Raw genomic sequence first — 54385 nt, forward strand, 5'->3', positions numbered from 1 at the left:
TCAACCACTTGCGCTTTCGATCTCTCGTTAGCGGGAGGCGAATTCTACAGCGTTAGTCGCTGCTGTCAACACCTCTTTTTTGCCGCTTTCGACCGAGAAGATCGAACCGTCAACTGAGCCCAAGAACGGCTCTAGCGACTCCTTCCGTGCTTCGATGACCTGAAGCCCCGCTTCACCGAAACTTACTTAACTCATTGAATTTCAAGAAGTTTTCCGTTTCGACTGCGCCGGAAGTGGGGCGAATTATAGAGACTCAGAATCTGCCGTCAACCCTTAATTTTACTTTTCTATCAATAAGTTGCGTTATCGGGGAGAACCTCTCCTCCGCGCCGCCTCTATATAGACAGAACGACTCAAAGAACTCCTGCCTCCCCAAGCGCCATCAATGCAGCCTCATCCAACCCCAACACGCGTTGCAGGACCCCAACCGTATGCTCCCCCAGTAAAGGTGGCGCGCTGCGATATTCCACTGGCGTCTCGGACAGTCTGATCGGGCTCGCCACCTGCGGCACTTTACCGGCCAGAACATGAGGCAGCTCAAGCGCCAACCCACGGGCCTGTACTTGTGGATCGGCAAACACTTGGGCCAGATCATTGATAGGCCCGCACGGCACCCCCGCCTGTTCCAACAGAGCAACCCATTCGGCCGTCGTCTTGAATACCGTCGCTTGGCGAATCAACGGAATCAATACCGACCGGTTCGCAACCCGTTGTTTGTTCGTCGCGAAACGAGCGTCATCCGCCCACTGCGGCTGACCCGCCACCTCGGCAAACTTGCGGAACTGTCCATCATTGCCCACGGTAAGGATGAAGTTACCGTCAGCCGTAGGAAAATCCTGATAAGGCACGATGTTCGGATGAGCATTGCCCAGCCGCTTCGGCGCGACGCCTGTAGTCAGATAGTTCATCGCCTGGTTAGCCAGGCAAGCCACCTGGACATCCAGCAAGGCCATGTCGATATGCTGTCCGCCACCGGCATGATCACGATGAGCCAGCGCTGCCAGGATGGCGACGCTCGAATATAACCCTGTAAGGATGTCCGTCAGCGCGACCCCGACCTTCACCGGTCCCGCCCCCTCATCGCCTTCAGGTCGCCCGGTAAGACTCATCAGCCCACCGAGCCCCTGGATCATGAAGTCATACCCGGCACGCTTGGCATAAGGGCCCGTTTGGCCGAACCCGGTGATCGAGCAATAAATCAACTGCGGGTTGATTACTTTCAGAGAGTCATAGTCCAGGCCATACGCCGCCAGCCCGCCCACCTTGAAGTTCTCGATCAGGATGTCGGACTTGGCCGCCAGCTCTCGCACCAATCTTTGCCCTTCGGGTCGCGTGAAGTCGATGGTGACCGATTGCTTGTTGCGGTTGGCCGACAGGTAATAAGCCGCCTCAGTGGTGTTCTCGCCGTCCGCGCCCTTCAGGAAGGGCGGCCCCCAGGCTCGCGTATCGTCGCCGTTGCCGGGACGCTCGACCTTGATGACCTCAGCCCCCAGGTCCGCCAGGATCTGCCCGGCCCAGGGCCCGGCCAAAACTCTGGATAAATCCAGTACCCGCAGGTGCGAAAGCGCGCCCATGACCGCCTCCTATTAATAGAACGCCTGGATACCGGTTTGGGCGCGCCCAAGAATCAGCGCATGAACGTCATGGGTCCCTTCATAAGTATTCACCACTTCCAGGTTGACCAAGTGGCGGGCAATACCGAACTCATCCGAGATACCGTTGCCGCCCAACATGTCCCGCGCCATACGGGCAATCTCCAAGGATTTGCCACAGGAGTTGCGCTTCATGATCGAGGTGATTTCCACCGCTGCCGTGCCTTCGTCTTTCATACGCCCAAGACGCAGACACCCCTGCAGCGCGAGGGTGATCTCGGTTTGCATGTCGGCCAACTTCTTTTGGATCAATTGGGTCGCCGCCAGCGGGCGGCCGAACTGCTGACGATCCAGGGTGTATTGGCGAGCGGTATGCCAGCAGAACTCGGCGGCACCCAACGCACCCCAGGAGATTCCGTACCGTGCGGAGTTCAAGCAGGTAAACGGACCTTTCAGGCCGCGCACATCCGGGAAAATGTTCTCTTCCGGAACGAAGACGTTGTCCATGACGATTTCGCCTGTGATCGAGGCACGCAGCCCAACCTTGCCATGGATAGCCGGCGCACTCAGCCCCTTCCACCCCTTCTCCAGCACAAAGCCACGGATATCACCAGCGTCGTCCTTGCCCCAGACGACAAATACATCGGCAATCGGACTGTTGGTGATCCACATCTTGCTACCCGTCAGGCTGTAGCCACCCTCAACTTTGCGCGCACGGGTAATCATCGCGCCCGGATCGGAACCATGGTTCGGCTCGGTCAGGCCGAAGCAACCAATCCACTCACCGGAGGCCAGCTTTGGCAGGTACTTTTGTTTCTGGGCCTCAGTTCCGAACTCGTTGATCGGCACCATGACCAATGAGGACTGCACGCTCATCATCGACCGATAGCCAGAGTCGACGCGCTCCACCTCACGGGCAATCAGGCCGTAACTGACGTAGTTCAAGCCGCTGCCACCGTATTGCTCGGGAATGGTCGCGCCGAGGAGACCTACTTCACCCATTTCACGGAAGATCGCCGGATCGGTTTTTTCATGGCGGAACGCTTCCAGTACTCGCGGCGCGAGCTTCTGCTGGGCGAACTGCTCAGCAGTGTCGCGGATCATGCGCTCTTCTTCGGTGAGCTGCTGGTCCAGCAGCAATGGATCGATCCAGTTGAAGCTCGCTTTACCGGCCATGAAAAATTCCTCGTCAATCGGATGAAAAAACGTGGATTGATCCTAGGCGCGGTTTCCTACGAGGGCAAACGAGGATTCCGCATAGTGTTGTGCTAATTTCTCACTCCGTAAACGCCATATACCCCGTTTATGCAGATGATCAGTGAGGTGCCTGTACATGCGTCGAAAGATTCCCAGCACTGCGGCCCTGGTCAGCTTCGAGGCGGCCGCACGCCATGAGAGCTTCACCAAGGCCGCACAGGAGCTGTCCCTCACCCAAGGCGCCATCTGCCGACAGATTGCCAGCCTGGAGGACTTCCTCAGCGTGGAGCTGTTCCGACGCTCACGGCGTGGCGTCAAACTGACCGAAGCAGGTCTTTCCTATAGTCGCCGCGTTGCCACCCAACTGGACGCCGTCGAGCGCGACACACTTTCAGTCATGGGTCACACCGGCGCTAACGTGATCGAGCTGGCGGTGGTGCCTACCTTCGGCACCCAGTGGTTACTGCCGCGCCTGAAGGACTTCCAGCAGCAACATCCGGAAGTCACCGTCAACCTGACCAACCGCACCCGGCCATTCCTGTTCGCGGATACGGAATTTGACGCTGCCATTTACTTTGGCGATGCGGACTGGTCCGGCACCGAATCCCACAAGCTCATGGGCGAAAATCCGATGCCGGTCTGCAGCCCGTCCTTATTGAATAATCAAAGCCACCTGACAGCGGATGCGATCGCCGAATTGCCGCTGCTTCAGCAAACCACTCGCCCGTACGCCTGGCGCCAATGGTTCAACGCCCAACATCTCAATGTGGCTCGCGACCTGACAGGCCCACGCTATGAACTATTCTCCATGCTTGCCCAAGCGGCCATGCATGACATGGGAATCGCCTTGATTCCGCCTTTTCTGATCCAGCGCGAGCTGGCAGAAAAAAGATTGGTGGTCGCCAACCGGAACGCGCTGTCGAGCATCAAGGCTTACTACCTGATGATTCCCGAACGAAAGGTGGAATCCGCGTCTCTTCGAGCTTTCCGCGATTGGTTGATCAAACAGGCAAATGGCTATGATCTTGATAAATAAGGAAAAGCTATATAACCGACTCCGGTAGTAAGCTAACCAAAAGCGCTACAGATATAAGTTTTTGTCGCATACAGTCAATCTGTTATGAAATCGGTACAGTAGTCTCAGAACCGTTCAAATACGTGGCTTTGAGCCATATCGTGCAAGCCATGGCAGCTTATTCACGCAGCCGATGTGAATTTTTATCGATTTGCGCTTTAAGCCTTGAAATGCACGGTCTGCAAGGGATCAGGCCTGACAGTTGCGACATTCGGTCACAGGGTGACTTGTAGTTAATTTTCCGTCACACGTCATAATCCCTTGAAGGGTCGAAATTTCGCCTGCAAAATGCCGCGCCCCGCCTGATTCGGCGGGATCGTGCTGATCCGCCGCCCCAGCCGCGCCATCCGAAGTGCCTGGGTTTACTCAATAAGATCACGCAGGAGATTTGACGTGCACATTGGTGTTCCTCTCGAAACCCAGACGGGTGAAACACGGGTTGCTGCTACCCCGGAAACCATCAAGAAGCTGATCGGCCAGGGTCATAAAGTCACTGTTCAAAGCGGCGCCGGCATCAAGGCCAGCGTTATCGACAGTGCCTATGAAGCGGCAGGCGCGACCATTGGCAGCGCCAGTGACGCGTTCGGAGCCGAGTTGATCCTCAAGGTGGTCGCGCCCAACGACAGCGAGTTGGCGCTGATCAAGAGCGGCACCGTCCTGGTGGGCATGCTCAATCCGTTCAACAACGAAATCATCGCCAAGATGGCCGAACGCGGCATTACAGCGTTCGCCCTCGAAGCCGCGCCACGTACTTCCCGGGCCCAGAGCCTGGATGTGCTGTCCTCCCAAGCCAACATTGCCGGCTACAAGGCGGTGCTGCTGGCAGCTCACTACTATCCACGCTTCATGCCGATGCTGATGACGGCCGCCGGCACCGTGAAAGCGGCGCGCGTGCTGATTCTTGGTGCCGGCGTGGCCGGATTGCAGGCGATTGCGACAGCCAAGCGTCTGGGCGCGGTGATCGAGGCGTCGGACGTGCGTCCGGCGGTGAAGGAACAAATCGAATCCCTCGGCGCCAAGTTCGTCGACGTGCCTTATGAAACCGATGAAGAGCGTGAATGCGCAGTCGGCGTCGGCGGCTACGCCCGTCCAATGCCGGCGAGCTGGATGCAGCGCCAGGCCCAGGCCGTGCATGAGCGCGCCAAGCAGGCTGATATCGTCATCACCACGGCACTGATTCCGGGCCGCAAGGCGCCGACCCTGCTCAGCGCGGAAACCGTCGCGCAAATGAAGCCCGGCTCGGTGGTGATCGACCTCGCAGCAGCCCAGGGCGGTAACTGCCCGCTAACCGTGGCCGATCAGGTGGTGGTCGAAAACGGCGTGACCATCGTCGGCCCGACCAACCTGGCCGGTGAAGTCGCCGCCGATGCTTCGGCGCTGTACGCCCGTAACCTGCTGGACTTCCTGAAGCTGGTCTTCACCAAGGAAGGTCAGTTCGACGTGAACCTGGAAGACGACATCGTCGCCGCGTGCCTGATGTGCCGCGACGGCCAGGTCATCCGCAAAAACGCCTAAGCAGGGATTCAGACAATGGAAGAGCTTATCTCCCCCGGTATCTACAACCTGATCATCTTTGTACTGGCGATTTATGTCGGTTACCACGTGGTCTGGAACGTGACACCCGCTTTGCACACGCCATTGATGGCGGTGACCAACGCCATTTCGGCGATCGTGATTGTCGGTGCCATGCTCGCCGCCGCGCTGACCGTGACCCCACTGGGCAAGACCATGGGCACCCTCGCCGTGGCCCTGGCAGCGGTGAACGTCTTCGGTGGTTTCCTGGTCACGCGCCGGATGCTTGAAATGTTCAAGAAAAAAGCCCCGAAAGCAAAAGAAGAGGCGCCCAAGTAATGAGCATGAATCTGGTAACGACGCTCTACCTGATCGCGTCCGTTTGCTTCATCCAGGCCCTCAAAGGCCTGTCACACCCGACGACTTCTCGTCGCGGCAACCTGTTCGGCATGCTGGGCATGGCGCTGGCGGTGCTCACCACTGTCGGCCTCATCTATAAGCTGGGCGCTGAGCTGACCACCGCGGGCATCGGCTATGTCATTGTCGGCTTGCTGATCGGCGGCACTGCCGGTTCGATCATGGCCAAGCGTGTCGAGATGACCAAGATGCCGGAGCTGGTAGCGTTCATGCACAGCATGATCGGCCTGGCCGCAGTGTTCATCGCCATCGCCGCCGTGGTGGAGCCGCAGTCCCTGGGCATCGTCAAGCAACTGGGGGATTCGATTCCGGCCGGTAACCGCCTGGAGCTGTTCCTCGGTGCGGCCATCGGTGCAATCACCTTCTCCGGTTCGGTGATCGCCTTCGGCAAGTTGTCGGGCAAGTACAAGTTCCGCCTGTTCCAGGGCGCACCGGTACAGTTTGGTGGACAGCACAAGCTCAACCTGACCCTGGGCCTGGCGACGCTGGGCTTGGGTGTGACGTTCATGGTCACGGGCAACTTCGGTGCTTTCGCCCTGATGCTGGCCCTGGCGTTCGTTCTTGGCGTGCTGATCATCATCCCGATTGGCGGCGCCGACATGCCGGTGGTGGTGTCGATGCTCAACAGTTATTCGGGCTGGGCAGCGGCCGGTATCGGTTTCTCGCTGAACAACTCGATGCTGATCATTGCCGGCTCCCTGGTGGGTTCGAGCGGTGCGATCCTGTCCTACATCATGTGCAAGGCCATGAACCGTTCGTTCTTCAACGTACTGCTTGGTGGCTTCGGCAACAGCGCCGATGCGGGCGGACCGGCAGGTTCGAAAGAAGCGCGCCCGGTGAAATCCGGCTCGGCTGACGACGCGACCTTCCTGCTGACCAACGCCGACACCGTCATCATCGTTCCAGGCTATGGCCTGGCCGTGGCGCGGGCGCAGCATGCGTTGAAAGAGCTGACCGAGAAGCTGACCCACCATGGCGTGACCGTGAAGTACGCGATCCACCCGGTGGCCGGACGCATGCCCGGCCACATGAACGTGCTGCTGGCCGAGGCCGAAGTGCCTTACGACCAGGTGTTCGAAATGGAGGACATCAACTCCGAATTCGGCCAGGCCGACGTGGTGCTGGTGCTCGGCGCGAACGACGTGGTCAACCCGGCGGCGAAGAACGATCCGAAATCGCCGATTGCCGGCATGCCGATCCTCGAGGCCTTCAAGGCCAAGACCATCATCGTCAACAAACGCTCGATGGCCAGCGGCTACGCAGGCCTGGACAACGAGCTGTTCTACCTGGACAAGACCATGATGGTGTTCGGTGATGCCAAGAAGGTAATCGAGGACATGGTCAAAGCAGTGGAGTAAACCTGCTCGATTTACCCAGAACGCCCCGACTTGTCGGGGCGTTTTGATTTGTATCAAGCCCCCCCTGTTACCGATCCGGTAATAATGTTTTGCCTGAAACGCCCGTAATAGACGCCTCAAATGCGACTTTTGTAGCGGGACGGGCGAGGAGTGAATTCACTAGACTGCGCATCCTGCTTCCAGCCCGAGATAGCCCTGTATGTACCAAGACCGCATCCGCCTGCCTTCGTTGTTGAACAAAGTGATGAGCGCTGCCGAAGCAGCCATGTTGATCCAGGACGGCATGACCGTTGGCATGAGCGGCTTCACTCGCGCCGGCGAAGCGAAAGCGGTGCCCCACGCCCTGGCCGAACGGGCCAAGGTCACGCCGTTGCAAATCAGCCTGATGACGGGCGCGAGCCTGGGTAACGACCTCGACAAGGAGCTCACCGAAGCTGGCGTGCTCGCACGGCGCATGCCTTTTCAGGTCGACAGCACGCTGCGCAAGGCAATCAATGCGGGCAAGGTCATGTTCATCGACCAACATCTTTCGGAAACAGTCGAACAACTGCGCAACGGTCAGCTCAAGCTACCTGACGTTGCGGTGATCGAAGCAGTGGCTATCACCGAACAGGGCCATATCGTGCCAACCACATCGGTGGGTAATTCGGCCAGTTTTGCGATCTTCGCCCGCCAAGTGATCGTCGAGATCAACCTGGCCCACAATCCGAATCTGGAAGGTCTGCACGACATCTATATTCCGACCTATCGCCCAACCCGCACACCGATCCCTCTGGTGAAGGTGGACGACCGCATCGGCAGTACCGCCATCCCGATCCCACCGGAAAAAATTGCGGCCATTGTCATCACCAACCAGGGCGACTCGCCGTCCACCGTCACGCCACCGGACAGCGACACCCAGGCCATTGCCGATCACCTGATCGATTTCTTCAAGCAGGAAGTGGCAGCCGGACGAATGACTAATAAGCTCGGTCCGTTACAAGCCGGCATCGGGAACATCGCCAATGCCGTGATGTGCGGGTTGATCGACTCACCGTTCGAGCAATTGACCATGTATTCCGAGGTGTTGCAGGACTCCACGTTCGACCTGATCGACGCCGGCAAGCTGAGCTTCGCCTCGGGCAGTTCCATCACGCTGTCGGATCGTCGCAACGCCGATGTGTTTGGAAATCTGGAAAAGTACAAGGACAAACTGGTCCTGCGTCCGCAGGAAATCTCCAACCATCCGGAAGTGGTGCGTCGTCTGGGCATCATTGGCATCAACACCGCGCTGGAGTTCGATCTCTACGGCAACGTCAACTCCACGCACGTCTGCGGCACCCGGATGATGAACGGCATCGGTGGCTCAGGGGACTTCGCGCGCAATGCGCACCTGGCGATTTTCGTCACAAAGTCGATTGCAAAGGGAGGGGCGATCTCCAGCGTCGTGCCGATGGTCAGCCATGTGGACCACACCGAGCATGACGTCGACATCCTCGTCACCGAAATCGGCCTGGCCGACCTGCGAGGCCTGGCGCCACGGGAGCGGGCGCGGGTGATCATCGACAATTGCGTGCACCCATCCTATCGCCAGCCTTTGAACGAGTACTTCAAGGCCGCGTGTGCCATGGGTGGACATACACCTCACATTCTGCGTGACGCACTGAGTTGGCACCTGAACCTGGAAGCAACCGGGCGCATGTTGGCGGTTTGATACAGCTGCAACACGGTTACCGCACCTACAGTTTTGATCATCCAGGCAAGCACGGCCTGTTTCGTCAAAAACTGTACTGCTGTACCGGTATTTTCCGTAGGACATTTCTTTCCCAGTGCCATCAAAGCGCGATAAATGCACCAAAACAGCGCAGACAGGTACAGTTGCCTCAATATGGACCAGTACACTGCGGTTTAACAGTTAACTGGTCACGCACAATACAGGTGAACTGTATCTACAGTGACTGGCCAAACGAGAGGATCATGGGCACCAGTTAAACCACTACCTGATCCCGCCACAAGCGGAAGGATGTCAACCATGGAACGTACACTCAGTTCCGAGCTGTTTTTCGAAGACAAAGCTGCAAAAAACCAGGCTTCCCTGCCTCTTCGCATTATCGCCAACCTGATGCTGTGGCAGCGCCGCATCGCCAGCCGCCATCAACTGGCTCGTCTGGATTCGCGCCTGCTGGCCGACGCCGGTATCAGCGAAGCACAGCGCTACGAAGAGCTGAGCAAGCCGTTCTGGCGCTAATTCAGCGTCGCTGGCCCTGACCCACCGGGTCCACCGCCAGCACCGAATTGAACAAGCAGAACCCGTCGCGGGAAACCGCGACGGGTTTTGTCGTTTCAGGGCGCCTGCTTTCAGAAAGCGCCGATATAACAGTTATAGAAGACGACAAAATCAACCAGTACAGTTTCCTTGAGGCGCCTCCAACTCACTTCATAAAGCTGTCTTCCTTCACGTTCTGACTTAATATCGGATGAACGTGGCGAAGCGAGTCGAGTACGCGTCTCCTCTTTCAGCTACCTGCACCGGCATCACCTCATACCCAAGGAGTTTCATCATGAACCGACTTCGTCTGCTCAGCGCCGCAACCCTGTTGGCCGTCGCCGCCCAAGCCAATGCCAGTAGCTTCATCGTCACCACCGATTCCATCGTAGGAGCGCTCAAGGCGACTTCCGACGTGACGTCCGATGCCACCTCGTCGCTGCGAGACAACAAAATCGTCCAGGCCGCCCGTGACGACGCCGCCAGCTTCGTGGCCAGTGAAGGTGCCATCCGTGGTGTGAAACTCGAAAGCGCCCTGGATTACATCCGCCAGCAGGCTCCCCAGTTGCAAGCCACTGACGCGCAACTGGCCCAAGCCATCCTGGTGATCTGATCCCAACATGAAACATCGGACACCCAATGGTGTTTCGATGTTTCAGCGCTGGCTCTGGCCCGCAGGTTTGCGCTAGCCTTTGGACTCGCCATCAACTGTCGAGTCCCATGCGTTTTCACTCCGATCTGTTCATCGCCGTTTTCTTCCTTGCCTCTTGCTGGTCCGTTCCAGCTCATGCCTTCGATGTGTCCACCCAGCAACTGGTTGCCAGTGGCTACGCCACGAGCATGGTGACCTCCGCGCCCTTCGACCATAAAATAGTCGCCGCCGCCCGCGACGACGCTGCGGCATTCGTTGCCAGTGACGGGCAATTGCGAGGTGCAAGGCTGGAGTCGGCCCTGGATTACCTGCGCCAGACCCGGCCAAAACTTCACGCCAGCGACCTTGAACTGGCACAGGCAATTCTCGTCCAATAGTTATCCCTATATTTCGGAGTCGTTCCATGCGTAGCCCGCTGATTGCTGCCGCCCTAGGCCTGTTGGTATTGGCCGATGTGGCCCAGGCACATACCCTGGTAGCCACCAGTAACATCATCGTTCGTGCTTCCCAGCGTTCGATCGATTTCACCTCCGATACCACCACGTCCATCCGTGATTCGAAGATCATTCGTGAAGCCCACGACGATGCGGCCAGCTTCGTTGCCAGCAATGGTGAAATCCGTGGCGCACATCTCGAAGCCGCTTTCGACACCTTGCGTACCCGCGTGCCGGAAGCTCGCGACGCCAGTGACCAGGTTCTCGCCGAAGCCATCCTCGCATTGTGAGGCGGCTCGCCGCCTGGCTGACCGCCGGGGTGATGCTGCTCATGGGCAGCACCGCCCAGGCCGGTTTGCAACTGCACCTCATCGATGAAGGCCTGAGCCCGGCACAACAGCAGGCCAGCCAGGCACTGCTCGATGAAGCCATGCAGGCCCTGCCACCGCGCTTCATCGAGCGACTGGATCGACGTATCGATGTCGGCTGGACCGACCAGATGCCGCCCAACGCCTACGGCCAGGCCTCGCTCGTGTCGGAACTCGATCTCAACCGCAACCTGCTGGACAGCCTCACCGACGGCAGCGCCGCCACACAGAAGACCCATCGCCCCCACGGCACCGTACGACGGGAACTGCTCGCCACGGTCCTGCACGAACTGACTCACATCTACGACCGCGCACGCCTGTGGCCAGACGCCGAACGCACACTGATCCAGCGGTGTACCCGGCGCAACGGCAGCGCGGGCTTGATCGGCCTCCCCGACGAGTGCCGAGGCCAGAACGACCGACGTTTCACTCTCAGCGACGATCCCCGCCTGCTGGACCTCGCCGGCTGGCCGCAATACGTCGGCCGTCGTGGAGAACGGGAACAGCATAACCGGCAGGTCGCCCGCAGCCCGGATCTTTACGAGACGAGCAGTCCGAAGGAGTTCGTTGCGGTCAACATGGAGTATTTCCTCCTCGATCCGAGCTACGCCTGCCGACGCCCCGCCCTGTATCGCTACTACCAGGAACATTTCGGTTGGGCTCCCGCCGCAAAGGACACTTGCGCCAAATCGTTCGCGTTCCTCAACGCCGGTAACGACTTCGCCAGGACGCCACTGGGCAAGGTCGATCCCGAGCGGGTCTATGCCATTGACTACTTGCTGGCCGAAGCCAACCAGAACTGGGTCAGCCGCTGGGGCCACAGCATGCTCCGGCTGGTGATCTGCGCGCCGGGCCGTCCTCGTGGACCGGATTGCCGGCTGGATCTGGATCAACACTTGGTGCTGTCCTATCGCGCCTTCGTGGGCGATGTGCAGTTGTCGAGTTGGGACGGACTGGTGGGCAAATACCCGTCGCGCCTGTTCGTCCTGCCACTGGCCCAAGTCATCGATGAATACACCAAGACCGAATTGCGCAGCCTGGCATCGGTGCCGTTGAACCTGTCGCGTACCGAGATCGAGGAAACGGTCGAACATGCCGCCGAGATGCACTGGAGCTACGACGGCAATTACTACTTCCTGTCCAATAACTGCGCGGTGGAAAGCCTGAAGCTGTTGCGCAGCGGCAGCAATAACGAGCAACTCAAGGGCCTCGACAGCATCATGCCCAACGGTTTGCTGGAGGTGCTCAAAGGGCGGGGCCTGGCGGATACCAGCGTGCTTGACGATCCCAAGGAAGCCTTGCGCCTGGGCTACCGCTTCGACTCATTCCGCGAGCGCTATCAGGCTATGTTCGAAGTCCTGAAAAAGCACCTGCCCATCAAGCAGCAAACGGTTGAGGACTGGCTCGCCCTGGACGCTGCAGAACGTCGCATCTGGTTCGAACAGGCAGACCTGCGCACCAGCGCGGCGTTGCTGCTGCTGGAACAGGCCAGCTATCGCCGGCAACTCCTGCTGGCTCAGGATGAAGTCAAGCAGCGTTACCTCGGTGCCCGTGAGCTTCAGAACGGCGGCATGGAAAGGGCCAACGCGACGCTGCAACAGATTCTCGTCAACAGCGGTTTCCTGAGCCGTCCCGCCGAGCTGCTGGGCAGCAGCGGTTACGGGTTGCCACAGCCTGGCGAATGGCAACGGCTGGAGTCGGAAAGCAGCCTGCGACAGAAACAGCTGCAAACCTTGACCGGTGATCTGGATAAGGAAGTCCGGGCGCTACTGGAGCCACGTCGCGCCGCTGAAATAGCCGCCAGCGAGGCCAACGTCAAAGAGATCGGCGAACACTTGCGCAAACTGCACAAGGCCGGCGGCGGATTGGAGCTGCCGTAAATGTATAAAGGGGTTCAGAACCTGGTTCTGAACCCCTTTTTCGTACAGCTTGATCAGATGCGAGCCTTGCGCACGCCCTCCGCCAAAGCGGAGCACAGGCTCAACACCCCGTCGATCGCCTGCGCTGGCGTGTCGGCACTGGCGATATGGTCGATCAACGCCGAGCCCACCACCACTCCGTCAGCCAACCGTGCAATTGCGGCAGCCTGCTCCGGCGTACGGATGCCGAAGCCGATGCTGATCGGCAGATCAGTATGGCGACGCAGACGCGCCACGGCTTCTTCCACATGCTCCAGCGTCGCGGCACCGGCGCCGGTCACACCCGCCACCGACACGTAGTACACAAAGCCCGAACTGCCATTGAGCACGGTCGGCAACCGCGCATCATCAGTGGTCGGAGTAGTCAGGCGAATGAAGTCCAGGCCGGCAGCCTGGGCCGGTTCGCACAGCTCGCTGTTGTGCTCGGGCGGCATGTCCACGACGATCAGGCCATCGACCCCAGCGTCCAGCGCCTCGCCAATGAAACGCTGCACGCCATACCGATGGATCGGGTTGAAGTACCCCATCAGCACCAGCGGTGTTTCGGTGTTGTCCTGGCGGAACTCGCGAACCATCTGCAGGGTTTTCGCCAGGTTTTGCCGCGCTCCCAGCGCACGAATGTTAGCCAACTGGATCGCCGGGCCGTCGGCCATCGGATCGGTAAACGGCATGCCCAGCTCGATCACATCGGCACCGGCCGCCGGCAGGCCCTTGAGAATCGCCAGCGAGGTGTCGTAGTCCGGGTCACCGGCAGTGACGAAGGTCACCAGGGCGGCGCGGTTCTGTTCCTTGAGTTCGGCAAAACGGGTTTGCAGGCGGCTCATCAGTGTTTCTCCTGCTGGGACTGTTCCATATGGTGCATCACGGTTTGCATGTCTTTGTCGCCACGGCCGGACAGGTTGACCACCATCAAATGGTCCTTCGGCAGGTTCGGGGCGCGTTTGAACACTTCTGCCAGGGCATGGGAGCTTTCCAGGGCAGGAATGATCCCCTCCAGGCGGCAGCATTTATGGAACGCATCCAAGGCTTCGGCATCGGTGATCGAGGTGTACTGGACGCGGCCGATGTCATGCAACCAGGCGTGTTCCGGGCCGATGCCCGGATAGTCGAGGCCGGCGGAAATCGAATGGGCGTCGATGATCTGGCCATCTTCGTCCTGCAACAGGAAGGTACGGTTGCCGTGTAACACCCCGGGCACACCGCCGTTCAGGCTGGCGGCGTGCTTGCCGGTCTCGATGCCGTAGCCCGCCGCTTCGACGCCAATGATTTCAACGCTCTTGTCATCGAGGAACGGGTGGAACAGCCCCATGGCGTTGGAACCGCCGCCGATGCAGGCCACCAGGCTATCGGGCAGGCGACCTTCCTGGGCTTGCAATTGATCGCGGGTTTCCTTGCCGATAACGGCCTGGAAATCGCGGACCATGGCCGGGTACGGATGCGGGCCGGCCACGGTGCCAATCAGGTAAAACGTGCTATCGACGTTGGTAACCCAGTCACGCAGGGCCTCGTTCATCGCATCCTTCAGGGTGCCGGTACCGGCGACCACCGGGATCACTTCGGCACCCAGCAGCTTCATGCGGAACACGTTGGCCTGCTGGCGCTCGATATCGGTGGTGCCCATGTAGATCACGCATTCCAGGCCAAAACGCGCGGCCACGGTGGCGGTCGCCACGCCGTGCATACCGGCGCCGGTCTCGGCGATGATGCGTTTCTTGCCCATGCGCCGCGCCAGCAGGATCTGACCGATGCAGTTGTTGATCTTGTGGGCGCCGGTGTGGTTCAGCTCCTCGCGCTTGAGGTAAATCTTGGCACCGCCGCAGTACTCGGTCAGGCGCTCGGCGTAATAGAGCGGGCTTGGGCGACCGACGTAGTCACGCTGGAAGTAGGCAAGCTCTTCGATGAAGGCCGGATCTTCCTTCGCCACCTCATATTCACGGGCCAGATCGAGAATCAACGGCATCAGGGTTTCGGCCACATAGCGGCCACCGAATGCACCGAACAGGCCGTTGGCGTCAGGGCCGCTGCGCAGATTGAAGGGGGTCGTAGACTGGGTCATCGGGCGCTCCAGGCAAATGCTCACAAGGACAATGAAGGTCACTCTACCCCTGACATCCGCCCCTGAAAACCGATAAGATCGCCACAACCTGTCAGGAAAACTCACACATTCGATGAGCCACGACCTTCCTCCGCTTAACGCCCTGCGCGCCTTCGAAGCGACCGCCCGCCTGAACAGCGTAAGCCAGGCGGCGGAGCAACTGCATGTCACCCACGGTGCCGTCAGCCGTCAACTGAAGGTGCTCGAGGATCACCTGGGCGTCAGTTTGTTCGCCAAGGACGGTCGCGGCCTTAAACTCACAGATGCCGGCTTGCGCCTGCGTGATGCCAGCGCCGAGGCTTTCGATCGGTTACGCAGCGTTTGCGCGGAGCTGAGCCAAAGCACGGCTGACTCGCCGTTCGTGCTGGGCTGCTCGGGCAGCCTGCTGGCACGCTGGTTCATTCCGCGCCTGGGCCGGCTCAATGCGGATCTGCCGGACCTGCGCCTGCACCTGTCCGCCGGAGAGGGCGACCTTGATCCCAGACGACCGGGGCTGGACGCGCTGCTGGTGTTTGCCGAGCCTCCGTGGCCGGCGGATATGCAAGTGTATGAGCTGGTCGGCGAGCGGATCGGTCCGGTCATGAGCCCGCGTTATGCCGGATTCGTCCATCTGAAAAGCGCACCAGCCGGTGCGTTGCTGGGGGAACCACTGCTGCACACCACGTCCCGCCCCCAAGCGTGGCCGACCTGGGCACGGCAAAACAACCTCGATCCCCAGGGACTGAAGTTAGGCCAGGGCTTTGAGCATTTATATTATTTACTGGAGGCCGCTGTCGCAGGGTTGGGTGTGGCCATCGCCCCCGAGCCATTGGTGGCAGAAGACCTGCGCGCCGGCCGCCTGGTCGCGCCTTGGGGCTTCGATGAAACCCCGGCGCGACTGGCGTTGTGGCTACCCAAGCGCGCCGCGGACGGCCGCGCCCGGCAACTGGCCCAATGGCTCAGGCACGAGCTGGGCCAGCCGACTCAGTGACCGCGTTTGCACAGCAAATAGGCAGCCAGCAAACCGATGGCGCCCACCGCCACGCCCGCGGTGGTCCACGGGTGTTCCTGAGCGTAGTCGCGGGTGGCAAGCCCGGTTTCGCGGGTTTTCACCTTGACCTCTTCATACGCGTCGCTGAGCAGATGCCGGGAATGTTTCAGTGCGTTCTCGGCATTGGCCTTCAGCGCCTTGAGGGTCTTACGCGACTCGTCCGACGTGTCATCCTTCAGGGTTTCCAACGACTTGAGCAGATTCTCGATCTCCGCTTCCATGCTTTGCAACGAGGCTTTACGTAACGAAGTGCTTGCCATGGTGGCTCTCTCCTGCAGTGGTTGAGTGCGTGTGAAAGTTGGGACTCCAGCCGTTTGTGAAAGTGCAGTAAATCTGAACTTTCACAGCGTAAACGGCGACACACGTAAGGCGAACAATCGCTGCTAGGCTGTTCAGACAACCTAAAGGAGAAACGTCATGAGTGATCACCACACGTACAAGAAGGTCGAGCTGGTCGGCTCATCTCCCACCAGCATCGAAGACGCCATCAACAATGCCCTGGCCGAGGCCAGCAAAAGCCTCAAGCATCTGGAATGGTTTGAAGTCACCGAAACCCGTGGGCACATCGAGAATGGCCGGGCGGCGCACTTCCAAGTGACCCTCAAAGTCGGATTCCGGATCGCAAACAGCTGATCGCGATGAACTTGCTCGCTGGCGGAGTGCCATAGGGAATGGCGATGCGCTATTGTCTGCGCGTCACGATTGTCCATACCTGCCTTATTCGATCCGACCAAGGAGTGCGAGCGATGAAAAAGTTGATGGTAGCCCTGGGCTTGTTGAGCCTGGCGGGCGGTGCATTTGCGGCCGGCAAGCCTTGCGAAGAACTGAAAAGTGAAATTGCGGCGAAACTGGATGACAAGGGCGTGTCGGGTTATACGCTGGAAATCGTCGATAAAGGCGCGGCGGCTGATGGAAAGATCGTCGGCAGTTGCGAGGGCGGTACGAAGGAAATCGTTTACAAGAAGTGATGCCCCAGAAACGAAAAAGCCGACGCATGCGTCGGCTTTTTCATGGGCGCGATTCAGCCTTTCATGACCTGCGCCAGCAGTTCATAAGAGCGCAGGCGATCCGTATGCTCATACAGATCGCTGGTAAAAATCAGCTCATCGGCCTGGGTCTGTTCGACCAACACTTCGAGCCTGGCGCGGATTTTCTGCGGGCCACCCACCATCGCCAGCCCCAGGAAGTCACCCACCGCGTCTTTCTCGTGGGGGAGCCAGAGGCCATTCATGGTTTCGACCGGCGGACGTTGCACCAGGCTCTGGCCACGGATCAACGCCAGGATCCGCTGGTACACCGAAGTCGCCAGATAATCGGCCTGCTCGTCCGTGTCCGCTGCCACCAGCGGCACCCCGAGCATCACGTAAGGCTTGTCGAGTACCGCCGACGGTTGGAAGTGATTTCGATAAATGCGGATCGCCTCGTGCATGTAGCGCGGGGCGAAATGGGAGGCGAAAGCGTAGGGCAAACCCCGCTCACCGGCCAGTCGCGCGCTGAACAGGCTTGAGCCCAGCAGCCACACCGGCACGTTGGTGCCGGTGCCGGGCATGGCGATGATGCGCTGGTCTGGGGTACGCGGGCCGAGGTAACGCATCAGTTCGGCCACGTCCTCGGGGAAGTCGTCCGCGCTGCCTGAGCGCTCGCGACGCAAGGCCCGGGCGGTCATCTGGTCGGACCCGGGAGCCCGCCCCAGTCCCAGGTCAATCCGGCCTGGATAAAGGCTTTCCAGGGTGCCGAACTGTTCGGCGATCACCAACGGCGCATGGTTGGGCAACATCACGCCCCCGGAGCCAACGCGAATGGTCGACGTGCCCCCCGCCAAATAACTGAGCAACACTGCCGTCGCGGAACTGGCGATGCCATCCATGTTGTGGTGCTCGGCCACCCAGAAGCGGGTGTAGCCATACTTCTCCACGTGTTGCGCCAAGTCCAGCGAGTTGCGCAGGGACCGGGCGGCGTCGCCGTCCTCGCGTACGGGCACAAGGTCGAGGGTCGAAAATTTCACGTCGGACAGCTGTTTCATCGGCTGGGATCTCCAACGGCATTCCGGGCTTTTCCTACGGGCAAAAGCCTGCCGTTTCTATGGGTGTGTTCCATGCAATGTGGGCATATACCCGAGTTTCAATGGCTGCGTCGAATTTTCCTACTAAATTCGTCAGCTAATCGACAGGATGAACTTTATTTGCCGGTCTATCCTCACAACCCTGACAGCAGAAAACACCCAGGCGCGAATGCCTCGCGCCGGCTCTTGAGGAGGAAGACATGGCTATCGTCAAGAAAGCATCGGCTCACTGGGAAGGTGACCTGAAAACCGGCATCGGCTCCATCTCGACGGAAACCGGCGTGCTGCGCGAAGCGCCTTACGGCTTCAAGGCGCGCTTTGAAGGTGGCCGGGGCACCAACCCGGAAGAACTGATTGGCGCGGCCCATGCGGGCTGCTTTTCCATGGCATTTTCGATGATCCTCGGCGAGGCCGGACTCAAGGCCGAACGTATCGACACCCATGCCGAAGTGACTTTGGATCAGGTCGATGGCGGCTTCGCGATAACAGCGGTCAAGCTGGTCATGAAGGCGAAGATTCCCGGCGCCACCCAAGCGCAATTCGAAGAACTGAGCCAAAAGGCCAAGGAAGGTTGCCCGGTTTCCAAGGTGTTGAATGCAAAAATCACTCTGGACGCCTCACTTGAAAGCTAATCCATGAGGAGGATCGCAGCCCCTCGCAAGCATGCCGGGGGCTGCGATTTACCCCTGTCACCCCGCCCCCCATTTATGGTCGAATGAAGCATGCAGTTTCAGCGCAAAGGCGTTGCGCGCTGTAAAGAGGAAGTCGAGCATGAAACGATTTGCCGTGATGGTCATGGGTTGCGCATTGGCTACATCGGCTCTCGCGGCGCCCAAATCCTGCGAGGAGCTGAAGCAGGAAATCGAAGCGAAGATTCAGGCCAACAACGTGTCGTCCTATACGCTGGAAATCGTCACCAATGACGAAGTCCACGACCAGAACATGGTGGTGGGCAGTTGCGAAAACGGCACGAAGAAAATCATCTACCAGAAGAACGACCGCTGAGGGCTAGGCTCTGTACGAAAAGTCTTGAGACGAAGGTCAGGCAGTTTTCAACGCAGCATGAACGAGTATCAAGGCTTTTCGTACAGAGCCTAAGGCAGGCAGTTGGCCCGACGATCCTCTGCAACGACTTCTCGCCTGGCGTTGTAGAGCCGGGCACTTGGTGTGAACGCGAGGTTGCGCGCTTCCAGCCGATAACGCTGGCCGGCCTGGAACTGATCGTAACGCACGAGCAGGTAGCACATCCGCTCTTGCGGCTCGGCTTGCATGCCCAGTCCACCACCGCTGATGACCTCGAAGTCAAAACGGACCTCCAGCTCATGGCTGCCGGGCGGAACCTGGAAGAATCGCCCGTCCCGCAAGCGCTGGCCGTCCAGGCTTTCAGCCATCAATACCTTGCCACCCGGCGCTGGCATAGCGAACTCTACCCAGGCCATGTTCGGGTCTGCCTCGGGTAACGGGCTTGTTGCACAGCCGCCCAGGGAGACGAAGGCAAGTATCAGCATGTTTAGGCGCATGGTGGTCTCCTGAAGCCAGGTCCTGAGCATAGCGCCGATCAGCTTTGCTGGCAGCCCGCCGGGGTCGCCAGACCCACTACTTTGCGCTGCTGGTCATAGAGCTTGGCCCATGGTCGGAACCCGATGTTGCCGGCCTGCAGCTGGTAGCGCTGGCCTGCGTTGAAGTCCTTGAACTTCACATTCAACCGGCAATCACGCCACAGCGGCTCGGCGTTCGGACCGATATTGCCGGGCTCTACGGCAAACTGGTAGCGCACCGTCAGTTCATGGCTGCCGGGTTGGACTTCGAAGTAACGTCGGTCAACGGAGGTCTTGTCATCGACCTCCAGCGCTTGCAGCGCCGTGTCCTGATGGTTTCCAAGGTCGATCCACGCTTGCGATGGATCAGGGTCAGGCAAACCGGCACAACCGGTCAGCAACAACAGGCCACTCGTCAGCATCAAGACGCGCATAGCGAAGCTCCGGGCAGGCGGGATAGTCTTGTAGGCAGACTTTTTCCCAAGGTGATTGCAATTGATCAGGCCGCATTCAAGCCATCGGTTACTCGACCGTGTTTTCCGGTTTTTGTTTCCAGGCCTGCTGCTTTTGTTACTCAACGGTTGTTCCAGCGCCGCTTACTACAGCCAACTGGTCGATGGCCAACTGCTGCTGAAGGCTCGGGAACCCATCGACCAGGTCATCGCCGACCCCGCCCGCGATCCCGAATTGCGGGCCCACCTGGCCCAGGCCCGCGAAGCTCGGACGTTCGCCAGCACCCACCTGCATCTGCCGGACAATAAAAGCTATCGCCTGTATGCGGACATCGGCCGACCGTTCGTGGTCTGGAATGTCTTCGCCACGCCGGAATTTTCCCTGGCAGCGCAAAACCATTGTTTCCCGATAGCAGGCTGTGTTGCCTATCGCGGCTATTACAGCCAGGGCGCGGCCCGTGGCGAGGCTGCGTTGCAGCGTTTGAAGGGCATGGACGTGGCGATCGGTGGTGTAGAGGCGTACTCGACCCTCGGCTGGTTCAACGACCCGATCCTCAGTTCGATGATGCATTGGGGCGACGAACGCCTGGCCACGCTGATTTTCCACGAACTGGCGCACCAGCGTTTCTACGTAAAGGACGACACGGAATTCAACGAGTCCTTCGCCACCTTCGTCGAACAGGAAGGCACCCGGCAATGGCGCGCCAGCCGCGGCCTGGCGCCGGATAACGGCTTACGGTGGCGTCAAAGCGAGCAGTTCATCCAACTTATCTTCGACACCCGCCAGCGTCTGGAACAGCTTTATGCCCAGCCCCTGCCGGCCGAACAGATGCGCCAACGCAAGGCCCTGGAATTCGAACGCCTGCGCGCCGATTATCGACAACTGCGCGATACCCAGTGGGCGGGCGACAAACGCTACGACGCCTGGGTCTATGCGCCCCTGAACAACGCGCGGTTGTTGCCGTTCGGTTTATATACCCGATGGGTGCCGGCGTTCACGGCGCTGTTCAAGCGGGAGGGCGGCGACTGGATTGCCTTTTATGCCGAGGTGGAGAAGCTTGGGAAGTTGCCGGTAGATGATCGTCAAAGAGCCTTGAAAGTGCTGACTGAATCAAAGGTTTCCGTCGATTGAACGAGCTTCATTGCGGGCAAGCCTTGCTCCCACACTGTGGGAGCAAGGCTTGCCCGCAATGAAGGTGTAACTAACCCCGCATAAACGCCTGATGCAACTCATCCACCGTCTGGAAGTGAAACGCAGGGTTCTCGGCGCTCAGCTCTTCGTAACTGCCAAACCCATACCCCACCGCCGCCGCAACCAGGCCATTGCTACGGGCGCCGATCAGGTCGTGTTTGCGGTCACCGATCATCAGGGTGTTCGCCGGGTCGAGCCCTTCTTCCGCTATCAAGTGGGCAATCAGCTCGACCTTGTTGGTGCGGGTGCCGTCCAGTTCGCTGCCGTAGATCACTTTGAAATGCCGGGCAAAGTCGAAGTGGCGGGCGATTTCCCGGGCGAAGACCCAGGGCTTGGAGGTGGCGATGTACAGTTGCCGCCCTTGACCAGCCAGGGTTTCCAGCAGCGGCATCACACCGTCGAAGACGCGGTTTTCATACAGCCCGGTGACTTTGAAGCGTTCGCGGTAGAAGTTCACCGCTTCCCAGGCCTTGGCTTCGTCGAAATCGTAGAACTGCATGAAGGCCTGCAACAGCGGCGGGCCGATGAAGTGTTCGAGGCGGGTGAGGTCGGGCTCGTCGATGCCCAGTTTGCTCAAGGCGAACTGGATCGAACGGGTGATGCCCTCGCGCGGGTCGGTGAGGGTGCCGTCGAGGTCGAAGAGGAGGGTTTGGTGGTGCATGCAGGCTCCAGAAAAATTTGACGGACTCAGATGCTTGTGTGGCGAGGGGATTTATCCCCGTTGGGGTGTGAAGCAGCCCCCTGAGGCGTGTCAGCTTGGATCGTTTTCAGCCTGATCGGGGCTGCTGCGCAGCCCAGCGGGGATAAATCCCCTCGCCACAGGGTCTCGATCGGCCCTTAGGATTGTGGTTGGTCGTAACCTTCAGCCAAGTGCAAATCCTTGAGCTTCACGTAGTTCGCTGCGCTATAGGTGAAAAACACCCGCTCCTTGTCGGTCAGCGGTCGGGCCTGTTTCACGGGGCTGCCCACGTACAGAAAGCCGCTTTCCAAGCGTTTACCCGGCGGAACGAGACTGCCCGCACCGATGATCACGTCGTCCTCGACCACCGCGCCGTCCATGACAATGCTGCCCATGCCGATCAGCACCCGGCTGCCGACGGAGCAACCATGGAGCATGACCTTGTGGGCGATGGTCACGTCGTCGCCGATCAACAACGGGAAGCCATCGGGGTTGAACGGCCCGGCATGGGTGATGTGCAGCACGCTGCCATCCTGAACGCTGGTCCGCGCGCCGATGCGGATGCGGTGCATGTCGCCGCGGATGACTGTCAGCGGCCAGACGGAGCTGTCTTCGCCGATTTCAACGTCGCCGATCACCACTGCGGTGCTGTCGACGAAAGCGCCCCGGCCCAGCCGTGGCGTGTGGTTCTGGTACGTGCGAAGGGTCACGATAGGCTCTCTCTTTTCTACTGATAGTCGCTGCTAGCTGCGGTGAAGGTCGATTGTAATTAAGATGGGCCGATGTTTCTTCCAGCCAAGGTGCCCACCGTGAGCGTGAACAACCCTCTTTTGCAGCCCTACGACCTGCCGCCATTCTCGGCGATCCGTGCCGAGCACGTGCAACCGGCCATCGAACAGATCCTGGCTGACAACCGCGCCGCCATCGCTGAAATCCTCAAGACCCAGGGCAGCCAGCCTACCTGGGCCGGCCTGGTGCTGGCGATGGACGAACTCAATGATCGCCTGGGCGCCGCCTGGAGCCCGGTCAGCCACCTGAACGCCGTGCGCAACAGCCCGGAGCTGCGTGAGGCCTACGAGGCCTGCCTGCCGGCGCTGAGTGCCTACTCCACCGAGCTGGGCCAGAACCGCGAATTGTTCCAGGCTTTCGAAGCCCTGGCCAACAGCCCCGAAGCCGCCGGTTTCGACGTGGCGCAGAAAACCATCCTCGAGCACTCCTTGCGGGACTTCCGCCTGTCGGGCATCGATCTGCCGCCCGAGCAGCAGAAGCGCTACGCCGAAGTGCAGAGCAAACTGTCCGAGCTGGGCAGCCGCTTCTCCAATCAACTGCTGGACGCCACCCAGGCCTGGACCAAACACGTCACCGATGAAGCCGCCCTCGCCGGCCTGACCGATTCAGCCAAGGCGCAAATGGCCGCGGCCGCTCAGGCCAAGGGGCTGGACGGCTGGCTGATCAACTTGGAATTCCCCAGCTACTACGCGGTGATGACCTACGCCGAAGATCGCGCCCTGCGTGAAGAAGTCTACGCCGCCTATTGCACCCGTGCGTCTGATCAGGGCCCGAACGCTGGCCAGAACGACAACGGCCCGGTGATGGAGCAGATCCTCGATCTGCGCCAGGAACTGGCCGGGCTGCTGGGGTTCGCCAACTTCGCCGAACTGAGCCTGGCGACCAAAATGGCCGAGTCCAGCGATCAGGTCCTGAGCTTCCTGCGGGATCTGGCCAAGCGCAGCAAACCGTTCGCCGCCCAGGACCTCGAACAATTGAAGGCGTTTGCCGCCGAACAGGGCTGCCCGGACCTGCAAAGCTGGGACAGCGGTTTCTACGGCGAAAAACTGCGCCAGCAGCGCTACAGTGTCGCCCAGGAAGCCCTGCGGGCGTATTTCCCGATCGACAAGGTGCTGAGCGGCCTGTTCGCCATCGTGCAACGCCTGTACGGCATCGAAATCGCCGAACTGAAGGGCTTCGATAGCTGGCATCCGGACGTGCGCCTGTTCGAGATCAAGGAAAACGGCCAGCACGTCGGTCGTTTCTTCTTTGACCTGTATGCCCGCGCCAACAAGCGCGGCGGTGCCTGGATGGATGGCGCCCGTGACCGTCGACGCACTATCGATGGCGTGCTGCAAAGCCCGGTCGCCAACCTGGTCTGTAACTTCACCCCGGCCGACAGCGGTAAACCCGCGCTGTTGACCCACGACGAAGTCACCACCCTGTTTCACGAGTTCGGCCATGGCCTGCACCACCTGCTGACCCGCGTCGAACACGCCGGCGTGTCCGGCATCAACGGCGTGGCCTGGGACGCAGTGGAGCTGCCAAGCCAGTTCATGGAGAACTGGTGCTGGGAGCCGGAAGGCCTGGCGCTGATTTCCGGTCACTACGAAACCGGCGAACCGCTGCCCCAGGACCTGCTGGAAAAAATGCTCGCGGCGAAAAACTTCCAGTCCGGCCTGATGATGGTTCGTCAGCTGGAGTTCTCGCTGTTCGACTTCGAGCTGCACGCCACCCACGGCGACGGCCGCAGCGTGGCGCAAGTGCTCGAAGGCGTGCGCGACGAAGTCTCAGTGATGCGTCCGCCGGCCTACAACCGCTTCCCCAACAGCTTTGCCCACATTTTCGCCGGCGGGTACGCGGCGGGCTACTACAGCTACAAGTGGGCGGAAGTGCTATCGGCCGATGCATTCTCGAAATTCGAAGAAGATGGCGTGCTCAATGCCGACACCGGCCGCGCCTTCCGCGAGGCAATCCTGGCCCGTGGCGGTTCCCAGGAGCCAATGGTGCTGTTCGTCGACTTCCGTGGCCGTGAGCCGTCGATTGACGCACTCTTGCGCCACAGCGGCCTGAGCGAGGACGCGGCAGCATGAGTGAGGGGCCTGTGATCACCAAGAAACGCTTTATCGCCGGGGCGGTCTGCCCGGCGTGCAGCGAGCCGGACAAGTTGATGATGTGGAATGAAGACGGCGTGCCGCATCGCGAGTGCGTCGCCTGCGGTTATTCCGACACGCTCAACGAACAAGGCCTGTCGGTGCCCAAGGAACTGGGCACCCGGGTCAATACCTCCGCGCCCAAAGTGCCGGACGCCAAGGTCCAGGCGGTGCAATTCTTCCCCAATCCCAAGTTGAAGAAAAAAACCGACTGAAATCGGCAGTATCACCTTCCGGGCCGCCCGGCCCGGAAGCGATATTTATATACCGCCCGCCTTGTCGCCTTCCTGCCCAGACTGATCCTCCAGTCCAGACAGGAAGCTACCCCATGCCCGACGATGATATCCCGCTGTTGCAGGCTTATGACTTGCCGCCCTTTGCACAGATCCAGGCCGAACATTGCCTGCCGGCACTCCAACGGATGCTTGCCGAAAGCCACGATCAGGTGGCCGCGATCATCAAGACTCAGACCCCCTTCCCCACCTGGGATGATCTGGTACTGGCCATGGATGAAATCCATGCCCGGCTGAAAGGTTTCGATTACCTGTTGGATTGCCTGAGTTCGACCCGGACAGACGAGGCCTGGACCCAGATCTCACTGGACTGTCACCAACGATTGCAGGATTTCCAGCAGTCGCTGGCCCGCAACTCCGATCTGTTTCGGCTCTACCAGCAGTTGGCAGGCAGCCAGATCGCCCGGCATTTCGAACCGGCGAGAAAACGTGTCCTGGAAAAAATCCTGCAACGTTTCCGCCGAAACGGTTTGAACGGGCTGCCCGAAGCAGTCCAGACAGACCTGAACGTCCTGCAGCGACGTATGCAAGGGGCTCGACACCTCTTTCTGGAGCACCTGCAGGCAGCCAACAAGGCCTGGAGCCAATCATTCGATGACGAGCGGCAATTGAGTGGCCTGCCGCCTCCCTTCAAACAGCAGATGGCCAACCAGGCACGGGAAGCGGGGCGTACGGGATGGTTGCTCACACTCAGTGACGAATCGTTCGGCATCGTGACAAGCTATGCCGACAATCGCCAATTGCGCGAGGACATCTACATTGCCTACAGCACCCGCGCCTCGGATCTAGGCCCCCATGCCCACCAGTTCGACAACGGCCCCGTACTCTGGCAATTGCTGCAGGATCGCCGGCGCTACGCCAGCTTGCTGGGCTACGCTGACTTCGCTCAAATGGCCATCGAACCGGACCAAGCCGAGTCCACCGCTCAGGTCATCGCCTTTTTGCAGGACCAGCTCCAACAGCATCAGGACGTTTTTACCCAGGACACGGAACAGCTGAAGGCGTTTGCCAGGCAGCAAGGTTTCAATGAACTTCGTCCCTGGGACTACCCCTACCTGACGGAAAAACTTCGCCAGCACGCGGCGGGGTTTTCAATGCAAGCAGCCAGTGCCTGGTTCCCCCTGGAATCCACCTTCTCCCAACTGCTGCTGATGACGAAAGAGCTGTTCGCCGTGGACCTCGTCGAACGCCGGGACGTCACGACCTGGCATCCAGACGTGCGGCTTTTCGAAGTCCGGGAACGGGGAGAAGTCATCGGTTACCTCTATTTCGACCCCTTCGAAGACGCCAGCGCAGGCGGCTACCCCAACACCACGGTCCTGCGAAACCGCCGCATCACCGCCGAAGGCCGGCCCCGTCACCCCATCGCCGCCCTTCACGCCTGGCTGCCACGCAGCGCCGATGCGAAACCCGTCCTGCTCAATCATCTGCAACTGCGCGTGCTGATGCATGAGTTTGGCCATTGCCTGCACCACCTGCTGAGCCGGGCGGAATATCGTGACGTGTCGGGGATCATGGAGTTGTCCGGCGATACGTCCGAGTTTGCCGGCGTGTTGTTCGAGCAATGGTGTTTTGCCAAAGAGTGCCTGGTTCGCCTGTCCAGGCATTACCAGACCGGCGAGCCGCTGCCTGACGAAACGGCCGAGCAGCTACTGGCCTTCGTCAATACCCAGGCCAGTTGGGAAACGGCCGCCGTCTTGCGCAACGCCCTGTTCGATATGGAATTGCACCGCAGCCACGGCGATGGTCGCACGGTCCAGCAAGTGTTCGATCAGGTCAGCGCGCAGATCGGGCACCTGCCCGTGGCCGGTTACGAACGCTGGCCCAACGCGCTGGACTACATGGTGACCGGCTATGCAGCCCGGATCTACGCCTACATTTGGTCGAAGGAACTGGCCTTGAACGCATTTGAGAGATTCAAGCGCGAGGGATTGTTCAACGCGGCCACCGGCCGGGCGCTGCGCGAAACGGTCTTCGGCCCGGGCGATTCGCGACCGCTGACCGAATCCATTGCAGCATTTTCAAACGCTCCGACGGTCATTGCCCGGGAGGCGTGAGGTGCGCGTCCAGACGATGGACGGTGGTGGTGGAATTGACCCAGCTCTTGAGCGAGCACAGTGCGAAGACACTGGTGCTGCAATCGCCATTGGCCAACGCTTCGCGGAGTTTCTTGACATCGGCGTGCATGACATAACGAATCCCGTCCCTGAAATGGTGACTGTCGCCGAAGCCTCCTCCGGTCATTTCGTTCAAGGCATCCTCCTTGCTCCAGCCCTGCACCACCACCCTGTACATGGCGGCCACCAGCCCGGTGCGATCGGAACCGTGCTTGCAATGCATCAGCACCGGCCCCTTGGCTTCAGCCGTCTCGATGGCGCGCAAGGCGCTCAGGATGTCGCTGTCGTCGACATGGTTGGTGCGATAGGGCAATTGCACCCGCTCGATGCCGGGGGTAGACAGCCATTGCGCATCCGAGTCCGGCAAAAAGGTGATGACGGTGCCGATCCGGAGTTTGCTCAGCAACGGCAAGGCGCCGCCATCCGGCAAGGAACTGCGGTACAGCGTTGGCGACATCTGATACAGGTCGTAATGCTTCTCCACGGGCTGGGCCCATTCGGCGGGCCGGGTTTCAGAGGCATCGGCGGCCTGGGCCGGGGAATCTGCCAGTGCAGCAAGCAAGGCCAGGCAGAGCAATGAACGTGAACAGTGTTTGAACATGCGCGGACGACCGGAACCTGGGGAATTCGAGAAGCCCAGTGTCGACTCGCTCCGGTTAAAAACCTGTCGGCGGGATGTCAAAGCGGCGTGAACGGTCTGGCCGGACTGCCGAATGGCACTGGCCTGAATCAGAGACAACGAATACTGTATGCACATACAGCCTTCGGAGCACATCCATGTCAGCCTCTCTTCCGCCTCGCGGTCGCGGCACTGCCGCCAACCCGCACAACCGCTTCGCCCCAAGTCGCTCGGTGGTCGAGGACGACGGCTGGTATCAGGAAGTACCGCCGACCCAGGGCACCGAAGTGCGCATCGAAACGGCAAAGACCATCATCACCCGCAATACCTCGCCGGACATCGGTTTCGACCGCTCGATCAACCCTTACCGAGGCTGCGAACACGGTTGCATTTACTGCTACGCGCGACCCAGCCACGCCTATTGGGACATGTCGCCGGGGCTGGATTTCGAGACGAAGCTGATCGCCAAGACCAATGCCGCCGATGTCCTGGAAGAACAGTTGTCCAGGCGCGGCTATCAATGCGCGCCGATTGCCCTGGGCGCCAATACCGATCCCTACCAGCCCATCGAACGCGAGCACGGGATTACCCGACAGATCCTCCAGGTGCTGCTGCGCTATCGTCATCCGGTGACGATCGTCACTAAAGGCTCGCTGATTCTGCGCGACCTGGATCTGCTGACCGAATTGGCGCAGCAGCGCCTGGTCAGGGTCATGATCAGCCTGACCACCCTGGACGATGAGCTCAAGCGCATTCTCGAACCGCGCGCGGCGGCGCCCAAGGCGCGGTTACGGGCAATCCGGGTGATGCGCGAGGCGGGCATTGCGGTGGGGGTGCTGTGTTCACCGATGATTCCGATGATCAACGACAGCGAGATCGAAAGTCTGCTGACCGAAGCCCATGCCGCCGGAGCGCAAAGCGCCTCCTATATCATGCTGCGGCTGCCGCTGGAGGTCGCCCCGCTGTTCGAAGAGTGGTTGCAGGTCCATTACCCGCAGCGCGCCGCCCACGTCCTGAGCCTGGTTCGCCAGAGCCGTGGCGGCGAGCTCTATGACAGCCGGTTCGGTACGCGAATGCGCGGCGAAGGGCCGTTCGCCGATCTACTGGCGCAGCGGTTCACCAAGGCCCTCAAGCGCCTCGGGCTCGAGCGACGCGGCGGTTACGATCTCGATTGCGATGCCTTTTGTCCGCCGGGCCGACAGATGTCGTTGATTTGATTAAAGTTGACCTTGTGACATGGGCCCGAGATGATCGCACCTGTACTTTAGGCCATGCCTGGAATCGTTGTTCTAGAGCCATCGATTCAGTTTGAGTTAAGTTTCGGCCGCTACCTTGTTCATCGAGTGACTGACGGGTCGAACCCTTCGACCTGGATGTTTTTTAACCAGCCACTGGCGTTATGAGGATGAATCATGAGTGACAAGGATAAACAGCCGTTGGCTGCGTCGGCTTCAGCCCAACCGGAGGCGGAAACCGCCGATGCAGCGCTGCAGCATATTGTTGACGGCTTTTTGCATTTCCATCACGAGATCTTTCCGCAGCAGGAAGAGCTCTTCAAGAAACTCGCCACTGCCCAGAAGCCCCGGGCAATGTTCATCACCTGCGCCGATTCGCGCATCGTGCCCGAGCTGATTACCCACAGCTCACCAGGCGACCTGTTCGTGACCCGCAACGTGGGCAACGTCGTACCACCCTACGGACAGATGAACGGGGGTGTTTCCACCGCCATCGAATACGCCGTACTGGCCCTCGGCGTGCAGCACATCATTGTCTGCGGCCACTCCGATTGCGGCGCCATGCGCGCAGTGCTCAACCCCGACACCCTGGAAAAAATGCCCACGGTCAAGGCCTGGCTACGCCACGCCGAAGTGGCCAAGACCATGGTCCACGACAATTGCCCGTGCGGCGATGAAAAACAGACCATGCCCATCCTCACCGAAGAGAACGTGATCGCGCAGCTGCACCACTTGCGAACGCACCCTTCGGTGGCCTCTCGCATGGCCAGCGGCCAGTTGTTCATCCATGGCTGGGTGTACAACATCGAGACCAGCGAGATCAAAGCCTTCGACGCGGACCGGAACTGTTTCCTGCCGCTCGATGGCAGCCATCCGATCCCGGTGGCGACGCCCAAAGCGCGCTTCTAACCGCTCCTAAACATCTGCGTGGTACAAGTCCAGTCTGCTTTCGAGCGGCCTGGCCTTGCCATGCCTGAAGAATCTCGGGAGAGTCGCCATGCGTGCTGCTCAATTGAAAGCTGTTCTGCCACGGGAGCTGCTGGCTTCGGTGGTTGTGTTTCTGGTGGCGTTGCCATTGTGCATGGGCATCGCCATCGCGTCCGGCCTGCCGCCGGCCAAGGGTTTGATCACCGGCATCGTCGGTGGCCTGGTGGTGGGTTTTCTCGCCGGCTCCAAGCTGCAAGTCAGCGGGCCAGCCGCTGGCTTGGCGGTGCTGGTCTTCGAGCTGGTACGCCAGCATGGCGTAGGGATGCTCGGGCCGATCCTGCTGCTGGCGGGTTTTCTGCAATTGTTGGCCGGGCGTTTTCGCCTGGGCTGCTGGTTCCGGGTCACCGCGCCGGCGGTGGTGTACGGGATGCTGGCGGGTATCGGCGTGCTGATCGTCTTGTCCCAGGTCCATGTGATGCTCGATGCGGCGCCCAAGCCGTCAGGGCTGGATAACCTGGCGGCGTTCCCTGGCGCAGTGTCCCAGGCATTGCCGTCGTTCGGCTGGCAGGCCGGTTTGCTCGGCTTGTCGACGATTGCAGTGATGTGGCTGTGGGAGAAGTTTCGCCCACACAGCCTGCGCTTCATCCCTGGCGCCTTGCTCGGCGTGGGCCTGGCAACCGTTGCCAGCCTGCTGCTGGCCTTGCAGGTCAAACGCGTGGAAGTCCCGGACAACCTCGCCGAGGCCATCGACTGGCTGCGCCCGGCGGACCTGCTGAACCTGGCGGACCCGAGCGTGCTGATCGCCGCTTTCGCCGTGGCCTTCATCGCCAGCGCGGAAACCCTGCTGTCGGCGGCCGCCGTGGACCGCATGCACAGCGGCGAACGCGCCGACTTCGACCGGGAACTGTCCGCGCAAGGTGTCGGCAACATGCTGTGCGGCTTGCTCGGCTCCCTGCCGATGACCGGCGTGATCGTGCGCAGCTCGGCCAACGTCCAGGCCGGCGCCACCACGCGCATGTCGACGATTTTCCACGGCCTGTGGCTGCTGCTCTTCGTGCTGATGCTGTCCAGCGTGCTGCAAAGCATTCCGGTGGCGAGCCTGGCGGGCGTATTGGTGTACACCGGCTTCAAACTGGTGGATATCAAGGCTTTCCGTAACCTGGGCCGTTATGGCCGGATGCCGATGTTCACTTACGCCGCGACGGCACTGGCGATCATCTTCACCGACCTGCTGACCGGTGTGCTGATCGGCTTCGGCCTGACCCTGGCAAAACTGGCCTGGAAAGCCTCGCGCTTGAAAATCAGCCTGGTCGACCTGCCTCAGCAAGGTGAAATGGAACTGCGACTGGTAGGCGCGGCCACCTTCCTCAAGGTTCCGGCGCTGACCCAGGTGCTGGACACCATCCCCCCAGGCGTCACGGTGCATGTACCGCTCAACAACCTGAGCTACATCGACCATTCGTGCCTGGAACTGCTGGAAGAATGGAGCCGGGCCAATGCCAGCAAGGGCTCGAAGCTGCTGATCGAATCGCGCGGGCTCAAGCGCCGGTTGGAAGGGCGGCTGCGCACAACGGTGGGGATTGGCGCGACAGCAGGATAATCCACGGTCCTGTGGGAGCGGGCTTGCTCGCGAAAGCGGAGTGTCAGCTACGAAAATGTTGGCTGACACTCCGCCTTCGCGAGCAAGCCCGCTCCCACAGGGTTTGGTGTTTGCCGCCATTTCCACAGGGTTTTAGTGTGCCTGGGATGGCTCAAGCCACCGGCTGTTCCAGCTCCAGGCCCACGCCCAGGCGGCGGGACATGCACGGCCAGCGCTTCCAGGCCTCGCCGGTTTGCGGGCTGCTGAGTTTCTCGCGGTAGGTTTCGACCGACTCCAACGCAAACGTCTCGTCATTGAGCATTTCATCGAAGGCGTGGTGCACCACTTCATCGAGCTGGTTGGCAAATTCCTCACCGATCAATTGATGGGCAATCAGGTTGGCGACCGTCATGTCCAGGGGGATCAGTGGCTGGCCGAAATGCTTGATGTACAGGTCGTTGACCTCTTCCACGAACCGGTGCGCCAGGTAGGCCTCGTCCAACAGGCTGTCGAGCCCGACATGGCCGTCCATGATCGAGGGCGGCTGGAGGAAATACTGCTCGGCAATTTTCAACACCGGCTTGATCTGCGACTCGATGCCCGCCTCCCGGGCGACCTCGTTGGCCGCGTCCAGCAAGTCAGGCACCTCATCGATGTAGGCAGAGACGAAACGCGTCAGGGCGTCGTTGGCATTGGCGTCCGGCAATTGGATCGCTCGGTGCAGGTTCGGCAACTGGGCTTGCAACTGACGGGTCAACTGGCCGGTCTCGGCCTCGTGTTGTTGGGCTTTTTGGATCTGCTCGCGCAATGCGGCGGTGTTCATGAAAACTCCAGGAAACGAAAGGCAATGAAATAGGGAAGACATAACTTAGCTGGCGCAAAAACACGCCTAAGACCTATTTGTCATAAATCCTTCTTCCTTGATGCTTGAGCGTTATATCGGTTTGCCATCACTCAGGCTGCATCCTTCTCCATTCGTGGGCTTGAGCGCAAGTCCCGGTCTGTTTCAGGCGATTTACGTCATCGCGTTGCGAGGTTGAAGTCGCTGTCTATACTCGGGTTGGAATGGAGTTAGCTGATGAACCCGATGTAAGGCAGCAAGGCACGGCGGTTTGAGTTCGTAGTCTGGTGTAGCCGCTCCCTTGCCGCAGGCGTTAGGCCTACGGGATAACAAGAACGATAAGGGGAACCCGCAATGATGCGACATCCACATGTATGGATGGGCCTCCTGTTGTGTTCGATTTTCAGCCAGGCGCAAGCCGCCTGGACTGTGAATATGGCGCCTGGAGCGACACAGATCAGCAACGCAGTGTTCGACCTGCACATGACCATCTTCTGGATCTGTGTAGTGATCGGCCTCATCGTCTTCGGCGCCATGTTCTGGTCGATGATGATGCACCGCCGCTCCACCGGCCAGAATGCGGCCCACTTCCACGAAAACACCCGCGTCGAAATCCTCTGGACCATCGTGCCCTTCCTGATCCTGGTGGCCATGGCGATTCCCGCCACTGCCACGCTGATCAAGATGTACGACTCCAGCGAATCGGAGATCGACGTTCAGATCACCGGTTACCAGTGGAAGTGGCACTACAAATACCTGGGCCAGGACGTCGAATTCTTCAGCAACCTGGCCACGCCGACCGATCAGATTCATAACCAGAGCGCCAAGGGCGAACACTACCTGCTGGAGGTCGACAAGCCGCTGGTGCTGCCGGTCGACGCCAAGGTGCGCTTTCTGGTGACCTCCGCCGACGTGATCCACTCCTGGTGGGTACCGGCCTTCGCGGTCAAGCGCGATGCGATCCCCGGGTTCGTCAACGAAGCCTGGACCAAGGTCGACAAGCCCGGCATCTATCGCGGCCAGTGCGCCGAGCTGTGCGGCAAGGACCACGGCTTCATGCCCATTGTGGTGGAGGTCAAGAGCAAGCCCGACTATGAAAAATGGCTGGGCGAACGCAAGGCCGAGGCCGCGCAGCTCAAGGAGCTGACCAGCAAGGAATGGACCCTCGAAGAACTCAAGGAACGCGGCGACAAGGTCTACCACACCACCTGCGTGGCCTGTCACCAGGCCGAAGGCCAGGGCCTGCCGCCGATGTTCCCGGCGCTCAAGGGCTCGAAGATCGCCACCGGGCCCAAGGCTGATCACCTGAACATCGTCTTCCACGGCAAGCCCGGCACGTCCATGGCGGCGTTCGGCAAACAGCTTTCGGAAGTCGATATCGCGGCGGTCGTGACCTATGAACGCAACGCCTGGGGCAACAACAAGGGCGACATGGTCACACCGAAAGAAGTGCTGGAACTCAAACAGGCAGAAAGCAAATGAGCCGGCCTGACGCGTGTTCCCGCAACCGGTCGGGGCTCACCGCCCCGCGCCGTCCAGCCCATTCGTTCGAAGGAGACAGGACATGAGTGCTGTGATCGATGACCACGGTCATGCCGGCGCCGACCACGCCCACGGCCCCGCCAAGGGCCTGATGCGCTGGGTGCTGACCACCAACCACAAGGATATCGGCACGTTGTACCTGTGGTTCGCGTTCTCCATGTTCCTGTTGGGCGGCTCGTTCGCCATGGTGATCCGCGCCGAGCTGTTCCAGCCCGGCCTGCAGATCGTGCAGCCGGAATTCTTCAACCAGATGACCACCATGCATGGCCTGGTGATGGTCTTCGGCGCGGTGATGCCGGCGTTCGTCGGCCTCGCCAACTGGATGGTCCCGCTGATGATCGGCGCGCCGGACATGGCCCTGCCGCGCATGAACAACTTCAGCTTCTGGCTGTTGCCGGCGGCGTTCCTGCTGCTGGTGTCCACGCTGTTCACACCGGGCGGCGGACCGAACTTCGGCTGGACTTTCTACGCGCCGCTGTCCACCACCTATGCGCCGGAAAGCGTGACGTTCTTCATCTTCGCCATCCACCTGATGGGGATCAGTTCGATCATGGGGGCGATCAACGTGATCGCCACCATCCTCAACCTGCGCGCCCCGGGCATGACCCTGATGAAAATGCCGCTGTTCGTCTGGACCTGGTTGATCACCGCGTTCCTGCTGATCGCGGTGATGCCGGTGCTGGCCGGTTGCGTGACGATGATGTTGATGGACATCCACTTCGGCACCAGCTTCTTCAGTGCTGCCGGCGGCGGTGACCCGGTGCTGTTCCAGCACGTGTTCTGGTTCTTCGGTCACCCCGAGGTGTACATCATGATCCTGCCGGCCTTCGGCGCCGTCAGCTCGATCATCCCGGCGTTCTCGCGCAAGCCACTGTTCGGCTACACCTCGATGGTCTACGCCACGGCGGCCATCGCGTTCCTGTCGTTCATCGTTTGGGCGCACCACATGTTCGTGGTGGGCATTCCGCTGGTGGGCGAGCTGTTCTTCATGTACGCCACCCTGCTGATCGCCGTGCCCACCGGAGTGAAGGTGTTCAACTGGGCCAGCACCATGTGGCAAGGCTCGCTGACCTTCGAGACGCCGATGCTGTTTGCCGTGGCGTTCGTGATCCTGTTCACCATCGGTGGGTTCTCCGGATTGATGCTCGCCATCGCCCCGGCGGACTTCCAGTACCAGGACACCTACTTCGTGGTCGCGCACTTCCACTACGTGCTGGTGCCCGGTGCGATCTTCGGCATCTTCGCCTCGGCCTACTACTGGCTGCCGAAATGGACCGGCCACATGTATGACGAAACCCTTGGCAAGCTGCACTTCTGGCTGTCCTTCGTGGGCATGAACATGGCGTTCTTCCCGATGCACTTCGTGGGGCTGGCGGGCATGCCGCGGCGGATTCCCGACTACAACCTGCAGTTCGCCGATTTCAACATGGTCTCGTCCATCGGCGCGTTCATGTTCGGCACCACGCAGATCTTCTTCCTGTTCATCGTGATCAAGACCATCCGAGGCGGCAAACCGGCACCGGCCAAGCCGTGGGATGGCGCCGAAGGGCTGGAGTGGAGCGTGCCGTCGCCGGCGCCGTATCACACGTTTACCACGCCGCCGGAAGTGAAATGAGATGACACACAGGCCTCCTGTGGGAGCGGGCTTGCTCGCGAAGAACGATGACGCGGTGTTTCTGGTAGACCGCAGCGACTGCTTCGCGAGCAAGCCCGCTCCCACAGGGTCCGGTGCACGGGACGGAAGCCATGGCTGATTCGATTTCGATGAAAAAGCTGGTCACCCGCCTGCTGATCGTGGTGGTGGCGATGTTCGTCTTCGGCTTTGCCCTGGTGCCGATCTACGACGTGATGTGCAAGGCGTTCGGCATCAATGGCAAGACCGCCGGGCAGTACGAAGGCGAGCAGACCGTCGATGCGTCGCGGCAGGTGCGGGTGCAGTTTCTGTCGACCAATGCAGTGGACATGCCATGGGACTTTTTCCCCAAGGGCGATCAACTGGTGGTCCAGCCGGGGGCGGTGAATGAAATGGTGTTCGTGGCCCATAACCCCACCGACCGGCCGATGAGCGCCCAGGCCGTGCCGAGCATTTCGCCGAGCACTGCAGCGGCGTATTTCCACAAGACCGAATGCTTTTGTTTTACCCAGCAAGTGCTGCAACCCGGCGAACGCATCGAAATGCCCATGCGCTTCATCGTCGACCGGGACATGCCCAAGGAAGTGAAGCACCTGACGCTGTCCTACACGCTGTTCGATATCACCGCCCGTCATCCACCGGTGGCTCTACACACTGAACGATAGCGTGCCCGATAAGGAGAACAATAAATGGCAACTCATGAGCACTATTACGTTCCGGCCCAGAGCAAATGGCCGATCATCGCCACGGTCGGGATGTTCGTCACGGTGTACGGGCTGGCGACCTGGTTCAACGACCTGAAGGCGGCACGCCCGGAATCCCACGGCCCGCTGGTCTTTTTCGTCGGCGGCCTGTTGCTGGCCTACATGCTGTTCGGCTGGTTCGGCGCAGTGATCAAGGAAAGCCGCGCCGGGCTCTACAGCCCGCAGCTCGACCGCTCGTTCCGCTGGGGCATGAGCTGGTTCATCTTTTCCGAAGTGATGTTTTTCATCGCCTTCTTCGGTGCGCTGTTCTACGTGCGCCACGTCTCTGGCCCGGCCTTGGGCGGCGAAGGCACCAAGGGCCTGGCCCACATGCTCTGGCCGAACTTCCAGTTCACCTGGCCGCTGCTCAACAACCCCGACTCGAAACTGTTCCCGCCGCCCAAGGAAGTCATCAGCCCCTGGGGCCTGCCGCTGCTCAACACCGTGCTGCTGGTGAGTTCCAGCGTCACCGTGACCATCGCCCACCACGCCCTGAAAAAAGGTCATCGCGGCGCGCTGAAACTGTGGCTGGCGATCACCGTGCTGCTGGGTTGCGCGTTCCTGGCGTTCCAGGCCGAGGAATACATCCACGCCTACAAAGAACTGGGCCTGACCTTGGGTTCGGGGATCTACGGCGCGACGTTCTTCATGCTCACCGGTTTCCACGGCGCCCACGTGACCATCGGCACGATCATTCTGTTCGTGATGCTGATGCGCATCCTGCGCGGGCACTTCGACAACGAGCACCAGTTCGGCTTCGAGGCCGCGAGCTGGTACTGGCACTTCGTCGACGTGGTGTGGATCGGCTTGTTCATCTTTGTCTACGTGCTCTGAGACCACCGTCACCAAGGCGCGTGAGAGACCAACTGGCCGCTGAAGAAACCCCAGGCGATCAAGCCGACGGTGACAGCGGCCAGACTGACCCGCACCGCCAGGGCGATGACCAGGCGATTGGAATCGCTTTCGTCCTTGACCAGAAAAAACAGGCCACTGAACAGGCTGGCAATCGTGGCAATCAGCATCAGGACGATGGCTGCTTTGAGCATCAGGAACACTCCGGGGGGACGCGATGCACGTGAGTATAGCTATCTCGTTCGACAGCTTTGGGGCAGCGCCATGAAAGGCTTCCGGCCAGGCATCGTGCCGTCGCTGGTGGTGGCCGTGCTAGTGCCGGTGATGGTGTGCCTGGGGTTCTGGCAACTGGGCCGGGGCGAACAGAAACGCGTGCTCATGGAGAACTATGCCGAGCGTCGCGTGGCGCCGGCGCTGGACGGCATCGAGCTGCAACACACCGCCGATCCAGCGTTTCGTCCGGTGCGGCTCAACGGCCAGTTCGACGCCGAGCACAGCATCCTGTTGGACAACCGCCAGCACGACGGCAAGGTTGGCGTCGAACTGCTCCAGCCGTTCCTCGATCACGCCAGTGGCCTGTGGCTGCTGGTCAATCGCGGCTGGCTGCCGTGGCCCGACCGCCGCACTCCGCCAGTATTCGACACCCCTGACCGCCCCGTCAGCCTGCAAGCCTGGGTGTACGTTGCGCCGGGCGCCACCTTCCAGCTGCACGCCGACCCGACCAACGCACCCTGGCCACGCCTGGTCACGGCCATCGAACCGGACAAGCTCTGGGCCGAACTGGATCGCAGCGGTTTCGCCTATGAACTGCGCCAACAAAGCGGCCCCGGTGCCTACCGCACCGACTGGCCGGTGGTGAGCATGGGCCCGGAAAAACACCTCGGTTATGCCGTGCAGTGGTTCGCCATGGCGACGGCACTGTTCGGCCTTTTTCTTTATCTCGGATGGCATAACGCAGGGAGACACCATGGGAAGCGCCATGAATCCAACCAACACGTCTGAGGCACCCTCGGCCCACAGCCGCCGCAAGGGCCGCCTGCAATTGCTGCTGATTGTGTTCGGGGTCGTCGGCCCGATGATCCTCGCCACCGGCATGTACAAATTCCAGTTCTGGGTGCCGGACAGCCGCAGCTACCACGGCGAACTGATCGGCACCGGCCAGACCCGTGCCGAGATCGGCGTGCAGGCCGATGAAAAGCGCTGGCAGCTCCTCGTCACGGCGCCCAAGGAATGTTCCGTCGACTGCCGGCAACTGGTCTATCTCGCCCGCCAAGTGCAGATCGGCCTCGGTCGCGACGCCTCCCGCGCCAGCCACGCCCTGGCCGTCGCCCAGCCGCTGGACGCCGAATACGACACCCAACTGCAACGCGAATACCCACAACTGCAACGCTACCCACTCGACCTGCCTGCCTATGAAAAAGGCGCCCAAGGCTCCGGCGGCGCGCAGCTGTGGATCATCGACCCCCACAGCAACCTGGTGCTGCGCTACGACGCCCGCGTCAAAGGCAAGGACCTGCTCAACGACCTACGCCACCTGCTGAAACTGTCGAACATCGGATGAGGGCATCGACATGGCCAAACCTGGATTTCGCCTCGCGCTGTTCGCCACGCTGCTGGCACTGATCGTCGTCCTGCTGGGCGCCTACACCCGGCTTACCCACGCCGGCCTCGGTTGCCCGGACTGGCCCGGTTGCTACGGTTTCATCAGCGTACCCAAGAGCGAAGCCCAACTGGCCCATGCCGAGCTGCATTTTCCCGACGCCCCAGTGGAAGCCCACAAGGGCTGGAACGAGATGGTCCATCGCTACTTCGCCGGAACCCTGGGCTTGATGATCGTAGCGTTGGCGGCACGCTCCTGGATGAACCGCCATCGCCCGGGGCAGCCGTTGAAGTTGCCGCTGTTCCTGTTGGTGGTGGTATTCGCCCAAGCCGCGTTCGGCATGTGGACCGTGACGCTCAAGCTCTGGCCGCAGGTGGTCACCGGGCATTTGCTGGGCGGCTTCGCGACCTTGAGCCTGCTGTTCCTGCTGACCTTGAGATTATCCGGCGTACTGCCGGCGCTGACCGTACCCAAGCGACTGCAACACTGGGCCACCGCCGGGCTATTGCTGGTGATCGGCCAGATCGCCTTGGGCGGGTGGGTCAGCTCCAACTATGCCGCCGTCGCCTGCATCGACTTCCCCACCTGCCACGGCCAGTGGCTGCCACCGGCCGACTTTGCCAACGGCTTCCACCTGACCCAACACATCGGCCCGAACTACCTGGGCGGCCAACTCGACAGCGATGCACGCACCGCCATCCACCTGACCCATCGCATCGGTGCGTTGCTGGTGACCCTGGTATTGCTGGGGCTGGCCTGGCAATTGAGAAGGGTGGGCATGACCCGCTTGGCGGGCCTGGTGCTGATCGCCCTGGCCGCGCAAATCACCCTGGGCATCAGCAACGTGCTGTTCCACCTGCCGCTGCCGGTGGCCGTCGCCCACAACGCCGGGGGCGCCGCGCTGCTGCTGACCCTGGTGCTGGTCAACTATCACGCCCGCACCAGCCTGGTTCGGGTCAAGCATCAGGTCCCGCTGCGCTGGCGGTTCAATCCGCATAAACACAGCGTCAGCCCCATCACCATCAAAGGAGAGATGCCATGGCAACCCTGACCGGTACACGCCACAGCCGGGCGATCTGGCGCGATTACCTGGAGCTGACCAAACCCAAAGTGGTGGTGCTGATGCTTATCACCTCGCTGGTGGGCATGTTCCTCGCCACCCGCGCTGGCGTGCCATGGACCGTGCTGGTGTTCGGCAATCTGGGCATCGCCCTGTGCGCCGGCGGCGCGGCGGCGGTCAACCACGTGGTGGACCGGCGCATCGACGCGGTGATGGCCCGCACCCATAAACGCCCCCTGGCCGAAGGGCGCGTCTCCCCCGCCGCCGCCCTGACCTTCGCCCTCGCGTTGGCCGTGGCCGGGCAAGCGCTGCTGCTGGCCTTCACCAACCCGCTGACCGCCTGGCTGACCCTGGCCTCCCTGCTCGGTTACGCGGTGGTCTACACCGGTTTCCTCAAACGGGCCACGCCGCAAAACATCGTCATCGGCGGCCTCGCCGGCGCCGCCCCGCCGCTGCTGGGTTGGGTCGCCGCCACCGGCCACGTCAGCGCCGAACCGCTGCTGCTGGTGCTGATCATCTTCGCCTGGACCCCACCGCACTTCTGGGCCCTGGCGATCCACCGCAAAGAGGAATACGCCAAGGCCGACATCCCGATGCTGCCGGTGACCCACGGCGAGCACTACACCAAGGTGCATATCCTGCTCTATACGCTGGTGCTGCTGGCGGTGAGCCTGATGCCGTTCGTGATCCAGATGAGCGGCATGCTCTACCTGATTTGCGCACTCGTACTCGGCGCCCGGTTCCTGCAATGGGCTGTGGTGTTGTACCGTGGCAGTCGGCCGCACGCCGCGATCAACACCTTCAAGTACTCTATTTATTACTTGTTCCTGCTGTTCATCGCCCTGCTTGTCGATCACTACTTACTGTTGAGCCTATGACCCGAACCCAGAAAACCGTCTTCATCCTCGTGGCCGTGATCGCGCTGATCCTCGGCCTTACCGTCAACAAGGTGCTGTCGGGCAAAGGCCAGGGCGACCCGACGGCCCTGATCGACGCCGGCATCATCCTGCTGCCGCAAAGCCGCACCCTGCCGGACGTGAAAATGACCGACCAGGACGGCCAACCCGTGGCCATGGACGCGTTGAAAGACAAATGGAGCCTGCTGTTCTTCGGCTACACCTTCTGCCCGGACATCTGCCCCACCACCCTCGCCCAACTGCGCCAGATCAAAAGCGAACTGCCGCCCGAGGCGGTGAACAACCTGCAAATCATCCTGGTCAGCGTCGACCCGAACCGCGACACGCCCAAACAACTCAAGCAATACCTAGGCTACTTCGACCCCCAATTCAAAGGCCTGACCCCAGCCTCCATCGAAGACCTGCAAAAACTCGCCAACGCCGTCAGCATCCCCTTCATCCCGGCCGACACCAGCAAACCCAACTACACCGTCGACCACAGCGGCAACCTCGCCGTCATCGGCCCCGACGGCACCCAACGCGGCTTCATCCGCGCGCCGTTGAACAACCAGAAGCTGGTGGCGCAGTTGCCGGAAATGCTCAAGCGCAAATAGCCCATCCATCAAGCCCACTCCCACCACCATCCCCTGTGGGAGCGGGCTTGCTCGCGAAAACGCCAGCCCAGCCTGCATCGCAACCAAACCTGCCCACCCCACCCACACCCACCACAAATCCCCTGTGTGTGGGCTTCCTCGCGATGAAACCAACGCGGTCCCAAGGCAAAACCAATCACCCGCATCCTCGGCAAACCCCGTTCCTACAGAACTTGGCTACACACCTTCATCAAGCCACGCATCCTTGCGCCTTTGCCTACAACTACGCCAGAATCCGCCCGCTTGTGCGCCTTGTTCCGGGGTTCTATTGTCGTTCCTGCCACTGCCCATCAGTGGTCGGGTTTAGTAGCCCGGTTCACACCTTCGGTTGCACAAGTCTCATCAGTCAGGCATTTGCCTGTTCTTGATGGTGGCTGTGCGCATGGCGCCTTCGGGCGCGCCGGTTTGGTGTGTCACCGGTCTACTAACTTGCGCACAGCCGCCTCCATTCCGTTTAGTAGCGGGATGGTGCGGCCCTTACGAGGATCACACCAATGTTCAAAGCTACTCCGAATCCCCCAGAAGCAGCCCCCATAGCACAATCCGCAAAATCCAAAGCCAAGCAGCAAGACGAAACCACCAAACGCGTGCTGGACCACTACTTGCTGCCGAAGCCGGATCAATCCACAGACAAACCGAAACCGGGGCAGATTTTCACCGTTGTGAAAGGCCTCGATAACGAGTGCATGCTCGCTAACCTCAATGAAACGCTGGCTTCAGCCGATGCCATGGTGACTGATCTGGCGTTTGACCTGGATGGCTCGCGACGCCATTTGGCGATGGGGATTCAACAGTTGATTGAGCTGAGTTCGTTGTTGGCGAATCAGGTGTTGGATAACGTAGATCCGCGACAATAGTATTTATCGCCCAACAAAATACCCGACGTCTTGCGTCGGGTTTCTCGTTTTTCACCCCTGGAAGCGGACGAATAGGCTCTAAATATCCTCAAATTCTTGAACCTTGCCCGGTATGACGTCTAAGGCTCGGGTGTCGTCTTCGGCTTGATCTGGACCTTCGCCGGGCCCTTGAAATCCGGAACTACCGCCTCCGGTTTAACCGCAGCCTCCGCCTCGCCCGTAACATCCGGAGCTGTCGCCCCCGGCTTGAGCTTAGCCTCCGCCATACCTTTAAAACCCACATCGACCTTCTTGTCTTTTGAGCTCATGACCCTGCACTCCCATGCAGTGAATGAACCTCGAACGTGACGGACTCGGCCCTATCTGACCACTGTAAGAACTGTCAGTTTTTTATACTGTTTTCGAACTCACCTGTTCCGCGATCTTCCATAAAGCCATAACCCCTTAAGGTCAATGCGAGCCTGCTCGTCATGAAATCAACACAGTCCCGTGGCGAGGGAGCTTGCTCCCGCTCAACTGCGCAGCAGCGAACGGGTGACCTCCAAATAAAAGCTCGTTCAGCAGCAATCTTACCCCACCTGACACACTGTCCTTTCTAGCAAGAGGCTGTAAGCGGACAGAAACTGTCACTTCAATTCGCACGCTGGCAGCTAAGTTCGAAGCGCTCGTGTCCACCGCCACTTCTTTTGATACCATCACGCCATCAGTAAGGAGGCAAGCATGGCCAATCGGAGTGGATTCGAAAAGGTGATCCGAGCAATTGCTCGGGAGACAGCCAAGCAGCAGCGGCTGAACGAGTCGGAACGTCGCGCTGCACTACGAGCCTCTGAACGTGCGGAACGTCAGCGGCTCAGAGCGCAGGCGATTCGTGAGCGTGACCAAGCACGATATGACCGCCAATCTGAGCGAGCCGCTAAACAAAACTACATAGAGTTTCGTGAGCAAGAAGTTCGTGACGGTAACGCAACCATTCGATCTTGGATAGATGGTTTACAATCCATCTTATCGTCAGCGCTGATGGTTGATGACACTGTAACATTCGACTCACTTCGTATCACAGACAATCCGCCGCCGTTCGCACCAGCAAAATCTTTAACAACCGTAATTGAAGGCCCAGCGCTGCAATTCTTTACCTCCAAAGTTGCTCCCTTGCCTTGGTATCTCTCACTGATACCAAAGTTTAAAGTAAGGCATGCCGATCAGATGAGAGCCGCTAAGGAAAGATTTAAATTAAGCGAGGAAGAGCATAAGGCCCAGGAAGCACAGCGTCTACAAATGCTGAAGAGCGCGCGAGGGACCTATGAGCGTGGTGTGTCGGCGTTCCTTGAGAAAAAAGCGCTCCGGGACTCTGAAGTCGATGCCTTCCGCTACTCGTATTATGAAGGAGACTCCGAATCAATTGTTGCTTATTGCAGCATGGTCTTGGAGAAGTCCGATTATCCAGAAGGGTTCCCGCAAAATTTCTCATTGGCGTTCCTGCCTGAATCGAAACAGCTTGTAGTGGAATACGAGTTACCCACCTCGGATATAATTCCTGAGGTAGCCGAGTATCGTTACATAAAATCGAAAGACGAGGTCTCCGCTAAACAGCGCAAGCCAGCTGAGATCAAATTTTTATATGCCGACCTTATCGCAAGTCTCGCACTCAGGTGCCTTCATGAGCTTTTCGAGGCAGACCAAGGAGAATTCATAGAGGTCTGCTGTTTCAACGGTTATGTGAACACTATTGATCCCGCAACTGGCCGGGGGGTGCAACCTCATCTCGTGTCTGTGCGCACCACGCGTGAAACGTTTATGGAGATCGATCTAACGCGCGTGGATCGTGCTGTGTGTTTACGAAACCTCGGTGCACATGTCTCACGGTCCCCAAGCGAAGCGCAACCGGTTAGACCAATTATTGAATTCAACATGATCGATAAGCGTTTTGTGGATCAGCAGGATCTGGCCTCAAATCTCAGTTCAGCAACAAATTTAATGGATCTCAACCCCTATGAGTTTGAAGCACTGGTGGCAAATCTATTCGGAAAAATGGGATTAGAGTCGAAACTAACCAGGTCATCGCGTGACGGAGGAGTCGATTGCATTGCTTACGATTCTCGTCCTGTATTAGGCGGCAAGGTAGTTATCCAAGCAAAGCGCTACAAGCACACAGTTGGCGTTTCAGCAGTCAGGGACCTTTATGGAACCATGATGAATGAGGGCGCCAATAAGGGAATTTTGGTCACAACAAGCGGCTATGGCCCCGACGCGTTTGAGTTCGCGAAGGACAAGCCCATCGAACTCATCGAGGGCGGCGGGCTGCTTTTCCTCCTCCAAGAGATTGGCATTGAAGCGCGAATTTTGATGCCCATGGAGTGACCTAGCCGAAACACCTGTATTTAAGAGAAAGGATTTGGTCCTAGACTTCTGTGCGTCGCCGAGGGCGCAGTACCAAACGCATGCCTCCAATTAAAGGAGACAGGACGGAAATGGGACGGACGGAAATCGGAAATGGGGACAGATCTATTTTCTGAAAATAGATTTGTCCCCATTTTTATTCGCTTTGTGCACTGGGACGGTCAAAAACCTGCCCCTTAACCAAACTTTATATGCCATGGAGATACCGAATGGAGCCGCTATTCCTAACTGGCAACAGAACGTCACTGTATCCACAGACAGCAAGAAAAATAGAGCTTCTCGACAATGCTATTTTTGAAAGAATCCAAAAGTGGCGAATGTTTCCTGCGCTATGGGAGCTAGAAACAGAAGATTTCTATGGAAAGAAAATATCGTACAGAGGTATAAAATATTCCGGATCTCCTGAAATGGTATTCTGGGGTTATTTTCAGCCATTTTTTAACCATGAAATACCAAAGGCACTTTCCGAGATAGAGAAAGAGTGTGCTAATAAAAACCTTCCCTCTGAAGAATTTTTAACGGAAGCCGCTGACCTTCTAAAAATTATGGTTAGCCGTTTATGGAAAGAAATAGCTATAACGCATCAAGTTCTAAAAGGGGACGGATTCCCTAAAGATGAAGATTTACGTGACATGTCTGACATGATCAGCGCAGCTAAAGAAAAAATTGACTCTGAGGTAGCAGCTCTACTCCTCAGAGGTACACCAGCACATCAAGAAAAACACTCATCTCCAGATGACATACTAGAAATAAAACCTAACTTTATGGGCGTCGGCATTAATTTTAATGCGTTAGCTCGCTGGGCAAGACATAAGTGGGGAGGAATATAACAAATTGGTTCAAGTCGCTCGCTTCGCTCAATCGGGACCGGTTAATGCCGGCCCCTTAACCAAACCTTAGATTTAATCATGGGTACGAAGAAAGGAATACGACGAGAATAAGGGGACGGATTTAATTTCGGCTTTCGGGCCGCAGCGGGCCTGTAGTGGTCAACTAATCCCGGACACGACGTTAAGTTTTTTCTCGGCCTGAGCTGGGGCCAGTCCATTGTTGAATTGGTGCGGTCTAATCCAGTTGTACCGATGCATCAGGTAATGACTGATGTCTCGGTGCGCTTCTTGAACCGTCATGTAGCCCACGGTCGGTACCCATTCAGTTTTCAAACTGCGAAACACACGCTCCATCGGCGCATTATCCCAACAGTTTCCACGACGGCTCATGCTCTGACGCATGCGGTAACGCCAGAGCCGTTGGCGAAAGTGGCGACTGCCATATTGCGACCCCTGATCCGAGTGGAACAGTAACCCTTGAGGTCTGCCACGCTGTTCGTAAGCCATGTCCAACGCTTTGATGACCAGCTCTGCATCCGGCTTGTTTGATAGCGCCCAACCCACAATCCGGCGTGCGTAGAGATCCAGAACGACAGCCAGGTAATGCCATTTCCCTTGAGCCCAGATGTAGGTGATGTCACCACACCAGACTTGATTGGGGGCCGGCACATCAAACTCTCGATTCAAGATGTTTGGAATATCAGGCCGCTCGACCGTCGCTTGTCTGTAGGCATGTGAGCCAGGCTGTTTGCTGACCAACTCCAGTTCCCGCATCAGGCCTCGCACCTTGAATCGTCCGATTTGCTCGCCATCTTCCTTCATCATCGACACGATGCTGCGGCTGCCAGCAGCGCTTCGACTCTGCATGAACAGCTCATTGACTCGACTGCGTAACCGAAGTCGTTCAGCGTCCGGAGCTCGACGTCTGAGGCGATGGGCGTAGTAGCACGAGCGAGTGATATCAAAGACCACGCAAAGCCAGTCAACCGGCTCTTGGGTGCTCAGTTGATCAATCAGCGCGTGCGCTCGTGCTCTTCCGACATTAAGAGCGCGGTAGCCTTTTTTAAAATGGACTTCTCCCGCTCAAGGCGAGCGATCCGGGCTTCCAACTCCTGGATCTTCTGTTGCTCGGGCGTCAGCGCCTTACTCTGCGGAGTAACGCCGTTACGCTCCTGCTGGAGTTGATTAACCCAGCGACGCAGCGCGGACTCGACCACCCCGAGCGAGCGGCTGGCTTCGATATGGCTATAGCCTTGATCGAGCACGAGGCCTGCGGCCTCGCGTTTGAATTCAGCGGAAAAGGAACGACGTTGCTTGGTCATCAGACACCTCTATCTGGCGAGCATTCTCGCCTAAATGGGTGTCCGGTTTCATTAGACCACTACATATCGCCCAATTGGCGGCGGCATTGAGTTCGGCGAACGGAGTATCGAAGCCATCGCCCGAGAAGTGCAGGAGGAACTGGCGCTTTCGATCAGTGATGTTCGATTGATCGGCACATTGGAAAGCATCTTCACCTACGCAGGCAAACCAGGGCACGAGATCGTCCAGGTCTACGATGCAAGGTTCGATGATGAAAGCGTCTATGAGCGCCCTTGGCTAGACGGCCATGAAAGCAATGGTGCTCCGTTCAGAGCCACGTGGTGCCTGGGTTCAAGCTTTACCACTGCGTCCCCACTCGTTCCTGAAGGACTATTCGAACTGCTCAAACAAGCTTCGTTGTTGGACTGAATGACAGTTGCGAGGGCGCAAGCGCCCCCACAACATGCCTGGCGACTACCCAGGCAACTGGTGGTTATCCAGCACCCGATTGACCGCCAACTCATCCAACATGATGACCCGTTGCAGCACCAGCATCGTTTGCCGTCGTGGGCCGTCCGTCAAGTCAGTGAGCTCGCTGACCAATACGCTGGCGGAAGCCAGGGATTCGCAGGCCTCGACGAGCAACGTTTCGTCATCCACCGCTGCGTCGATGGTGAAGATCGTGCTGGGCTTGCGGGGCGGTATCTGCGTTTTCGTCGCTCCGGGGTTCAGGTAGAAGTCGAGTGCGCGGTCTGCCGCCTCTTGTAGCTTCCTGGGATCAATAGAGGCGTCATAGGGTACCGAACCAATGTCCGGGGGGTTGGGAGTTACTTTGAACATATGTCTAATTCCGTAGGTTGGGCCGCAACCGTTCTCGACTAAAAGAGGGTGGCGGCTGTACGCAGGTTAGTCGACCGGTGGAATTAGCAAACCCGGCGCGCCCAAGGGCGCCCTGCGCACAACCACCATCAAGTACAGGAATAGAATGACCTGACTGAATGGCGCTGATGCACCTTACTAAAACCGACCGAGCGACTAAACCCGACCACTGATGGGCAGTGGCAGGTCAACGATAGAGGCCGGGGGTAAAGCGCACAAGCCGGCGGATTCTGACGCACGCGTAAGGAAGGACGCAAGGTGTCGTAGCCTTTAGGACGTAACGCCGAGTGTCCTTAAACGTACGCTCTCGAAGCATGTTTATTTGAACTAAACGTCCGCGGTGCTTTGCTGTTTTTTGGATTAGGCTGCCAGCAGCGCAACGGGTACTCAACGGGGACCTTTGTTCTCGGAGAGGCAGTTGCCCCCGTCGACCACCAGCAGCTCGCCGGTGATGTAGCTGGATTCCGGGGAGGCAAGAAACGCCACAGCGGCGGCGACCTCATCAGGTCGACCGGCGCGTCCGACTGGAACATACTGAGCTGCGGCCAGTTCCTCCGGTGTGCTGGATTGCGTCGCGATCCATCCGGGCGCAACAGCGTTCACAGTGATGCCGTAGGGCGCAACCTCCAGAGCAAGGCTCATGTTCATACCCACCATCCCGGCTTTCGCCGCTGCATAAGCTGCCTCGCCAGGATTACTGACACGGGTACCGGTTGTAGAACTGATGTGGACGATGCGCCCATACCGTCGACTCTGCATCCCCGGCAATACCGCGCGGGTCAGCAGAAACGCAGTGGTCAGATTACGGGCTATTGAAGTATTCCAGACATCGAGGCTCATACTGGCCACTTCTGAGAACGGCTCAGGGTCCCCCTGAATCGCCATGCCGGCGTTATTCACGAGGACATCGATTCGCCCCCATAGCGATTCAGCCCACGCCACCAACTCGACGACCTGAGCCTGATCCGTGAGATCTGCAGCGCGCCCTTTGACGTCATAACCTGCCGCGCTCAAGTCGGCGATACGGTCATGGATCCGTGCACTACTGCCGGTGATGATCAGCTTTGCGCCAAGATCTCCTAGCCGTCTCGCGATGGCGAGACCAATCCCATGTTCGCTGCCAGCCCCACTGACCAGCGCGACGTGACCACTCAAATCATTGAACATCGCCTGCCCCTTTGGCTTTACTGGCTGACAGTACAGCGTAGACGCTGGGCGACCTAGGCAATACGCAGAATCGGCCAGAAACGGTCATATAGCATGGTTGTGGGGCCCAAAATATATAAACGGATACGAAAGCTAACCCTGGCGCCAGAGCGGCGTCTGCGCGAACACAACGCGTTCTTGTTTCAGCGTTTGCCTGGAAGAAGAAAATCTACCTCGTAGATCCCCCTTGCCGCGCGAACAGTGGCAGGGAGTGCGACTGGCCTCACGTCACTCAGCTCCCATGCTAGCCAGCCGTTTTCAAAATAGCTTGCACAGGCTGCTTTCATGTCAGCCTGGACGAAGGGACGCACGACTTTCACGCGCACTATTGCGACAGCGATGCCGTCAGCGTCTTCGTCTCCATCGGTGTGGAGAAATCGCTTGTTTTCGATAATCAGAAGATCCTCAGCGGGATCTAAATCTGGATGCCAACGACGAACTTCAAGTGTTTTCTCGCCAGAAGCGATTCGACCGCCACTGGGTCGAACTATTGATAAGGCTTTGATGATTGTCTCCTAAAAGGCAGCGTACTGAAGTGCTTGTTGAGAACCCGTATCGATCTACAACCGAGAGCGTCCGCACCTGTCACTACATTTATCGCTTCGCTGAAAACCAGCTTGACCGACTGTTCCTACAACACCTGATAGCGTCGGTTCGTTTCCCCGTAGAACTCTCACAATTCCTACGCTCCACTCAGAATCCATCACCTTGTCCGTGCTGGAACCAGAATTTATAGTCCTTCCCGTCGCCTCAAAGGTTGATCAGGTTTGGCGATCTGCATATCGGATAAGCCCTTTACCCAAATGGAGCAATCCCAGGCAGAGCTACATCTCCATCACCGGCACCGACTGCCCCCGGCCTCTCCACTCATCGATACCCAAGCGCCGCTTGACGTCCTGCACCTAGCTGCCGATTACCGTATCCGCACGGTGACTCAAGTGCTGGAAAACATCGCGTTTTGCTCCGAGATCGCCAGCGACACGGTGCTGCTTTCGAACTGGGGCATACGAATAGCACCTACTGCCAGCCAGAGCGACACCATCAGCTCCATGTTCGATGAAAAGACCCATGATCTGCAGTCAATCTCCCACCTATCAAAAGTAGCCATATGGCTACAAATGAGACTATGATCGATAAGAAAATGTACGAGATCCACCAGACGCCCGATTTTGAGGACTGGCTTGACAGTGTGAAGGATGCTCAAGGAAAAGCGGCCATTTTGGCCCGCCTGGATCGCGCCCGAAATGGCAATTTTGGTGATTGCGAACCGGTTGGCGATGGGGTGAGCGAAATGCGTGTTTTTATCGGACCGGGGTACAGAATCTACTTTGTACGCTCGGGAATCGCAGAGTACTTGATGCTCAGCGGAAGCGATAAAACAGATCAACGACGAGGCGTTAAGAGAGCCAAACTGATTCTTGATGCCCTGAGAGGTAAATGACATGAGTGATAAATTCAACCCTGAGGATATGCCGGTCCTCAGCCTCGGCACTACCGGTACGACTCGTTACGAGGCTTCGCGCTTTCTCGATACCCCAGAAGCTATAGCGGCTTATTTGGCTGAAAGCATGAAAGCCGATGATACAGAGGGTCTTATTCATGCGTTGGCCGAGGTCGCAAAAGCTAAAGGTGTCAATAAGGTCGCCAAAGATGCCGGGGTTAATCGTGAAAGCCTTTATAAGGTGCTGAAATCTGGAGCAAAAACGCGGTTTGAAACTATCAGGAAATTGATGACCGCGATTGGCGTGGAACTCACGGTACAACCGATTACAACATTGGCGGTGGCGTCCAAAGCTGCGGCTCCAAAAGCTGGAAAACCACCGGTCGCTGCAGCAAAACCTGCAGCAAAATCCGCTGCGAGGAAATCAGCTGCGGTCAAGCCTGCCGCATCGGGAAGACTTCCAAGCCTGCCCGGTGCTGGCAATAACGAAAGAGGGACCGATAAGGGAACGGAGCTATTTTCAAGCAAATAATCAGTCCTTTTTTTAAAGTCGCTTTAGCGTGCTTCCACGCCGCTTGCGCCGGCACCTCTTCATCGCGAACATTTTCAGAAATCAACAGTAGCCGACACCTTCAGCGTACGCGGCGCCCCTTGGGTCAGATAACCACCGTTGGCCGAGGCCCAGTAGTTCTCGTCGGCGACATTCTCCAGCATCGCGTTGAAGGTCAGTGCGCGGCCATCCATCTTTGTTCGATAGCGCGCGCCCAGGTCGACGCGGGTCCAGGCGGGGATGCTGTATTCGTTGGCGCTGTCCACGAACTGGCCGCCAGTGCGTAGTAGCAGGCCGTTCACGCTCACTCCGGGCAAGCCGGGCACATCCCAGTCGGCGCCCAGATTGAACTGGAATTGCGGCACACCCACCGCCTGGTTTCCGTCATCGCGACCGCCAGCGGTGCCGCGCAGTTCGGCTTTGGTCCAGGTGGCGCCGCTCAGCAGGCGCAGGCCGTCCAGCGGCTCGCCGAACAGGCTCAGTTCCACGCCGCGATTGCGCTGCTCGGCATCCACTCGGTAGTAGCCGTCGCCGCCGAGCACGCCCTGCGGTTGCTCGATGCGGAACAGGCTGAGGCTGCCGCCGAAGGTGCCCCAGTCGAGCTTGGCGCCTACCTCAGTCTGCTTGGAGCGATAAGGCGCGAACATCTCGCCGTTGTTAATCGCGGCGACCGGCGCGGTGGGACCCTGTTGCAGAGACTCGACGCGATTGGCATAGAGCGACAGGTACTCGGTGGGCTTGATCACCAAGCCATAGGCCGGTGTGGTGATGCTTTCCTGATAGTTGGAGGTGCGGGCACCGCTGGCCGCGTTCCAGGCATCGGCGCCGATGGACTGGCGGCGCACGCCCAGGGTCAGCAGCGCGCGGTCGTCGAACAAGCCCAGGGTATCGGACACCGCCAGGCTACGGTTCTGCACCTTGGCGGTGGTGTCCGGGTCATGGATATCGCCGGAAACACTCGTGGCCGGCGGCTCGGCCACGGGCTGGCCCTCATACAGATTGCCGAAGCCGCGACTGCCCGCCGCGGTCGATTCGAAAGCGTTGCGCTTCTCTTGCCAGATGCCGTTGGCAGCCAGGTTGATGCGATGGCTGACCGGCCCGGTCGTGAGTTCGCCACGCAGCCCCGTTACGGCGCTGAGGGTCTCCTGGTCCAGCGGCGAATAGAGGCGGCCGATACGCGCATCGCCATTCGCGCCATAGACGTAGTTGGAGGCGTAGACACCGTTCTCCCGCGTGTATTTGCCGCCCGCGCTCAGGTAGGCGGTCCAGGTGGGCGACAGGTCGTATTCGGCGCTGAACATGCCATAGGTGTCTTCGAGCTGCGACCAGCTCCAGGGTTGCGCGTAGTTGTGGTCGGAGTCGGGTGCCGACGGCGTCTTGCCGCTGAGTCTGCTGGTAGGCCCGGTCGTGGTCAGGTAGACCACCGAGCGCCCTTCATTGACCCGTTGTTTCTGGTAACCGAGGTCCGCAGACAGGCGCAGACGGTCACCGCGGTAGTCCAGGCCGAGGGTGGCCAGGCTGAAGCGCGAGTGCTCATCGTCCACCGCTGTCTCGCCCTCGCGCTGGGCCAGGTTCACCCTGACGCCGAAGCGGTTGTCTTCGCCGAAGCGCTGGCCCAGGTCGAGGTGCCCACCTACCCGGCTGTCGCTGGCATAGTCCAGGGTGGCGCTGCGCGTGGGGGTGTCCTCGGCACGCTTGGAAACCACATTGATCGCCCCGCCGACACCGCTGCCCGACGGCGATACGCCATTGACAAAGGCGTTGGCGCCCTTGAACACCTCGACTCGCTCGACCGACTCGGTGGAGATGATCTGGCGCGGCAGAATTCCGTACAGCCCATTGAAGGCAATGTCATCGCTGAACAGCTGGAACCCGCGCACGACGAACACCTGGGAGAAGTTGCCGAAGCCGAACGACTGGCGTACGCCCGGATCGCTGGCCAGCACATCGGCCAGGGTCTGCGCCTGGCGTTTCTCGATCAGCTCGGAGGTGTAGCTGGAGAAGGCGAAGGGCACATCCTGCATGTCCTGGTTGCCCAGCACGCCGATGCGCGCACCCCGCGCCGCCTCCCCGCCGGCGTACTCGGCCGGCAGGTCGACACGGCCTTCGGCGATTCCATTGATGGTGGTTGAACCCAGCTCCAACACGCCCTGCTCGGGCAGCGGCATCAGCGTGAAGGTACCGTCATCGCCGCTCTGGAAGGTCAGGCCGCTGCCCTCCAACAACCGCTGCAGGCCGTCGACCACCGAATAATCGCCCTTGAGCGCTCGCGCCACGCCGCTGTCACGGGTCAGGCCGGCGTCATAGAGCAGACGCACGTCGGCCTGCTCGGCGAAATCGATGAGCGCGGCGTCGAGCCGCTGGGCAGGCACGTCGAGCTCGACGGCTTGCGTCTGTGCGGCAGTCATGGCCAGGGGGAGAACGGCTAGCGCCGCGAGGAAGGAGGTCGACCGCATGCTGATGTCCTTGGCTATCAATACGAAGAAGTCGCATTTGCAGCAACGGAAGACGAAGGCGGCGATGATTTCTGAACCATCGCCGCCCAAATATTTTCTGTTTTCTTGAAGGTCCAGGCGCGGCGCGGGTCTTAGCGGCGTGAGCTGACCAGAATCAACCCGGGCAGGCGCACCAGATCCACAGGCAAGGTGGTTTCCACGGCACTCAATACCGCCTGTGGATCGTCAAGGGCGAACACGCCGGTTACCTGTAGCTTGCGAGCGGCCTCATCGACAAACAGCACCCGCGCAGACTGGCTGCGCTCAAGCTCGGCGAACACTTGCTCCAGCGGCCGGTCACGGAAAATCAGTTTGCCGCGCTGCCAGCTCAAACGCTGGCGCGCATCCAATGCCTGCGGCGCCTGCAACTCCCCGCCGCGCCATTGCACCTGCTGCCCGCCGACCACCGGCAGCGGCTCGCGCCCCTCGCTGGAGGCCAGCACTCGGCCCTCGCTGACCGCAAGGTCGACACCGCCCTCCTCCAGACGCACATCAAAGCGCGTGCCGGTGACGCGTATGCGCGCCTCGCCGGCACTGACAATGAACGGTCGGGCCGGGTCATGGGCGACCTGGAAATCCGCCTCGCCACGGTACAGCCTGACCTCGCGACGACCGTCGACAAACTGCCAGTCCAGCGCCGTATCACCGTTGAGGGTCAACAGCGAACCATCGGCCAGACGCAACTCACGCACCTCGCCCGGCTGGGTGCTGATATCGGCATACAGGCCGATCCAGGTGCCGCGCGGCAGCCATAGGGCGAGCAACAGCATCGCGGCGCAGGCCAGCGGAGCCGCCCAAAGTCGACGGCGACGCATCACCCGAACTTGAGGCTGCTCCGCCGGGCGATCTATCTGGCCGAGCAACGACCACAGCCCTTCCACCTCACGCAACGCCTGCTCGTGTTCGGGCGCTGCCTCGCGCCAGGCTTGCGCGGCCTCGCGGTCGGCTGCGGTGGCGCGGCCAGAATGCAGCAGCACCTGCCATTGTCGGGCCTGATCGAGAAGCGAAGGATGAGTCACGGCTGCGGGTCCATCTGCTGCTGGCAGTGTTCGAGGGCCTTGAGGATATAGCGTCCGGCCATGCTTTCCGAGACCCCCAGG

Annotated in this window: 58 protein-coding genes and 1 pseudogene (1 of these 59 cut by a window edge); 38 read left to right on the plus strand and 21 right to left on the minus strand. The window is 59.6% G+C overall.

Annotated features, from left to right (window positions below; translation table 11 throughout):
• Positions 1–353 precede the first annotated feature (353 nt).
• Positions 354–1574, minus strand: coding sequence for a CaiB/BaiF CoA transferase family protein (locus EGM97_RS17980; RefSeq protein WP_238963130.1), 1221 nt, complete (start codon positions 1572–1574; stop codon positions 354–356).
• A 12-nt stretch (positions 1575–1586) separates the two neighbouring features.
• Positions 1587–2768 (minus strand): acyl-CoA dehydrogenase, encoded by a 1182-nt coding sequence (locus EGM97_RS17985; protein ID WP_053149643.1) that lies wholly within the window; start codon positions 2766–2768, stop codon positions 1587–1589.
• Positions 2769–2925: 157 nt separating this feature from the next.
• Between EGM97_RS17985 and EGM97_RS17990 the strand changes: the two genes are divergently transcribed.
• The 10 genes from EGM97_RS17990 to EGM97_RS18035 all read left to right on the plus strand — a co-directional run bounded on the left by EGM97_RS17990 (position 2926) and on the right by EGM97_RS18035 (position 12730).
• Positions 2926–3825, plus strand: a complete 900-nt coding sequence (locus EGM97_RS17990; protein WP_238963131.1) for a LysR family transcriptional regulator — start codon at positions 2926–2928, stop codon at positions 3823–3825.
• A 432-nt stretch (positions 3826–4257) separates the two neighbouring features.
• Positions 4258–5379 (plus strand): Re/Si-specific NAD(P)(+) transhydrogenase subunit alpha, encoded by a 1122-nt coding sequence (locus EGM97_RS17995; protein ID WP_053149638.1) that lies wholly within the window; start codon positions 4258–4260, stop codon positions 5377–5379.
• Positions 5380–5394: 15 nt separating this feature from the next.
• The gene (locus EGM97_RS18000; RefSeq protein ID WP_003220416.1) at positions 5395–5715 is read left to right on the plus strand and encodes an NAD(P) transhydrogenase subunit alpha part 2; all 321 of its coding nucleotides are present in this window, start codon (positions 5395–5397) and stop codon (positions 5713–5715) included.
• On the plus strand, positions 5715–7151 hold the full coding sequence (locus EGM97_RS18005) for an NAD(P)(+) transhydrogenase (Re/Si-specific) subunit beta (protein ID WP_238963132.1): 1437 nt from the start codon (positions 5715–5717) through the stop codon (positions 7149–7151). The genes EGM97_RS18000 and EGM97_RS18005 overlap by 1 nt, the downstream gene beginning before the upstream one ends.
• 199 nt (positions 7152–7350) lie before the next feature.
• Positions 7351–8844, plus strand: a complete 1494-nt coding sequence (locus EGM97_RS18010) for an acetyl-CoA hydrolase/transferase family protein (RefSeq protein WP_238963133.1) — start codon at positions 7351–7353, stop codon at positions 8842–8844.
• A 318-nt stretch (positions 8845–9162) separates the two neighbouring features.
• Positions 9163–9378, plus strand: coding sequence for a DUF1127 domain-containing protein (locus EGM97_RS18015; RefSeq protein ID WP_053149631.1), 216 nt, complete (start codon positions 9163–9165; stop codon positions 9376–9378).
• Positions 9379–9691: 313 nt separating this feature from the next.
• Positions 9692–10009, plus strand: a complete 318-nt coding sequence (locus tag EGM97_RS18020) for a DUF2388 domain-containing protein (RefSeq protein WP_053149628.1) — start codon at positions 9692–9694, stop codon at positions 10007–10009.
• Between the two features lie 107 nt (positions 10010–10116).
• Positions 10117–10425, plus strand: coding sequence for a DUF2388 domain-containing protein (locus EGM97_RS18025; RefSeq protein ID WP_238963134.1), 309 nt, complete (start codon positions 10117–10119; stop codon positions 10423–10425).
• 26 nt (positions 10426–10451) lie between these two features.
• Positions 10452–10772 carry a DUF2388 domain-containing protein gene (locus tag EGM97_RS18030; RefSeq protein ID WP_053149622.1) on the plus strand — a complete coding sequence of 107 codons (321 nt, stop codon included), beginning with the start codon at positions 10452–10454 and terminating at the stop codon, positions 10770–10772.
• Positions 10769–12730, plus strand: a complete 1962-nt coding sequence (locus tag EGM97_RS18035; RefSeq protein WP_238963135.1) for a DUF7844 domain-containing protein — start codon at positions 10769–10771, stop codon at positions 12728–12730. Before EGM97_RS18030 ends, EGM97_RS18035 begins: the two co-directional genes overlap by 4 nt.
• A gap of 53 nt (positions 12731–12783) precedes the next feature.
• Here the strand turns inward: EGM97_RS18035 and trpA are convergent, their stop codons facing one another.
• Both trpA and trpB read right to left on the minus strand, forming a co-directional pair.
• Positions 12784–13593: a tryptophan synthase subunit alpha gene (gene trpA / locus EGM97_RS18040; RefSeq protein WP_238963136.1), complete on the minus strand. Its 810-nt coding sequence runs from the start codon at positions 13591–13593 to the stop codon at positions 12784–12786.
• On the minus strand, positions 13593–14825 hold the full coding sequence (trpB, locus tag EGM97_RS18045) for a tryptophan synthase subunit beta (protein WP_238963137.1): 1233 nt from the start codon (positions 14823–14825) through the stop codon (positions 13593–13595). The genes trpA and trpB overlap by 1 nt, the downstream gene beginning before the upstream one ends.
• 112 nt (positions 14826–14937) lie before the next feature.
• On the opposite strand from trpB, the gene EGM97_RS18050 reads away from it, so the two are divergent.
• Complete coding sequence (locus EGM97_RS18050) at positions 14938–15834, plus strand: LysR family transcriptional regulator (protein ID WP_238963138.1); 897 nt, start codon at positions 14938–14940, stop codon at positions 15832–15834.
• Here EGM97_RS18050 and EGM97_RS18055 read toward each other — a convergent pair.
• A complete protein-coding gene (locus EGM97_RS18055; protein WP_232777543.1) occupies positions 15828–16154 on the minus strand; it encodes an ElaB/YgaM/YqjD family protein in 327 nt (108 codons plus the stop codon). The two genes, EGM97_RS18050 and EGM97_RS18055, sit on opposite strands and share 7 nt — an antisense overlap.
• A 157-nt stretch (positions 16155–16311) precedes the next feature.
• Here EGM97_RS18055 and EGM97_RS18060 point away from each other — a divergent pair, with 157 nt between their 5' ends.
• Together EGM97_RS18060 and EGM97_RS18065 are read left to right on the plus strand one after the other, a co-directional pair.
• A complete protein-coding gene (locus tag EGM97_RS18060; protein ID WP_053149602.1) occupies positions 16312–16527 on the plus strand; it encodes a dodecin in 216 nt (71 codons plus the stop codon).
• Between the two features lie 113 nt (positions 16528–16640).
• A complete protein-coding gene (locus tag EGM97_RS18065) occupies positions 16641–16862 on the plus strand; it encodes a DUF1161 domain-containing protein (RefSeq protein ID WP_238963139.1) in 222 nt (73 codons plus the stop codon).
• A 53-nt stretch (positions 16863–16915) separates the two neighbouring features.
• On the opposite strand, the gene EGM97_RS18070 is transcribed toward EGM97_RS18065, so the two are convergent.
• On the minus strand, positions 16916–17917 hold the full coding sequence (locus EGM97_RS18070) for an LLM class flavin-dependent oxidoreductase (RefSeq protein ID WP_238963140.1): 1002 nt from the start codon (positions 17915–17917) through the stop codon (positions 16916–16918).
• Positions 17918–18156: 239 nt separating this feature from the next.
• Between EGM97_RS18070 and EGM97_RS18075 the strand changes: the two genes are divergently transcribed.
• Positions 18157–18588, plus strand: a complete 432-nt coding sequence (locus tag EGM97_RS18075; RefSeq protein ID WP_238963141.1) for an OsmC family protein — start codon at positions 18157–18159, stop codon at positions 18586–18588.
• Between the two features lie 139 nt (positions 18589–18727).
• Entirely contained in the window at positions 18728–18961 is a 234-nt protein-coding gene (locus EGM97_RS18080; RefSeq protein ID WP_238963142.1) for a DUF1161 domain-containing protein, read from the plus strand.
• An 89-nt stretch (positions 18962–19050) separates the two neighbouring features.
• Here the strand turns inward: EGM97_RS18080 and EGM97_RS18085 are convergent, their stop codons facing one another.
• Both EGM97_RS18085 and EGM97_RS18090 read right to left on the minus strand, forming a co-directional pair.
• Positions 19051–19476, minus strand: coding sequence for a PA0061/PA0062 family lipoprotein (locus tag EGM97_RS18085; RefSeq protein WP_238963143.1), 426 nt, complete (start codon positions 19474–19476; stop codon positions 19051–19053).
• Positions 19477–19514: 38 nt separating this feature from the next.
• Positions 19515–19928, minus strand: a complete 414-nt coding sequence (locus EGM97_RS18090) for a PA0061/PA0062 family lipoprotein (protein WP_238963144.1) — start codon at positions 19926–19928, stop codon at positions 19515–19517.
• A 61-nt stretch (positions 19929–19989) separates the two neighbouring features.
• Here EGM97_RS18090 and EGM97_RS18095 point away from each other — a divergent pair, with 61 nt between their 5' ends.
• Positions 19990–21078, plus strand: coding sequence for an aminopeptidase (locus tag EGM97_RS18095; RefSeq protein WP_238963145.1), 1089 nt, complete (start codon positions 19990–19992; stop codon positions 21076–21078).
• A gap of 70 nt (positions 21079–21148) precedes the next feature.
• Here the strand turns inward: EGM97_RS18095 and EGM97_RS18100 are convergent, their stop codons facing one another.
• Positions 21149–21799: an HAD family hydrolase gene (locus tag EGM97_RS18100; protein ID WP_238963146.1), complete on the minus strand. Its 651-nt coding sequence runs from the start codon at positions 21797–21799 to the stop codon at positions 21149–21151.
• A gap of 176 nt (positions 21800–21975) precedes the next feature.
• Positions 21976–22527, minus strand: coding sequence for a gamma carbonic anhydrase family protein (locus tag EGM97_RS18105; RefSeq protein ID WP_238963147.1), 552 nt, complete (start codon positions 22525–22527; stop codon positions 21976–21978).
• A 72-nt stretch (positions 22528–22599) separates the two neighbouring features.
• On the opposite strand from EGM97_RS18105, the gene prlC reads away from it, so the two are divergent.
• From prlC to EGM97_RS18120, 3 genes are all read left to right on the plus strand, one after another.
• A complete protein-coding gene (prlC, locus tag EGM97_RS18110; RefSeq protein WP_238963148.1) occupies positions 22600–24678 on the plus strand; it encodes an oligopeptidase A in 2079 nt (692 codons plus the stop codon).
• Positions 24675–24953, plus strand: a complete 279-nt coding sequence (locus EGM97_RS18115; protein WP_238963149.1) for a YheV family putative zinc ribbon protein — start codon at positions 24675–24677, stop codon at positions 24951–24953. Before prlC ends, EGM97_RS18115 begins: the two co-directional genes overlap by 4 nt.
• Before the next feature lie 113 nt (positions 24954–25066).
• On the plus strand, positions 25067–27088 hold the full coding sequence (locus EGM97_RS18120) for a M3 family metallopeptidase (RefSeq protein WP_238963150.1): 2022 nt from the start codon (positions 25067–25069) through the stop codon (positions 27086–27088).
• On the opposite strand, the gene EGM97_RS18125 is transcribed toward EGM97_RS18120, so the two are convergent.
• Positions 27069–27749 carry a phosphatase domain-containing protein gene (locus EGM97_RS18125; protein ID WP_238963151.1) on the minus strand — a complete coding sequence of 227 codons (681 nt, stop codon included), beginning with the start codon at positions 27747–27749 and terminating at the stop codon, positions 27069–27071. The genes EGM97_RS18120 and EGM97_RS18125 overlap by 20 nt on opposite strands.
• 176 nt (positions 27750–27925) lie before the next feature.
• Here EGM97_RS18125 and EGM97_RS18130 point away from each other — a divergent pair, with 176 nt between their 5' ends.
• The 3 genes from EGM97_RS18130 (at position 27926) to EGM97_RS18140 (ending at position 31529) form a co-directional block, all read left to right on the plus strand.
• Positions 27926–28984, plus strand: a complete 1059-nt coding sequence (locus EGM97_RS18130; protein WP_238963152.1) for a PA0069 family radical SAM protein — start codon at positions 27926–27928, stop codon at positions 28982–28984.
• Positions 28985–29179: 195 nt separating this feature from the next.
• Entirely contained in the window at positions 29180–29911 is a 732-nt protein-coding gene (locus EGM97_RS18135; protein ID WP_053149546.1) for a carbonic anhydrase, read from the plus strand.
• Positions 29912–29999: 88 nt separating this feature from the next.
• Positions 30000–31529, plus strand: a complete 1530-nt coding sequence (locus tag EGM97_RS18140; protein ID WP_238963153.1) for a SulP family inorganic anion transporter — start codon at positions 30000–30002, stop codon at positions 31527–31529.
• 151 nt (positions 31530–31680) lie between these two features.
• Here EGM97_RS18140 and EGM97_RS18145 read toward each other — a convergent pair whose 3' ends face one another.
• A complete protein-coding gene (locus tag EGM97_RS18145) occupies positions 31681–32331 on the minus strand; it encodes a hypothetical protein (RefSeq protein ID WP_238963154.1) in 651 nt (216 codons plus the stop codon).
• Positions 32332–32703: 372 nt separating this feature from the next.
• Here EGM97_RS18145 and coxB point away from each other — a divergent pair, with 372 nt between their 5' ends.
• The 4 genes from coxB (at position 32704) to EGM97_RS18165 (ending at position 37101) form a co-directional block, all read left to right on the plus strand.
• Positions 32704–33831 (plus strand): cytochrome c oxidase subunit II, encoded by a 1128-nt coding sequence (coxB, locus tag EGM97_RS18150; RefSeq protein ID WP_238963155.1) that lies wholly within the window; start codon positions 32704–32706, stop codon positions 33829–33831.
• An 82-nt stretch (positions 33832–33913) separates the two neighbouring features.
• The gene (gene ctaD / locus EGM97_RS18155; protein WP_238963156.1) at positions 33914–35506 is read left to right on the plus strand and encodes a cytochrome c oxidase subunit I; all 1593 of its coding nucleotides are present in this window, start codon (positions 33914–33916) and stop codon (positions 35504–35506) included.
• 131 nt (positions 35507–35637) lie between these two features.
• Entirely contained in the window at positions 35638–36189 is a 552-nt protein-coding gene (locus EGM97_RS18160; RefSeq protein ID WP_238963157.1) for a cytochrome c oxidase assembly protein, read from the plus strand.
• 24 nt (positions 36190–36213) lie between these two features.
• Complete coding sequence (locus EGM97_RS18165; protein WP_238963158.1) at positions 36214–37101, plus strand: cytochrome c oxidase subunit 3; 888 nt, start codon at positions 36214–36216, stop codon at positions 37099–37101.
• 8 nt (positions 37102–37109) lie between these two features.
• Here EGM97_RS18165 and EGM97_RS18170 read toward each other — a convergent pair whose 3' ends face one another.
• Positions 37110–37313 carry a twin transmembrane helix small protein gene (locus tag EGM97_RS18170; RefSeq protein ID WP_053149525.1) on the minus strand — a complete coding sequence of 68 codons (204 nt, stop codon included), beginning with the start codon at positions 37311–37313 and terminating at the stop codon, positions 37110–37112.
• Between the two features lie 70 nt (positions 37314–37383).
• Between EGM97_RS18170 and EGM97_RS18175 the strand changes: the two genes are divergently transcribed.
• The 6 genes from EGM97_RS18175 (at position 37384) to EGM97_RS18200 (ending at position 42185) form a co-directional block, all read left to right on the plus strand.
• Positions 37384–38121 (plus strand): SURF1 family protein, encoded by a 738-nt coding sequence (locus tag EGM97_RS18175; RefSeq protein WP_238963159.1) that lies wholly within the window; start codon positions 37384–37386, stop codon positions 38119–38121.
• Positions 38087–38680: a hypothetical protein gene (locus EGM97_RS18180; protein ID WP_238963160.1), complete on the plus strand. Its 594-nt coding sequence runs from the start codon at positions 38087–38089 to the stop codon at positions 38678–38680. The genes EGM97_RS18175 and EGM97_RS18180 overlap by 35 nt, the downstream gene beginning before the upstream one ends.
• 10 nt (positions 38681–38690) lie before the next feature.
• Positions 38691–39770: a COX15/CtaA family protein gene (locus tag EGM97_RS18185; protein WP_238963161.1), complete on the plus strand. Its 1080-nt coding sequence runs from the start codon at positions 38691–38693 to the stop codon at positions 39768–39770.
• On the plus strand, positions 39758–40657 hold the full coding sequence (gene cyoE, locus EGM97_RS18190; protein ID WP_238963162.1) for a heme o synthase: 900 nt from the start codon (positions 39758–39760) through the stop codon (positions 40655–40657). The genes EGM97_RS18185 and cyoE overlap by 13 nt, the downstream gene beginning before the upstream one ends.
• Complete coding sequence (locus EGM97_RS18195) at positions 40654–41289, plus strand: SCO family protein (RefSeq protein ID WP_238963163.1); 636 nt, start codon at positions 40654–40656, stop codon at positions 41287–41289. Before cyoE ends, EGM97_RS18195 begins: the two co-directional genes overlap by 4 nt.
• A 533-nt stretch (positions 41290–41822) precedes the next feature.
• A complete protein-coding gene (locus EGM97_RS18200; protein ID WP_238963164.1) occupies positions 41823–42185 on the plus strand; it encodes a DUF6124 family protein in 363 nt (120 codons plus the stop codon).
• Between the two features lie 119 nt (positions 42186–42304).
• Here the strand turns inward: EGM97_RS18200 and EGM97_RS18205 are convergent, their stop codons facing one another.
• The gene (locus tag EGM97_RS18205) at positions 42305–42493 is read right to left on the minus strand and encodes a hypothetical protein (RefSeq protein ID WP_238963165.1); all 189 of its coding nucleotides are present in this window, start codon (positions 42491–42493) and stop codon (positions 42305–42307) included.
• A gap of 412 nt (positions 42494–42905) precedes the next feature.
• On the opposite strand from EGM97_RS18205, the gene EGM97_RS18210 reads away from it, so the two are divergent.
• Together EGM97_RS18210 and EGM97_RS18215 are read left to right on the plus strand one after the other, a co-directional pair.
• A complete protein-coding gene (locus EGM97_RS18210) occupies positions 42906–44543 on the plus strand; it encodes a restriction endonuclease (RefSeq protein ID WP_238963166.1) in 1638 nt (545 codons plus the stop codon).
• A 248-nt stretch (positions 44544–44791) separates the two neighbouring features.
• Positions 44792–45412 carry a hypothetical protein gene (locus EGM97_RS18215; RefSeq protein WP_238963167.1) on the plus strand — a complete coding sequence of 207 codons (621 nt, stop codon included), beginning with the start codon at positions 44792–44794 and terminating at the stop codon, positions 45410–45412.
• 159 nt (positions 45413–45571) lie between these two features.
• Here EGM97_RS18215 and EGM97_RS18220 read toward each other — a convergent pair.
• Positions 45572–46734, minus strand: a protein-coding gene (locus EGM97_RS18220) for an IS3 family transposase (protein ID WP_477788831.1) whose coding sequence is annotated in 2 segments (ribosomal slippage) — positions 45572–46479 and positions 46479–46734 — 1164 coding nt in all. Because the reading frame shifts where the segments join, the coding sequence is not laid out codon by codon here.
• A gap of 64 nt (positions 46735–46798) precedes the next feature.
• Here EGM97_RS18220 and EGM97_RS18225 point away from each other — a divergent pair.
• Positions 46799–47143 (plus strand): annotated as a pseudogene (locus EGM97_RS18225) (NUDIX hydrolase); the annotation flags it as partial.
• 45 nt (positions 47144–47188) lie between these two features.
• Here EGM97_RS18225 and EGM97_RS18230 read toward each other — a convergent pair.
• The 3 genes from EGM97_RS18230 to EGM97_RS18240 form a co-directional block, all read right to left on the minus strand.
• A complete protein-coding gene (locus EGM97_RS18230) occupies positions 47189–47554 on the minus strand; it encodes a DUF6124 family protein (protein ID WP_238962415.1) in 366 nt (121 codons plus the stop codon).
• 426 nt (positions 47555–47980) lie between these two features.
• Positions 47981–48760: an SDR family NAD(P)-dependent oxidoreductase gene (locus EGM97_RS18235; RefSeq protein ID WP_238962414.1), complete on the minus strand. Its 780-nt coding sequence runs from the start codon at positions 48758–48760 to the stop codon at positions 47981–47983.
• A gap of 182 nt (positions 48761–48942) precedes the next feature.
• Positions 48943–49308, minus strand: coding sequence for an ASCH domain-containing protein (locus tag EGM97_RS18240; protein WP_477788833.1), 366 nt, complete (start codon positions 49306–49308; stop codon positions 48943–48945).
• 258 nt (positions 49309–49566) lie between these two features.
• On the opposite strand from EGM97_RS18240, the gene EGM97_RS18245 reads away from it, so the two are divergent.
• Genes EGM97_RS18245 through EGM97_RS18255 form a run of 3 tightly spaced genes read left to right on the plus strand, consistent with a single transcriptional unit; the run spans position 49567 to position 50772 of the window.
• Entirely contained in the window at positions 49567–49929 is a 363-nt protein-coding gene (locus tag EGM97_RS18245) for a hypothetical protein (RefSeq protein ID WP_238962417.1), read from the plus strand.
• Complete coding sequence (locus EGM97_RS18250; RefSeq protein WP_238962413.1) at positions 49926–50240, plus strand: type II toxin-antitoxin system RelE/ParE family toxin; 315 nt, start codon at positions 49926–49928, stop codon at positions 50238–50240. Before EGM97_RS18245 ends, EGM97_RS18250 begins: the two co-directional genes overlap by 4 nt.
• Position 50241: 1 nt before the next feature.
• A complete protein-coding gene (locus EGM97_RS18255; protein WP_238962412.1) occupies positions 50242–50772 on the plus strand; it encodes an addiction module antidote protein in 531 nt (176 codons plus the stop codon).
• Between the two features lie 74 nt (positions 50773–50846).
• Here EGM97_RS18255 and EGM97_RS18260 read toward each other — a convergent pair whose 3' ends face one another.
• The 3 genes from EGM97_RS18260 to EGM97_RS18270 all read right to left on the minus strand — a co-directional run.
• Positions 50847–53246: a TonB-dependent receptor gene (locus EGM97_RS18260; protein WP_238962411.1), complete on the minus strand. Its 2400-nt coding sequence runs from the start codon at positions 53244–53246 to the stop codon at positions 50847–50849.
• A 131-nt stretch (positions 53247–53377) separates the two neighbouring features.
• Complete coding sequence (locus EGM97_RS18265) at positions 53378–54304, minus strand: FecR family protein (RefSeq protein WP_238962410.1); 927 nt, start codon at positions 54302–54304, stop codon at positions 53378–53380.
• A protein-coding gene (locus EGM97_RS18270; protein WP_238962409.1) for an RNA polymerase sigma factor crosses the window boundary here: on the minus strand, positions 54301–54385 show its final stretch. Its footprint extends 422 nt past the window's final position; 85 of the gene's 507 nt are visible here — the last part of the coding sequence; its start codon lies beyond the right edge, outside the window; it ends in the stop codon at positions 54301–54303. The genes EGM97_RS18265 and EGM97_RS18270 overlap by 4 nt, the downstream gene beginning before the upstream one ends.

Origin of the sequence: Pseudomonas sp. AF32 (assembly GCF_022342325.2) — a bacterium.
Lineage (GTDB): Bacteria > Pseudomonadota > Gammaproteobacteria > Pseudomonadales > Pseudomonadaceae > Aquipseudomonas > Aquipseudomonas uvaldensis.

What these genes read in the sequence shown, in the direction of transcription:
- EGM97_RS18025 (WP_238963134.1), top strand. Translation starts at nt 10,117, where the DNA reads ATGCGTTTTCACTCCGATCTGTTCATCGCCGTTTTCTTCCTTGCCTCT.
- EGM97_RS18055 (WP_232777543.1), bottom strand. Translation starts at nt 16,154, where the DNA reads ATGGCAAGCACTTCGTTACGTAAAGCCTCGTTGCAAAGCATGGAAGCG.
- EGM97_RS18115 (WP_238963149.1), top strand. Translation starts at nt 24,675, where the DNA reads ATGAGTGAGGGGCCTGTGATCACCAAGAAACGCTTTATCGCCGGGGCG.
- EGM97_RS18215 (WP_238963167.1), top strand. Translation starts at nt 44,792, where the DNA reads ATGGAGCCGCTATTCCTAACTGGCAACAGAACGTCACTGTATCCACAG.
- EGM97_RS18165 (WP_238963158.1), top strand. Translation starts at nt 36,214, where the DNA reads ATGGCAACTCATGAGCACTATTACGTTCCGGCCCAGAGCAAATGGCCG.
- ctaD (WP_238963156.1), top strand. Translation starts at nt 33,914, where the DNA reads ATGAGTGCTGTGATCGATGACCACGGTCATGCCGGCGCCGACCACGCC.
- EGM97_RS18130 (WP_238963152.1), top strand. Translation starts at nt 27,926, where the DNA reads ATGTCAGCCTCTCTTCCGCCTCGCGGTCGCGGCACTGCCGCCAACCCG.
- EGM97_RS18140 (WP_238963153.1), top strand. Translation starts at nt 30,000, where the DNA reads ATGCGTGCTGCTCAATTGAAAGCTGTTCTGCCACGGGAGCTGCTGGCT.
- prlC (WP_238963148.1), top strand. Translation starts at nt 22,600, where the DNA reads ATGTTTCTTCCAGCCAAGGTGCCCACCGTGAGCGTGAACAACCCTCTT.
- trpA (WP_238963136.1), bottom strand. Translation starts at nt 13,593, where the DNA reads ATGAGCCGCCTGCAAACCCGTTTTGCCGAACTCAAGGAACAGAACCGC.
- EGM97_RS18070 (WP_238963140.1), bottom strand. Translation starts at nt 17,917, where the DNA reads ATGAAACAGCTGTCCGACGTGAAATTTTCGACCCTCGACCTTGTGCCC.
- EGM97_RS18255 (WP_238962412.1), top strand. Translation starts at nt 50,242, where the DNA reads ATGAGTGATAAATTCAACCCTGAGGATATGCCGGTCCTCAGCCTCGGC.
- coxB (WP_238963155.1), top strand. Translation starts at nt 32,704, where the DNA reads ATGATGCGACATCCACATGTATGGATGGGCCTCCTGTTGTGTTCGATT.
- EGM97_RS17980 (WP_238963130.1), bottom strand. Translation starts at nt 1,574, where the DNA reads ATGGGCGCGCTTTCGCACCTGCGGGTACTGGATTTATCCAGAGTTTTG.
- EGM97_RS17990 (WP_238963131.1), top strand. Translation starts at nt 2,926, where the DNA reads ATGCGTCGAAAGATTCCCAGCACTGCGGCCCTGGTCAGCTTCGAGGCG.
- EGM97_RS18200 (WP_238963164.1), top strand. Translation starts at nt 41,823, where the DNA reads ATGTTCAAAGCTACTCCGAATCCCCCAGAAGCAGCCCCCATAGCACAA.
- EGM97_RS18185 (WP_238963161.1), top strand. Translation starts at nt 38,691, where the DNA reads ATGGCCAAACCTGGATTTCGCCTCGCGCTGTTCGCCACGCTGCTGGCA.
- EGM97_RS18060 (WP_053149602.1), top strand. Translation starts at nt 16,312, where the DNA reads ATGAGTGATCACCACACGTACAAGAAGGTCGAGCTGGTCGGCTCATCT.
- EGM97_RS18235 (WP_238962414.1), bottom strand. Translation starts at nt 48,760, where the DNA reads ATGTTCAATGATTTGAGTGGTCACGTCGCGCTGGTCAGTGGGGCTGGC.
- EGM97_RS18000 (WP_003220416.1), top strand. Translation starts at nt 5,395, where the DNA reads ATGGAAGAGCTTATCTCCCCCGGTATCTACAACCTGATCATCTTTGTA.
- EGM97_RS18010 (WP_238963133.1), top strand. Translation starts at nt 7,351, where the DNA reads ATGTACCAAGACCGCATCCGCCTGCCTTCGTTGTTGAACAAAGTGATG.
- EGM97_RS18230 (WP_238962415.1), bottom strand. Translation starts at nt 47,554, where the DNA reads ATGTTCAAAGTAACTCCCAACCCCCCGGACATTGGTTCGGTACCCTAT.
- trpB (WP_238963137.1), bottom strand. Translation starts at nt 14,825, where the DNA reads ATGACCCAGTCTACGACCCCCTTCAATCTGCGCAGCGGCCCTGACGCC.
- EGM97_RS18175 (WP_238963159.1), top strand. Translation starts at nt 37,384, where the DNA reads ATGAAAGGCTTCCGGCCAGGCATCGTGCCGTCGCTGGTGGTGGCCGTG.
- EGM97_RS18170 (WP_053149525.1), bottom strand. Translation starts at nt 37,313, where the DNA reads ATGCTCAAAGCAGCCATCGTCCTGATGCTGATTGCCACGATTGCCAGC.
- EGM97_RS18250 (WP_238962413.1), top strand. Translation starts at nt 49,926, where the DNA reads ATGATCGATAAGAAAATGTACGAGATCCACCAGACGCCCGATTTTGAG.
- EGM97_RS18020 (WP_053149628.1), top strand. Translation starts at nt 9,692, where the DNA reads ATGAACCGACTTCGTCTGCTCAGCGCCGCAACCCTGTTGGCCGTCGCC.
- EGM97_RS18210 (WP_238963166.1), top strand. Translation starts at nt 42,906, where the DNA reads ATGGCCAATCGGAGTGGATTCGAAAAGGTGATCCGAGCAATTGCTCGG.
- EGM97_RS18075 (WP_238963141.1), top strand. Translation starts at nt 18,157, where the DNA reads ATGGCTATCGTCAAGAAAGCATCGGCTCACTGGGAAGGTGACCTGAAA.
- EGM97_RS18125 (WP_238963151.1), bottom strand. Translation starts at nt 27,749, where the DNA reads ATGTTCAAACACTGTTCACGTTCATTGCTCTGCCTGGCCTTGCTTGCT.
- EGM97_RS18260 (WP_238962411.1), bottom strand. Translation starts at nt 53,246, where the DNA reads ATGCGGTCGACCTCCTTCCTCGCGGCGCTAGCCGTTCTCCCCCTGGCC.
- EGM97_RS18120 (WP_238963150.1), top strand. Translation starts at nt 25,067, where the DNA reads ATGCCCGACGATGATATCCCGCTGTTGCAGGCTTATGACTTGCCGCCC.
- EGM97_RS18085 (WP_238963143.1), bottom strand. Translation starts at nt 19,476, where the DNA reads ATGCGCCTAAACATGCTGATACTTGCCTTCGTCTCCCTGGGCGGCTGT.
- EGM97_RS18100 (WP_238963146.1), bottom strand. Translation starts at nt 21,799, where the DNA reads ATGCACCACCAAACCCTCCTCTTCGACCTCGACGGCACCCTCACCGAC.
- EGM97_RS18090 (WP_238963144.1), bottom strand. Translation starts at nt 19,928, where the DNA reads ATGCGCGTCTTGATGCTGACGAGTGGCCTGTTGTTGCTGACCGGTTGT.
- EGM97_RS17985 (WP_053149643.1), bottom strand. Translation starts at nt 2,768, where the DNA reads ATGGCCGGTAAAGCGAGCTTCAACTGGATCGATCCATTGCTGCTGGAC.
- EGM97_RS18030 (WP_053149622.1), top strand. Translation starts at nt 10,452, where the DNA reads ATGCGTAGCCCGCTGATTGCTGCCGCCCTAGGCCTGTTGGTATTGGCC.
- EGM97_RS18005 (WP_238963132.1), top strand. Translation starts at nt 5,715, where the DNA reads ATGAGCATGAATCTGGTAACGACGCTCTACCTGATCGCGTCCGTTTGC.
- EGM97_RS18135 (WP_053149546.1), top strand. Translation starts at nt 29,180, where the DNA reads ATGAGTGACAAGGATAAACAGCCGTTGGCTGCGTCGGCTTCAGCCCAA.
- EGM97_RS18195 (WP_238963163.1), top strand. Translation starts at nt 40,654, where the DNA reads ATGACCCGAACCCAGAAAACCGTCTTCATCCTCGTGGCCGTGATCGCG.
- EGM97_RS18015 (WP_053149631.1), top strand. Translation starts at nt 9,163, where the DNA reads ATGGAACGTACACTCAGTTCCGAGCTGTTTTTCGAAGACAAAGCTGCA.
- EGM97_RS18080 (WP_238963142.1), top strand. Translation starts at nt 18,728, where the DNA reads ATGAAACGATTTGCCGTGATGGTCATGGGTTGCGCATTGGCTACATCG.
- EGM97_RS18160 (WP_238963157.1), top strand. Translation starts at nt 35,638, where the DNA reads ATGGCTGATTCGATTTCGATGAAAAAGCTGGTCACCCGCCTGCTGATC.
- EGM97_RS18050 (WP_238963138.1), top strand. Translation starts at nt 14,938, where the DNA reads ATGAGCCACGACCTTCCTCCGCTTAACGCCCTGCGCGCCTTCGAAGCG.
- cyoE (WP_238963162.1), top strand. Translation starts at nt 39,758, where the DNA reads ATGGCAACCCTGACCGGTACACGCCACAGCCGGGCGATCTGGCGCGAT.
- EGM97_RS18145 (WP_238963154.1), bottom strand. Translation starts at nt 32,331, where the DNA reads ATGAACACCGCCGCATTGCGCGAGCAGATCCAAAAAGCCCAACAACAC.
- EGM97_RS18180 (WP_238963160.1), top strand. Translation starts at nt 38,087, where the DNA reads ATGGGAAGCGCCATGAATCCAACCAACACGTCTGAGGCACCCTCGGCC.
- EGM97_RS18205 (WP_238963165.1), bottom strand. Translation starts at nt 42,493, where the DNA reads ATGAGCTCAAAAGACAAGAAGGTCGATGTGGGTTTTAAAGGTATGGCG.
- EGM97_RS18065 (WP_238963139.1), top strand. Translation starts at nt 16,641, where the DNA reads ATGAAAAAGTTGATGGTAGCCCTGGGCTTGTTGAGCCTGGCGGGCGGT.